This is a genomic window from Candidatus Baltobacteraceae bacterium (assembly GCA_036559195.1).
In the GTDB taxonomy this organism is placed as follows: domain Bacteria; phylum Vulcanimicrobiota; class Vulcanimicrobiia; order Vulcanimicrobiales; family Vulcanimicrobiaceae; genus JALYTZ01.
In genome coordinates, this window is record DATBTN010000048.1 from 1 (window position 1) to 56,707 (window position 56,707).

The window sequence follows — 56,707 nt, forward strand, 5'->3', positions numbered from 1 at the left end:
TCATCCCAGCGGCGCGACGGGCGAACACGGGCTCGTCGTTACGCCCCCGGCATCGGCCGCGATCGTGGCCGACGGCGGCGACCTGCTCTTCGCGCGTCAACCGCGATTCGCCGTGGATGCGATCGCGGTCGAGGTCGTCAAGGGCGGAGCGCACGGCGGCGAGAGCGCGCAGGCGTGCGCGCAGCGCGAGTTGCGCGAAGAACTCGGCATCGTCGCCGCGCACTGGGAATCGCTCGGCATCCTCTACGAGATTCCGTCGATCGTGCGCGAACCGATCTCACTCTTTCTCGCGCGCGGCATCGAGCACGTCGATACGGAACTCGAAGACGTCGAGACGATCGAACTCGTTCGAATGCCCGAAGAACTCGCATTCGCGGCGGCGGCTTCGGGACAGATCAACGATGCGGTTACGGTTGCTGCGCTGCTACGCTATGCGTGGCGTTCGGGCGCGTTGCGCCGCGAGAAAGCTTAGAGAGGTTCGGGCGGTTGCGTGGAGGCAACCCACAAATGCTCGGGCTCGTCCAATTCGCGATTGATCGCGCGCGACCACACGAAGAGCGCGTCCGAGAGCCGATTGATGAATCGCACCGTTTCGGCGGAAACGTCGGGTTCCTCATCGCGCAGCGTTACCATCAATCGCTCCGCGCGGCGGCAGATCGTGCGCGCGAGATGAAGCAACGCGCCGGGCGCCGATCCGCCGGGATGGATGAAGTTGTGCAGCGGCGGAAGGCCGGCTTGCGCCTCGTCGATCGCGCGTTCGAGCGCCAGGGCATCGCTCGCAGCGATCAGCGGCATGTTCGCCCAGCGATTCGCCGGCAACGTGGCGAGTTCGGCGCCCAAGTTGAACAGCGCGTCCTGCGTCCAGGCGAGCCATGCGTCGAGGCGCGCGGCGCGCGCGTGTGCGCCGAGCACGGGGCGCAATGCCGATCGCGCGGCGCCGATCGCGCTCGAGAGTTCGTCGATCGTGCCGTAACTCTCCAGACGCAGGCTGTTTTTCTTGACGCGCTGACCGCCGACGAGTCCGGTGGTCCCGTCGTCGCCGGTGCGCGTGTAGATTCGCGTGAATTTCGGCATGCCGACTCCTTCGTCGTTGCGCCCCGGAACCTTCGGCCGCCTCGCGAAGCTACGGTCTGACGACGTGACTCGGTCATTGGCGATTTTGCGACGTACCCCGATTACTGGGTCCTGTCGTCTCGAGATTGACCGTTCGGTGCTCAGTAGTGGCGCTGATTGCGGGCTTCCTCCACGCGGTCAGACGACTATCACGAACGCAACGTGGCAAGGGGCACTTTACTGGTGACCGCGATTCGTCGTTTGTATGGAATTGCGCTTTGCCTGATGGCCGTCGTGACGATCTCGTGTTCCGCGCGGAATCGCCACTCGCTCCACTCATCGGCCACCAGAACGACTCCAAAAAACATGGACTCGTTTAAGTATATTTCTCGCGGAACGTTTACGAATGCGCCAGAGGCGCTACTGCTCGTCGACGAAGTGCATAGCTGGAAGCCAGGCATGGTGGTTGTGGTTGTGAGAGAAGGCGCGCTCTGTTTAAAGCCATACAATCCGCACTCGATTATCGTCACGGGCATCAATTACGGCGACCTTAAACGAGGGGACGTCTTGCTTTACGGCTTCGTTGAGGTTTCTGGAGTGCGAAAGGCGGTAATACACAAACTTAGAGCGGATGAACGATCGCGATTTAAAAGTGACTTAGGCGCGTGCTGAGTCGCAGGCGCGACGCGAACCAAGCGGCTTTACTTTGATCTCCCACGTGCGCATCCCAGCACATCGCGGCCAATCGGAACCGATCTGGTTGCTTGGCCCCACCCTAAACCGTCTGTCGTTGCGCCCCGGAACCTTCGGCTGCCTCGCGAACGTACTACGGCCATGAACGACGTACGATTCGACCGGCGCGCTTTCTTGGCGAGCGGCGCGGCACTTTCGGCGACGCTGCTTTTGCCGGGATCCGCGCGCGCCCAATCGCTCGACGCCTCGATCGCGATCGACGCAAGCCGCCCGTCGCACCGGGTGCCCGCAAACTTCATGGGCTTGAGCTTTGAAGCCTCAAACGTCACCGGGAGCCAGTACTTCAGCGCGCAGAACGACGAACTGATCGGATTCGTGCGCGGTCTCGGCCCCGGCGTGTTGCGTATCGGCGGAAAGAGCGTCGATCGAATCGTGTACGCCGTCGACGATCTGCGCAACCTCGCCGCGTTTTCGCGCGCGACGGGTTGGCCGGTATTGCTCGGCCTGAACCTGGGCGCGTCGAACCCGCCCGAAGCGGTGGGACAGGCCGAAGACGCGGCGCGCGCGCTCGGCGATCGTCTGCTGGCGTTCGAGATCGGCAACGAGCCCGAGCGGTATGCAGCCAACGGCACGCGCGCGTCGGACTACGGATATCGCGCGTATCTCGATGAGTTCGTGACGTTTAGCACCGCGATTCGCTCGCGCGTTCGGAACGCGCGCTTCGCGGGACCGTCGGTTACGGCGAACACCGACGATTGGACCGTTCCGTTCGCGCACGACGCGCGAACGCACATCGCGCTTCTAACCGCGGGATACGATCGGATGGGTGCGCCCGCCGATTCGAGCGTCACGATCGACCGGCTGCTGCACGGGCACGACGACGATCGGCTCGAGCACACGCTCTCGAGCCTGCGCGACGCCGCGCTGGCGGCGCGCACGCCCTATCGTCTGGCGGCATGCAGGCCGACCTCCGGCGACGGAAAGTCCGGCGTAACCGACACGTTCGCCGCGGCACTCTGGGGACTCGATTTCGCGCATCGGGTGGGGGCTGCGGCCGGCGCCGGTATCAACGTTGCGGCCGGCGGCACGGGCGCGAACACGCCGCTCTTCGAACGGCCGGATGGAAACGGCAATTTCAGTTCGCGCCCGCTCTATTACGGACTCCAATTTTTCGCACCGTCCGCCGGCGCGCGCATCGTGCCGCTGCAATTGGGCGGCAGTCACCCGAACGTGCGCGCCTACGCCGTGCGCCGCGACGACGGAAGCATTCTGGTGACGGTCGTAAACCCCGACGCGCGGGATGCGGCGGCGGTCAGCATCTCGGGCACCGGTCTGGATACCGCAACGGTTCGAACTCTCACGGCTTCGTCGCTCCGGGCGAAATCGGGCGTGTCCATCTCCGCACCGAGCCCGGCGCAGGGCAATCCGATTGCGGTCGCGCCGGGTTCGGCCAGCCTGATCACCCTCACTCGCTGACGCACTCGGCGCCGCGACAAGGAGGCTCGCTTCGGGGTTTCTCCGAATCGGGGCCGGTCATGTCCGAAGCACTGTTGGTCAAAGAGATCCCGCGCAAGGCGGACGATCTCTCCGCATGGTACACCGCCGTCTGCATCAAGGCCGAGTTGGTTTCGTACTCGCCGGTTCGCGGGTGCGTCGTTCTGCGGCCGTACGGATTCGGGATGTGGGAGAACCTTCAGAAGCATCTGGACGAACGATTTAAAGCAACGGGGCACGAGAACGCCTACTTTCCGCTGCTGATCCCGGAGCATCTGCTCGCCAAAGAGGCGGAGCACGTCGAAGGCTTCGCTCCCGAAGTCGCCTGGGTCACCCATGGCGGTCAAGAGAAACTTACCGAACGGCTGGCGATTCGCCCGACATCCGAAGTGATCATCGGTACGATGTACGCACAGTGGATTCAGTCGCACCGCGACTTGCCGGTGCTCATCAATCAGTGGGCCAACGTCGTGCGCTGGGAGAAGGCGACGCGTCCGTTCCTGCGCACGATGGAGTTCCTATGGCAAGAAGGCCACACCGCGCACGCCACCGCGCAAGAAGCCCGCGAAGAGACGCTGCGCATGCTCGACGTCTACAAAGAGTTTGCGGAGAACGTGGCGGCCGTGCCGACGTACGCCGGCGCGAAGAGCGCGAGCGAGCGCTTCCCGGGCGCGATCGAGACCTATTCGATCGAAGCGCTGATGCCCGACGGTAAGGCGCTGCAGTCGGCGACCTCGCACGATCTCGGACAAAATTTCAGCAAGGCCTACGACATCACGTTCGCGGACGTCGACCAGCAGACCAAACACGTGCACACCACCTCATGGGGGATGTCGTGGCGCATGCTCGGCGCGCTGATCATGGTGCACGGCGACGACCGCGGCCTGCGGCTGCCGCCAAAGATCGCGCCGCTCGAAGCGGTCTTCGTACCGATCGTGAAGGGCGGCAACGATGCGGCCGTGCAGAAGGCGCACGAGCTTGCGAAACAATTGCGCACGCAGGGCCGGCGCGTACGCGTGGACGATCGCGACTATTCCCCGGGGTGGAAATACAGCGAATGGGAGATGCGCGGCGTACCCTTGCGCATCGAAATCGGTCCGCGCGATTTAGAGTCGGGCAGCGTCATGGTCGTGCGCCGCGACAAAACCAAGGGAGAGGACGGAGCGAAGACTGTGGTTCCCTTCGAGCGGCTCGGCGAGACCGTCGGCGAACTGCTCGATGCGGTGCACGCCTCGCTCTACGAACAAGCGCAGCATTTCCTCAACGGTCACACCTATAAGGTGGACGATCGCGAAACGTTCTACACGCTCTGCAAGGACCGCGCGGGCATGATCGACATCCCGTGGTGCGAACGCGCCGAATGCGAGGCGCACGTCAAGGCCGAAACCGGCGCGACCACCCGCAACACCCGCCCGCTCAAAAGCGCAAACGCATCCTGCGTTGCCTGCGGCGAACCGGCCCGAGTACAAGCCTACTTTGCCCAATCATACTAACGTGCGGCAACTCGCCGTCCTTCGACAGGCTCAGGATGACAAGCGGTAACCGCGTCTTTTCTTTTGTCATGCTGAGCTTGTCGAAGCACGCGCTCGTTTTGGTCGTGCTGTTGCTTCCGTTGCAGGCGCACGCGCAGGCGCTGCACGTGCCGGCCGCGTCGCCCTCGGTCGCAACGCTGGATGCCGATTCGCGCGCGGAGGGCAACGAAAAAGCGTTGGCGATCGCAATCGGCAAGACAATCTTCGCAAGCGAGTGGCCGGCCCAAGTGCTCAAGGTGCACGCGGACGGAATCGACTCCCACCGCGTCGCGGGTCTGGTCCTCTCGGGCGTGAAGTTCCACCAACGGCTCTCGGCGAGGCAGTTCTTCGATGAAGTTGAGGCGCTGGTCGGGCAAACGTTCCGCACCGCCCCAGTGGAAGAGGTCGATCTCTGGACCACGGTCCCGCTCTCGGTGGGCAAAGGGATCGTCGTTTCGGGCGACCTCGCCAAGCCTTCGAGCCGAACGGTCTTTACGCTAAGCGTCCGGCGCGGCGAAACGCCCGCAGCCCTCGCCCGGCGCCTCCACGCGCACCAAGGCATCTTCCTCGACGAGGACTGGGCCCGCACCGCTTTTAAAGGACACTAAGATGCCACATCATTCAAGCGAGCCCTCGGGAAGCGCCCAAGTCAGCACCACATCAAGACGCGCCGCAATAGCGGAGCCCAGGGCGGAGCGCCTTTAAAATGTACAAGAAGACGACGCTTCCGAACGGCGTGCGCGTGGTGACGGAGGCCATGCCGGCATTTCGCTCGGCCTCGATTGGGATTTGGGCGGATGTCGGGTCGGCGGCGGAACGCCCCGAGCAGCGCGGCATCTCGCATTTGGTCGAACACATGCTCTTCAAAGGCACGCAGACGCGAACGTCGCGGCAGATCGCCGAAGAGATGGACGGCGTGGGCGGCAACCTCAATGCTTTCACCGATAAAGAGTCGACCTGCTACTACGCCAAGGTCATCGATCATCACGTACCGCTGGCCATCGACGTGCTCACCGATATGTTTCTGCATTCGCAGTTCGATCCGCAGGAGCTGGCCAAGGAGCAGAAGGTCGTCCTCGAAGAGATCAAGATGTACGACGACTCGCCCGACGAGATGATTCACGACCTCTTCACGCAGACCATGTGGCGCGGAAGCGATCTCGGCGCGCCGACGATCGGCTTCGCCGATACGGTCATGCGCGTGACGCCGGGCGATCTGCGCGAACACATGCGCAAGCATTACGCACCGAATTCGGTCGTGGTCGCGGCGGCCGGAAACGTGGATCACGACGCGATCGTCGAACTCATGCGTGCGAAATTCGCCGCCTTCGAGGGATCCTGCGCGCTTCCCGTTCCCGACGCCCCCAAGGCGACGCCGGCGGGGCTCTTCAAATTCAAGGAAAGCGAACAAGCCTACGTCGTTATGGGCGCGCGCGGTCTCTCGGTTCGCGACGAACGCCGGTATGGTTTAAGCGTTCTCGACACGATCTTGGGCGGCGGAATGAGCAGCCGTCTCTTCCAAGAGATTCGCGAAAAGCGCGGCCTCGTGTACACCGTGTACTCGTTCCAAGCGGCGTATCGAGCGACCGGACTCTTCGGCGTCTATGCGGGCACGTCGGCGGAGAGCGTGCGCGAATGCGTAAACGTGATCGGCGAGCAGTTCGCCCTGCTGCGCGAACATCTCGTCGCCGACGGCGAACTGAAACTCGCGAAGGAACACATCAAAGGCAACTTGACGCTCGCGCTCGAGAGCACGTCGAGCCGGATGATTCGTTTGGGCCGTAGCGAGTTCTCGCTCGGGCGCCAAGTGACGACCGAGGAGATCGAGGCGAAGATCGACGCCGTAACCGCGGACGACATCCGAGCGCTCGCGCAAGAGGTGCTCGCCGAAGAGCAGCTCGGCCTCTGCGTGCTCGGGCCGGTCGACGAGTCGGCCGTCGATTGGAATAGAAGCGCTGCATAATCACGTCGCGGCCGGATTCTGGTCGTGGGAACTCGTGGGCGCGATGCTCATTACGTTCATCGTGCAGGGCGTCACCATCGGCGCCTACGCGGCGCGTCTTTCCGGCGTTCTAACCGGCCGGATCGCGACCTCGATCTCGCTTTTCAACTTGTTCGTAACGTTCGGGCGCTTGGCGAACATTTTTTCCGGCATCACCGTGGGCCCGTTGACCGACGGGGCGGCCAAACGAGCGGCCGTGCTGCACGCGACTCACAACGCGGCAGCGTTCGACGCGTTGCTGGGAACCACGCTTTGGCAACTGCGGCTCATCGTGTTCGCCGGCACGCTCGGCATGATCGTCTTCGCGCTCTTTTTGCCGATGTTCATCTATCTCTTTAAGCGCGGCGTCAAGTCGTTCGAGAAGCGCGGCTCCATTCCGCACTCGCTCTTCCGGCTCGCCGATCCGGCCGTGATCCGCGATGCCGTCGGCGCCAATCGCTTTCCGAGCCTGAGCATCATGCGCACGTTTTCCTCGACGGCGCTGCCCAAACGCATGTTGATTTTCAACGTGCTCATCACGGCGGCATACTCGATCGGCGTCGTCTCCTCGTACTATGCGAGCTTGCTGGACATCGACTCGGCACGCACGGCGCTAGGGCTCTCTGGAATCATCAACGGTGTCGGAACGGTAGCGTTCACCCTCTTCGTCGATCCAACGTCCTCGATGATCACCGACGAGGCCGTACGCGGCGTCCGGCCGGTCGAGCACGTTCGGTCGATGGTCTTCTATCTGGCCCTGACCGCGATCGCCGGAACCATCTTATCGCAGTTGATTCTGTGGCCGTCGGCGAAGGTGATCGAGCTCGTCGCACATTTCTTCACGCACATACGATGAAACGGCTTATGCGAATCTCACACCTGGCCAAACTCGCGTGCCTGGGCGCGGTGCTCCTCTCAAGCGCCGGCTGCGCCGGACCGGTGCAGCGCTGGATCGTCAATACCCGCGTGAATCAGGGTGCCTCCGCGCTCGTGCGCGGAAACCTGCACGAAGCCGCGCTCGCCTACCGCTTGGCGCTTCGCGTCGATCCGGCCGACCAGCGAGCGAGGACCGGATTTACGGCCGTTTCGATCGATATCGCGAGTTCGGATTACCGGCGCGGAAACTTCGACGACGCCCTTGCAACGCTTAACGCGGCCGCGAAGTACGACCCTTCGAGCGTCCGCATACAAGGACTCCGATCGGCGATCGCCGAGGCGAACCTCAAGCGTGAGATCGTGATCTCGAATTACCCGACCTACACCACGGCCGGCGAGCAGATTCAGAAATCGTACGCGACGCTCAACGAGCAGAACAAGCTCATTTTGCGCAGCATCCACCGATTCAATTACACGTACGATACGAACGATTTGACGAGCGCGATCGAGCAGTCCTACGAAATGCAGCTCGACATCGCCAAGAACACGAACCGGCTCATCGCCTATCGTCAACTCGTAGAATCGGGCGCCCCGCAAGCCCAAGCGCTCTCCACCAAAAACGCCTCGTCGGCCTCGCTGCTCCCGCTACCCTAACGCATCGTCCTTCGACAGGCTCGTCCTTCGGACGGGCTCGTCCTTCGACAAGCTCAGGATGACAAAGGGGGGGCGTTCTTCTTCTTTTGTCATGCTGAGCCTGTCGAAGCATGAGCTTGTCGAAGCATGAGCTTGTCGAAGCATGGGGCTTGTTAGGACGGAAGGCAGAGGTGGTGGCGCTCGAGCCACGCCCGGGCATGGCCGGCTTTTTCGGCGTTGCGGAACGCGCGCCATTGGGCTTCGGCACCGGGTAGAACCTTCTGCGGATCGGTCTCGTACACGATCCATTGCGCGTTAGGATTTATGACCGGGAAACGCGCCATCCACGCGCAGAGTTCGACGTTGCGACTGAAGCGGTTCTTCTCGATGTCGACGAAGTAACGCGCGCCCTTGCGAATCGCGCTCTGTTCGTCGAAGGGCGTCCAAAGATACGGATCCTCTTCCCATCCGTAGCGATGAATGTAGTATAAAATCGAGGGATCGTAGTGACCCATCACGATCAACGCGTTCGGAGCCAGCGTCCGATCGAGCGCGATTGCATTGCGATAGACGCTCTTTGAGTAGGCGTAATACGGCTTCGCGATCGCGCGATTCTGCTCCACCGCGAGTGCGAGTAAGAGCACGCCGGCGAGTGCGGCCCCAACCTTGTAGGGACGCGCGAGCGCACTGGCGGCGAACGCGCAAGCGACGCGTGCGAGGAATGCGGCTCCCGTCAGCGCCGCAAGCGGCAGCAGCAGGTACATGTAGTAGTCCACGCGTTCGACGGTCACGACGACGTACGTATAGAGCAGGCCGCCGGCGAGCCAGCCCCAGAGCAGCGCGCGAGAGCGTGCGGCGCGCGGAAAGAAGATGAAGCCGAGCAGCCCGAGCGCCGTGCAGACCGGGCCGAGCATCGTCCACGTCAGCATGCCGAGAACCTGACGAAAGCGCGCCCATTTCAAGGCGAAACCCGCCGTCGTGGTTGCGGCGGCCCGCAGCGCGGGAATCACGTGCAGCGTGGTGATACCGCTCGCCCAGTGCCACTCCGCGTGCGCCGCGACCGCCTTGTCGTAGGCGTACAAGAGCACGAGCGGCACCACGACGAGCATGGCGATGCCGGCCCAACGCATCGTGCGTCCGTCGCGCAGCCGCTGCGCGATCGTCGCGGCGAGCGGCACGAGCGCGGCAAGCGAGACCGGCTTAGCCAGATACGCTAGAGCTAGCAGAGCCGTTGCACCGCCGACCCGGCGCCAGCCCAGCGTCTCGTCGTCCACCAGCAATCGCGCAATCGCATACAGCGCTACGGTGAGGAAGAACACCATCGTCGTGTCGGGCATGAACGTGCGGCCGTAGTAGAAACTTCCCGGCATGATTGTGAAGAGTAACGCTGCAAAAAGCCCGGCGAGCGGACTCGTGAAGAGCCAACGCCCGAAGAATCCGAGAGCGGCAACGGTCCCGAGCGAAAACGCCATGGTGATCAGCCGTCCGAAGATCTCGTGGACGCCCAGAATCTTATAGAAGATCGCCGCCAAGAATGGAACGATCTGCAGTTCCAGCTCGACGTAGTTGGGCGGCGGCCCGTTGTAGTTCGTCTGCGGATAGAGCAGGTTGAACTGCAACTGCGCGAAGTTCCGCGCGATCGACGCCGTGTCGCCCTGGCGCCAGCCCGGATGATCGAGAATCGGATCGTGGATGCCCTTCAGACGCAGGGCCAATGCCAACAGAAGGATCGCGCCCAGGCCGATCCGCCACCAGAGGGCGGCAGATAAACCGAGGATCAATTTACGTGCTTGAACGTCCAATATTTATTCAGGAAGAAGTTGACGAACACGCCGGCCGCGGTAGCGGCAAACCAGATCGTCGTGAAGTGATCGAAGTGTTGCTCGGCCGCGACCCAAAAAATCAATTTGCCGAAGAGCAACGCGATGAAGGAGACCGTGAGAAACTGCGCGCCTTCCACGAGCGCGTTGCGCTCGGAACGAAACGTCCAAATGCGGTTGAGGAAGTAATTCGAAAAACCGCCCGCCATGAACCCGATCGCGAAGTCGGTAAAATCGGAGTAGCGCGCGCGGTCGTGCAGGATGTGCGCGACGATCGCGTTGATCGCCAAACCCGAGACGCCGACGATTCCAAACTTGACGAACTGACGAACGCCGCGGCGCTGTGCGAGACCGCCGATCGAATTATGCAACCCAATACCAATCTGCGAACAAAACGGTGAAGAGACCCAGAAGCGGCAGCGAAAACGCGACGATCGCATTGTTCGCGCCGGGGCGGCGCCCCCAGAGCGCGAGGATCACGAACATCGGGAAGAGCACGAGCGCGAAGCGGGGCATGCTCATCAGGCTCGAGGTCGACATCGGCACGAGAATCGAGAGTCCCATGTACGCGATATACGACGGTTTGAGTTTGCGCCAGCCGGCGATGAGAACGCCGATCATCAGCGCGGTGAAGACCAGTTCGAGCAACTGCTGCGCGACCGTCAGACCCGCGGTCGCATGCTCGATCTTTCCGAATGTCGCGATGACCGAGGTCCAGGGCGCCGCAAAGTGGCGATTCCAGTGGCTCTGGACGTGCGAGAAGTAGAGCGGGTCGCCGTTGAGCACCCAAAGATAGCCCATATAGAGCGCGAGTCCGAGCGGAATGAGGGCGATGAAAAAGAGTTTGCGCACGCCGGAAGCCAGGTCGTTGCGGTACGCGCCGTACCATTCGATCGCAAACGGAACCACCAGCAGCACGCCCTCGACGCGCGTCATGGCCGCAAAGAGCCCGATGAGCCCGGCCAGCCACCATTTGTGCTCGCGCATATAGTAGAACGACGCAACCGTCAGCAGGAAGAAGAGCGCTTCGGTGTAGACCGCGGAGAAGAAGACCGCCGTCGGAAAGATCGAGACGTAAAAGATCGCGCGCCGTGCGACCGTGCGATCGAACTCGTGCTCGACGAGTTTGTAGAGGAAGATCAAGCCGAAGAAAAACGCCGTCGTCGAAATGAGCAAGCCGGCGATAAGGTAGTTCCCGGCGGGATGACCGAGCAGCCGAATCAAGTACGGATAGAGAGGGAAGAATGCCATGTCCGTGCCGTGATAGCCGTTATGCGCGATGTCGAGATAGTGGACGGCATCCCAGCGGCTCCAAACGTTGAGCAGGAGGTGGCGCGACTCCTCAACGTGCGTGCCGGCGCGCTGACCGATCGTTACCGCGGCGAGTTCGGCGATGACGATGATGGCGAAGCGCGTGATGGCGAAGTCCACGAGCACGTCGCGAACGGTCGCGTTAAAACGCGCGGCGATGAGAATCTTCGCGATCAAGAAGATGCCCGCGCAGACGACCGCCAGCGCCGCACCGCGCGTGATCGCGATCGGCAGCGCGAACGACAGCCAGAGCAATACGAACGGGATCCACGTGAGCGCGTCGTACTGCAGCGAGCGATCGAGTTTCACGCCGCAGCGCCGTGCGAAGTATCCGCCGTAGGCGGTCCAGGCCCACACCACGAGAACGGCGGCGAGCACGACGCTTACCGGGAGCCCGATTTCGGAGATGGCGGCGTTTTGGATGGGTACGAGCATTTCGTACCAGATGAAGAATCCGAGCGTTAGCCCGGCCGCCACGACGGCCGCGAGCGGACCCCAACCGGCCACAAAAAGCGAGCCGCTGTGAGGAAAGCGCATTTGCGTGGGAGAGCTATCGACCTGTGCTGACACGACCCAATGGCAGTTAAAAGGAATCAATCCGCTTCCCTTGTAGCCTGGGGAGCATGGCAACCGTGATCGCACGGCCGGCGACGAGCCCGGTCGGAACGTTGGACTTCGTGAAGGTCACCGAGAGTGCGGCCTTGGCTGCATCGCGGTGGATGGGTCGCGGCGAGCGCGATAGCGCCGACGGAGCGGCCGTTGAAAGCATGCGCGAAGCACTCAACGAGATGGCGATCTCGGGCCGCATCGTGATCGGCGAAGGCGAACGCGACGAGGCGCCGATGCTCTTTATCGGCGAGCAACTCGGACGCGGCGGCTTTGAAGTCGATATCGCAGTCGATCCGGTCGAGGGGACCAATCTGGTAGCCAACGGCCTCCCCAATTCGATTGCCGTCATGGCGATTGCGGAACGCGGCGGCCTGCTCAACGCTCCCGATACCTATATGAAGAAACTCGCCGTCGGTCCGCGAGCGGCGCCGTACGTGCACATCGATGCGACGGTGCGAGACAATCTGCAAGCGGTCGCGAACGCCCTCGATAAACCGGTCAACGAAGTAACCGTGGTGATTCTCGATCGTCCGCGCCACGCGCAGCTCATCGATGAGGTGCGGCGCGCCGGTGCGCGCATCAAGCTGATCTCCGACGGGGATGTGGACGCGTGCATCGCCACGGCCGTCGACGGAACGGGCGTTCACGTGGCGATGGGCACCGGCGGCGCGCCCGAGGGCGTGCTCGCGGCGGCGGCCCTCAAATGCCTGGGCGGCAATTTCATGGGGCGTCTGGAGTGGCGTAGCGAGCACGAGATCGAACGCGCGCGGGCGATGGGCATCGGCGATATCGATCGCATCTACACGATCGACGATCTCGTGAAGGGCCACAACCTGGTCTTCTGTGCGACCGGAATTACCGACGGCGATCTCGTGCGCGGCGTCCGATTCTACGGGAACCACGCGAAAACGCATTCGGTGCTCGTCCAAGGCGACGGCACCGTGCGTTTCATCGAATCCACGCACCGCATGAGCGCGCGGCCCGCGCATGTGAAATAGCGGGCTCAACCTTTCCCGCGCCGGCGGCGTTGTAGAATGCGATGAAACGCGTACAGTACGATTTGCTCGTGATCGGCGCCGGCTCCGGCGGCTATGCCGCCGCGCGCACGGCCCACGACCTGGGATCGAACGTCGCGCTCGTGGATCACGGCCCCCTGGGCGGCCTGTGTATCCTGCGCGGCTGTATGCCGAGCAAAGCGCTGCTGGCCTCGAGCGATGCCGTGGGCGATATGCGCGACGCTGCCGAGCTGGGCGTGCGGGCCGGCGAAATCTCGATCGACTTCGAGCAAATCATGCGTCGCAAACACCGCCTGATCCGCGAGTTTGCCGACTATCGAATCGAAGGCATCCGCAAGTTTCCGCTCTACGAAGGCGTTGCGAGTTTTCTCTCGCCGCGCGAAGTGCGGGTGGGTGCCGATACGATTCTCACGGCCGATACCTTCATCATCGCGACCGGCAGCGTCGTGGCGCCTGCGGTGATTCCGGGTCTTCGCGAGGCGGGGTTCATCGATAGCGACGGGGCGCTCGAGCTTCGCGAATTGCCGAAGTCGCTGGTGGTGCTTGGCGGCGGCTACATCGGATGCGAACTCGGACAATTCTTCGCGCGCATGGGTGTGAGGGTGACGATCGTGCTGCGCAGCAAGCATTTGCTCTCGGGCGAAGACGACGATATCGGCGACGCGCTGACCGAGTACTATCGCGAAGACGGAATCGAGGTGCTGACGCAAACGCACGCCGTCCGCGTGAGCGCGAGCGGCGGCCAAAAGATCGTGCACTGCGAAACCAATGGCGTCGAGGGTGAGGTAGCCGCCGACGAGATTCTCTACTGTTTGGGGCGCGTGCCGAATTTCGAGGGTCTGGATCTCGATAAGGCTAACGTGCCGTGCCATCACATTACGGGCATCGAGGTGGACGATCGATTGCGTACCTGCAATCCCGACGTGTACGCCATCGGCGACGTTACGGGAACGCACATGCTCGTGCACGTTGCGATCTATCAAGGCGAGATCGCCGCGCGCAACGCCGTCACCGGCGGCGCCGAACGCGCCACGTACGATTTGGTCAAAACGCATACCGTCTTTAGCGAACCGCAGGTCGCCGTCGTCGGCGAGACCGAGCGCGAGCTGCGGGCGGCCGGTACGGCCTACGTCAAGGGCGTCTACGACTTCGCCGAGCACGGCAAGGCGATGTGTTTGAACAAGACCAAGGGCTTCGTTAAGGTGATGGCCTGCCCCGATTCCGGAAAGATTCTGGGTGCGGCGATTCTCGGTCCCTGGGGATCCGATCTCATTCACGAAATGATCGTGGCGATGTCGTACAACGCAACCGTGCAAGAATTCATCAAGATTCCCCACCTGCATCCCACACTCGCGGAGATCTGGACCTATCCGGCCGAGGAGTGCGCGGCCAAACTCGGTATGGCGGCTGCGGGCGAGATCGAGCCGGAGGTGGCCGTCGGTGGAACCGCCGGTTAGCTTGGCGCGCGCGAGTGCCGGCGTTCGCGTCGCGATCGTCCAGACGAAACCGCAGAAGGGCCGCTACGCGGAAAACCTGCGCGACTTGCGCGAGATCTTCGCGCAGCTTGCCGGCGGCGACGAACCGCCCGATCTGGTGGTCTTACCCGAGGCGGCGCTGACCGGGTACTTTCTCGAAGGCGCCGTCTACGAATTGGCCTTGGAACGCGACCGTTTTGTGGCGGATCTTTCGGCGGCGTGGTTTGCCGCCGGCGGCGATCGCGAAGTCGACATCGTCTGCGGGTACTACGAAAACGACGGCGGGACGTATTACAACAGCGCCGTGTATCTGCATCTCGGGCCGCAGCGCGCGATCGAGTGCATCGGAAATCATCGCAAGATGTTCCTGCCGACGTACGGCGTTTTCGACGAGGAGCGCTTTCTCTCGCGAGGCCGGCGCCTGCGAACGTTTCCCACGCGTTTCGGTACTGCCGCGCTGCTGATCTGCGAGGACGTGTGGCATTCCATCATGCCGACGATCGCCGCGATCAAGGGCGCGCGTCTGTTGATCGTTCCGAGCGCCGCCCCCGGCCGTGGGATCGAAGATGGCGAAGAGCTCGCCTCGGTCGCGCGCTGGCGCGAGATCCTCTGCGCGATCGCGGCCGAGCACGGCGTTTACGTGCTCTACGCGGGGCTTGCGGGATTCGAGGGCGGCAAGGGAATGACGGGATCGTCGTGCGTCATCGATCCGCGCGGACGCATCGTCGTGCAGGCGCCGCCGCTCGGCGCGTGCATCGTGCGGGCGACGATCGATTCGCGCGAGATCGATCTCGCGCGCGCCTCGTTGCCGTTGCTCGGCGATTTGAGCGCCGTGCTGCCCGATCTGCTTCTCGACGAAACGCTGCCGCTTCCCCGCGGCGCGACGAGGCAAGATGCTGCCGATCGTTGAGGCGCCGCGCGACGAGTTCGCGCACGCGCCTACGATCAACGCGCGCGTTGCGGCCGAGTGGCTCGAAGCATTTCTGCACGACGAATTGATCGTGCGGCGGTCGATTCCGCGCGCGGTGATCGGGCTCTCGGGCGGCGTGGATTCGGCAGTGACCGCGTATCTCTGCGCTCGCGCGCTCGGAGCGCAGAACGTGTACGCGATTCGCATGCCGTACGCGACCTCGAGCCCGAGCAGCCTGGCCGACGCGCAGTCGGTCATCGACGCGCTCGGAATTCACGAACGTACGATCGAGATTTCGGCCGCGGTCGACGGCTATCTGCAATTCGAACCCGATGCCGACGCGCGCCGGCGCGGCAACGTGATGGCCCGTACGCGCATGCTCGTGCTCTTCGATCAGTCGGCGAAGCTGGGCGCGCTGCCGATCGGAACCGGCAACAAAACCGAACGGCTGCTCGGCTATTTTACCTGGCATGCCGACGACACGCCGCCGGTCAATCCGCTCGGCGACCTCTTCAAAACGCAAGTCTGGGGCCTCGCACGGTATCTGGGCGTGCCCGAAGCGATCGTCGCCAAGGCTCCGAGCGCGGATTTGGAGGCCGACCAGACCGATGAGGGCGATTTGGGCATCTCGTACGCGCGCGCCGATGCGATCCTCGCGCAATTGCTCGTCGGGTATACCGACGCACAATTGGTCGAACGCGGCTTCGCGCTCGAAGACGTGCGCCTCGTGCGCCGCCGCGTCGACGGCACCCATTGGAAGCGTCATCTCCCCACCACGGCCATGCTCACCAACACCGCCATCAACGAATTCTACTTGCGCCCCGTGGATTTTTAGCCTAGACTAGTCAATAGACTAGTCGAAGGAGGACCATTCGCGTGAAAACCATTGGCGCCTACGAGGCCAAAACGCATCTACCGCGGCTTTTGGACGAAGTGGCTGCGGGCGAAAGCATAACGATAACCAAACGCGGCATACCCGTTGCCGTCCTGAGTCCGGCGAGCGTCAAGCCGAATCGCGAAGAGCAAGTTCGCCTGTTTCGTGAGTGGCGCGACGCGCACGGTCCACGGTTAAATATGACCTCGCAAGAAATAAAAGACCTCGTTACGCGAGGCCGTCGCCATTGAGTTGCGTGGTCGATGCCTCGATATCGATTAGCTGGTGTTTCCAAGACGAAACGTCGTCCCGCTCGGAGCGCCTACTTGACGGTGTCTTGAGCGACGGGGCGATCGTTCCGGTCATTTGGCCGCTTGAGGTTATCAACGCATTTGTGAGCGCAGAAGCGGCAAAGCGCATAGTGGTTGACGAGCGCAATACCCAACTCGCATTTCTCATGAACCTGCCCATCTCCATCGATGGCCCTCCGGGAATCGATGAATCGCGCGAAATCGCAATGTTGGCGCGTGCCTATAATCTCACCGCGTACGATTCGGCATACCTTCGATTGGCTCAACGCATGGGGCTACCCCTGGCTACCGATGATAAAGCACTTGTTCGTGTGGCTCGCACTGTGGGTGTTGCGTTATTGTGAGAGTGTTTTATCCGGTTAGTCTTAATCTCGTTGGACGAACGTGCGTGGTGGTTGGGGCGGCGGACGATCGGGAGGCGATTGAGAAGAGCGAGGCGCTGCTCGAAGCGGGCGCCGACGTGCGACGGATTTACGACGGCGCGTCGCTGCGCGATGAGGACGTGATCGACGCGTTCTTCGTGATCTCGACGCCGCAGGACGAGCAACTCTCCGCGCGGCTGCGCGCGCTTGCTGACCGGCATCGGTTTCTGCTCTGCTGCATCGACCAACCCGCGTTCGGTTTCGTCGCCATGGCGGCGATCGTCAAGGCCGGCCCCGTGCGCGTCGCCATCTCCACCGCGGGACTCGCGCCGCGCGTTGGGAAGATTCTCAAGGCCGCGCTGGCGCGCGTGATGGACGCGAAGTTCGCAGGCTTTATCGAGTCGCTGGCGGCATCGCGCGAAGCGGTGCGCCGCGAGAATCCGGCGCCCGAGCAATCGCCGAAGCGGCGCCAAGCGATGATCGAGGCGGCCGAAGGGTTCGAAGCCGAGATCGTGTTTCGTTACCCGAAGTGGTTCGACGATGCCCAGCGTTGAGATCGTTGCGGTGGGAACCGAATTGTTGCTCGGGCAACTCGTCGACACCAACACCGCGCACATCGCGGCGACGCTCGCGGCCGCGGGCATCGACGTCTATGGTACGCAAACCGTGGGCGATAACCGCGCGCGCATCGCGGCGACGCTCGCAAGCGCGCTCGAGCGTGCCGATGGCCTGATTACGACCGGCGGCCTGGGTCCGACCGTCGACGATCTCACGAAGGAAGCCGTCTGCGACGCGCTCGGACTCGACGTGGAACTCGATCGAACATCGCTCGAAGCGATTGAGACGTGGTTCGCCAAGAGCGGCGGCGTCATGCGGGAGAACAATCGCAAGCAGGCGCTGCTGCCGCGCGGCGCGCGGGTGCTCGCCAATCCCAACGGCACGGCTCCGGGTTTCATCGCGTTTCGCGCCGACGGTAAATTCATCGCGAGCATGCCCGGCGTTCCGCAGGAGATGAAGCCGATGCTCGCTGAGGCGCTCGTTCCGTACCTGCGCGAACGCTTCGGCGTCGGCGACGCGATCTACACGCGCGTGCTGCACACGATCCGAATCGGCGAGTCCGAGATCGATCACCGCATCGGCGATCTTTTTCGCACTCTCGAGAACCCCAAGATCGCCGTACTCGCGCACCAATACCGGTGCGACGTGAAGCTCATGGCAAAGGCGTCCTCGCGCGAACGTGCCGAGGAACTTATCGCGCCGGTGCAGCGCGATCTCGAGAGCCGCTTGGCCGGACACGTCTACGGATGCGACGAGCAGACTCTCGCCGGAGCGATTCATGCGTTGCTGCAGCAGGCCAATCAAACGGTTGCCGTGGCCGAATCGTGCACCGGCGGCGCAATCTGCGCGGCGTTGACGGCCGTTGCCGGGGCGTCGAAGAGTTTCGTTGGCGGCGTGGTCGCATATGATAATTCGGTGAAAATGCAGTTGCTCGGCGTCGAACGGCCGATACTAGAAAAGGCCGGCGCCGTAAGCGAAGAAGTGGCGATGGCGATGGCCGCGGGCGCGCGCTCGCGTTTGGGCGCGAACGTCGCGATTTCGACAACCGGCATAGCGGGCCCCGATGGCGGGACGCCGGAGAAACCGGTCGGATTGGTTTGGATCGGGTTCGCTGCGGCCGACGGAACGGTCAAGGCTCGACGGTATGAACTGCGCGGCGGTCGCGAGGCGATTACCGCGCGAGCGGCCACCGCCGCGCTCGGGTTGCTGTGGAACTATCTGCATAAACGGGAACCAACGGGTTCTACGTATTCGTAAACGAGGAAAACCGCCCGAGGGTCCACGGGCGATCTTTTGAGGAGAACGCCATCGTGAAGTCCCTGGTTCGTCTCGGCGCCCTATCCCTAGCGGTCGGTTTTGCTTTGAGCGCGTGCGGCGGCGGGAGCGGGGGCGGCAACCCGCCCATGGGTCCGCGATCGACGCCGACGCCGCCCCCGCCTCCGCCGCCCGGCGTGCTCGCGGCGTGCACCACGGCCGGCGCTCCGCAATCGGCCGGACGGCAGACCTTATCGGCCGGTTCGCGTTCCCCGGAAGTTTTACGCGGCCATCCGGTTCGCGGCACCGCATCGGCGCAAGGATACGTCCCGGGCGAACTCGCGGTCACGTTCGACCGCGCGCGCTATCTCCAGGACCGCTCGCAGATGCGTTCTTCGCTCTCGGCCGCGCGCGCGCAGGCCGGAACGCAGTTCGATTTTGCCGCGATCGGCAAAGTGACGCAAATCGTTCGCGTGGACCCGTCGCAGGTCGACGCGGCGACCGCACAATTGAAGAGCGCTCCCGGCGTGCAGAGCGTCGACCGCGTGGCCTATCGCCACCTGATGTCGTCGAACGCATCGGCTGCGTTCACCAACGACCCCTACTACCGTGGATTCGCGCCGGCGAACGTTCCGCCGTTCTACGAGTCGGCGAGCCTGCCCGGTCAGTGGGATATGCATGTGACGTGCGCCGCGAACGCCTGGGCCTACGCGAATGCGAGTTCGAACTCGCTGGGTATTCACGCGAATGCAACCGGTACGGGCATCAAGATCGCCATCATCGATACGGGCGCGGACGTCACGCATCCGGAGCTGAAGAATAAAATCGTGTACGCCGAAACCGACGTCAACGGCGTCGTGACGCAGAACGATCCCAGCATGCACGACAACGACGGCCACGGCACCGACGTTGCGGGTATCGCAGCGGGCGAAAACGGCAACGGCGTCGGATTCGCGAGCACCGGCTACAACGCGCAATTGATGATCTTCCGCGTCTTTGCCGACCCGCCGGCTGCGGGTTGCCCGCCGAAATCGACCGACCCGCTCTGCTCGGCCAGCACGCCCGATATTGCCACCGCAATTCAAGACGCGGTGAGCAAAGGCGCGCGCGTCATTAGCCTGAGTCTGGGCGGGAGCAAGGACACCACCGAAGAGAACGCGGTCGCAAACGCGATCGCCGCCGGCGTCGTCGTGGTTGCGGCCTCCGGAAATGAAACGGCCACGACGCTCGACTATCCCGCCGCCGACCCGGGCGTGATCGCCGTCGGCGCGTCGGCCATCGACGATTCAAACGCCAGCGCACCGGTCGAAAAAGTTGCATCGTACTCGAATTACGACGCGGCCAATCCAACGGCGTGGGGCGTCGTGGCGCCGGGCGGAGACCCCGTCGCAAACGATCCCGACGACTTGCACTGGATCGAGAATATCGACTCGAGCACCGATAAGAGCTTTGCGACATGCGCGGCCGATTACGGCAACCCCACCGGTCCAACCGATTGCCGGGCGCTCTTTGCCGGAACCTCGCAAGCCACGCCGCACGTGGCGGGCGCGGCGGCGCTTTTACTCGGCGCCGGCGTGCCGGCCGCCAACGTCAAGAACGTACTCTGTGCCACCGCGCAACGTTTGACCGATCCAAAAGCGGGCTGCGGCCGCTTGAACGTCTATCGCGCGATGGCCAACGCCGTCGGCGATCCGAACCCCTAGGCGCTAGCTCCCGAATCCGATCGAGGCGAGGACCCGTTGCGTGGCAACGGCTTCATCGAAGGTCGGGAGCGCGCTCGTTCCCGTTTCGATCTGCGCGACGAATGCGTCGAGCAGCTGCAGGATGTAGGGGACGTTCGCGCCGGCCGACTCCATCTTCGCATAGGGCGACGGTTTGCACTCGAGTTCCGACGTCTCGTCGGTATCGACCGCGAAGAGCCGCATGTCGGTCATGCCGGTGCCGCTCGCGACCGCCGTGCGATTTTCGGCATGTGCCGAGAGCGTGAACGACTCGACGGCGGTCGTCGCGTCGCAGCTCAGACGAGCGATCAATCCTTCGCCGTAGTCGAGCAGCGCGAAACAGCCGTCGTCCACCGTGGATGTAAAGCTGCCGTTCTTGTCGCGACGATCCGGGTTTGCCGTGCGGATGTAGCCGGTGCTGCGCACGGGTGCACGATCGGCGAGCCAATTTGACGTATCGATGAGGTGCGAGAGCAGCGCACCCGCCATTCCGCCGCCGCGCGCGCGATCGAACCACCACGAATTGCCGCGGTCGGTATCCTCGGCGCGCAGCCAGGTTGCGAGCTGCGTGATCTCAATTTCGCGCAGTGGAAGAAGATGTCGATTCTCGATCAATTCTTTGATCGCGGTGCGTTGGGGAATCCAGCGAAACTCGTGCATCACGCCGCAGGCCGTGCCGGCCTTGCGCGACGCATCTAGCATGCTCTCGGCCTCGGCGACGGTGAGCGCGAACGGCTTCTCGCAGAGCACGTGCTTGTTAGCAGCCAGCGAGGCGAGAACATCCGCGTGATGCGTGAACGGCGGCGATGCGATCGACACGACGTCCAATTCGCAGCCGGCGAGCATCTCGGCGCAGGAGGCGAACGCGTGCGGGATCTTCCGCTCGGAAGCGACGCGCGCGGCGCTCGTTGGCGACGCGAGTGCGACCACCTCGAAGCGCGGGTGCGCGATAAAGGCCGGTAGGTGCGCTTTCACCCCGAACCCGCTTCCCACGATGCCGACGCGATAGGGCTTGTCCGTCATGAAAGGCTCTCCTCGATGATATCGATAGCGCGAAAAAGGTCGTCCTCGCCGATGACCAGCGGCGGCGTGATCGAGAGAACGTTCCCCTCCGGTCCGGCCTGAAGCACGATGACGCCGGCCTGCAGCGCGCGTTTGACCGCGCGGTCGGCCGCCGCCCCGTCGTTTAACACGATGCCCCACATGAGACCGCGCCCGCGAATCGCCCGCGCTTTCCCGTTTTCGCGCAGGCGCGCTAGCCGCACGCCGAGCGCGATGCCGAGTTCCCGCGCGCGCGCCGGCAGTTCCAACCGTTCGATCTCGTGCACGTTTGCCAGCGCCGCGGCGCAGCCCATCGGATTGCCGAGGTACGTCGACGTATGGAGCGCTTCCCCGCGCGAGAGCGGCCACGTATCCATAACGGCCGGCGTCGCGATCGTTGCCGAGATCGGAAAGCCGTTAGCCATCGCCTTGCCGATGCAGAGAATATCCGGCACGACTTCGTCGTGCGAGCATGCGAACAGATAGCCCGTGCGTCCGAAGCCCGTGTAAATTTCGTCGAAGATCAGCAAGATGCCGCATTCGTCGCAGATCGCGCGCAATCCGGCGAGGTAGCCCTTGGGCGGCACGACGCAGCCGCCGCGCCCTTGCAGCGGTTCGACGATCATCGCCGCGATATCGGTGCGCGCCTGCAGTTGCGCGCGAACTTGTTCGAGCGGCTGGCCGTAATCGAAGAAGAGCGTGCTCTGCGGGATCAGCGCGGCGAACGGCGTACGGAATTTTTCGATCCCCGATACGGCGAGCGCGCCAAGCGAAAGACCGTGGTACGCACCGCGAAAGGCCGCGAACGCCGCCTTTCCCGTTGCGATGACGGCGGTTTTCAATGCGGCCTCGACCGCCTCCGATCCGGTCGATGCGAGAAACGTTTTCGAGAGGTCGCCGGGGGCGATGGCCGCGAGTTTTTCGAGCAGCTTGGTCTTGACTTCGGTGGGATGCACGTCCCCCATGGCGTGCATCAAACGCGAAGCCTGATCGGCGATCGCGGCGGCGACGTACGGATTGCTGTGGCCGGTGTTTGCGACGCCAAAGGCGGCGGTGAGATCGATATAGACGTTGCCGTCGACGTCAGTAACGGTTGCGCCCTCGGCCGACTCCCAGAAAATCGGAACGACGTCGTCAACGTAGGTGACGTTGTGCGATTCAAAGGCTCGAAGTGGGCCGCGCAGGTCGCGGTTGCGTGCGTTCACAGGTCTTTATCGATCCATCGGATGAAATCGGCGATCCGCGGACGTCCGCCGTGATCGCCGTGCAGCGGTGGCCGTTGCAGTTCGCCGAAGCGTGCGATGCGAACTGCCCCGGCATCGACCGCGAGCCGCAGGACCTCCGGGCGCTCGCCGGCGAGCGCGAACGCTTCGAGGGCGATGCCGTGCCGGTTCAGGTAAGCGAGCGCCTCGGCGGGTTCGCTCACCGCGTAGATCGCGAGCGTTCGCGGCAGAAAGAGCGGCGGGTCGCCGAGCGGCGGATCGACGAAGACGGCGTAACTCGCGCTCGCGTCGGCGAAGACGGCGCCCGTTCCGGCGCTCGCGCGAAACGCGGCCAGATTGCGGGCGTTGGCAATCGCCGCGGCCGTTGCGGGTTCGCGCGCCCCGAGCGGGAACTCGATCGCGGATCGCACGATGCCGTCGGCCAGCAGTTTGCCGAAGTGCGTGGGGTCGATCGCCGCGCCGGTTTCGACGAAGAGCGCGTGCAGCGACATGCAGCCCTCGGTATCGTAGAGCACCACATCGCGCGCCGCGCGCGTCGCGATCTCGCACGCGCCGGCTTCGTCGTGGAGCCATTCTCGCGAGATATACCCCACGCTCGCGCGCGATCCGTAGCCGATAAAGCGCGTCTGCGCGTCGAGCCCGGCGCGGATCTCGCCGAGCGTCGCGTCGCGTCCGAACGCGACGACCGCATCGAATCCGCGCAGTTCGCCGGCGCTCTCGCGCGCGTTCCAACCGCGCGCCTGCGCCGAGTGCCGGAACTCCGCGCGCTCTTGCGCGAGCGTTTCGAAAAATGCGGCGACGAGGCCGTCCTCGCGGTCTTTTACGAGCACGTTCGCCTTCGCGCAGAGCGCGAAGATCGCCGGCGCCAACGCCACACCGATCGTCGTGCGGCTGGAGATGATGCCGATCCGGTCGAGGCCGCGCGCCCAGGCCGTCGGCCGCCCGTTGCGCGGCGCGAAGCCGTCGAGTGCGTCGAGCGATCCGAGTTCGTTTTCGATTGCCGCGACGATCGCCGGAACCGTCATCGAGAAAAAGAGCGCGTCGAGCGCGTACTCCACCACCGGAAATGAGTAGCCCGTGCGAGCGACGATGCCGTCGAGCAGGCGCACGCGCGGCGGGAAGTCGGCGTCGCTCCAGCGCTCCGCGGCGTCCGCGATCGCGTGCACGATCGCCCGCGCGGGAAGCTCGCGCAGACTCAAAGACGCACCGTCGCGCGCAGTTCTTCGGCATCGAGCGAGCATCCGCGCAGGGCGGCGCCGCGCTCGCGCCCGATTAGGACGAATCCGCCGTCGACCTCGACTCCCAAATCTTCGGTCGCGATCGCGACGCACGACGAGCGGTTCGCGAGATCCACGTGCACCAGCGCGCCGACGGTCCCCTTGGGGAGGTTGGTACCGTCGGGGCCGACGACGCGGGCGCGCAGCCAAGGCGGCGCGACTTTCACGCGCACCGGCTGCGCGCGCGACTCGAGTGAATCGTAATACTGACTCGTGAGTTCCGTCATCCCATACTCGGCCACGATCGCCGCCCGCGGCACCGCGAACCGGCGCGCGGCCGTATCGTAGAGTTCGTCTCGCTCGACGACGCGCGCGCGGCCTTTAAATCCGCCCGTCTCCATGATGCGCGAGCCGTCGGGCAGCGCGAGCGTCTGGTGGCGCCGGGCACAAAGATCGAGCACTCCAACGAGCGCGAACGCCGTCGCCGCGATGCAGACCGCCGCACCCCGCGCGATCGCTTCGTCGAGCGCATCAACGAACGCATCGAAGAAAAGATCGTCGCCCCGTACGAACCATCCTGTTCGGCCGTCGCCGCGCGCGGCGGCGACGCGGGCCATCATATAGCCAAGCGAGGAGTCCGGCCGATCGGCCGGATTCGGTACGAGGTTCAGATAGCGCAATGCCGCGCGATCGGCGAGCATGTAGCGATCGAATCCGGCCAGCAGTGCGGCGTCGTAGAGCGCGCTCGTCTCCATGTAGTGGCGGCCGCCGAGGCCGGCAGTCGTGCCGCTGGTCGTAAAGGCGAGCGCCGCGCGATGCGGATCGAACGTGGTGAGCGCGGCTTCTTTGAACGCGCCGCTCGGCACGGCCGGGATCTGCTCCCACGTGCGCGGCAGCCGTTCGCGGGTTACGCCCAGGCTCGCGCAGTACCGCGCGTAGCCGGCGTTGTGCGCGAGCTGATGCGCGAAGACGCGTAGCGCGAGATCGTCGAACGAGGCGTCGTCGAGCGATCGCTCGTGCGCGCTCCAGGCGTCGATGACGCGAAGGATCTCTGTATCGAGCGCGCGCGCCTCGGATGCATAGGACATTACGGACGCGGGCGGCGACGGCTCGTGATGAGGCCGCTATTGAGGCCGCTCGTCGAGAGGCCGCCGTTGAACCGAGCGGATTCGACCTTTATGCAGCGATCGACGACGACGTCGAGGCCGGCCTTGTCGGCAAGCGCGATCGCTGCGTCGTTGATAACGCCGTATTGAAACCAGATCGCTTTGGCGCCGACGGCGATCGCCTCTTTCACGAGCTCCAGCACTTCGCTTGGCTTGCGAAAGACGTCCACGATATCCGGCGCCCCGCGGTCGGCGGCGTATGCCGCGAGCGAGGGATAGGCGGCGATGCCGTCGATCTGCGAGATCGTCGGATTGATCGGCGTCACCGCGAAGCGGCCCTGCGTGCGCAGATAACTGAAGACCGTATAACTCGGCCGCAGCGGATTGGGCGACGCCCCCACCACCGCAACGCTCTTGCTGCGATCGAGCAAATCCCGCCGCCCCGAAACCGTATCGAGAATCACGCCCCCACCTCACTCGCGTGAACGTGAGGAAGCGCGCACGCTCGCACGAGCGCAGTATCCAGGTCCCACGTCAAATCGGCGACGTCTTCCAACCCAACCGAGAGGCGAACCGATTCCGGCGCGACGCCGGCCTTGATCATCTCGTCGTCGCTAAGTTGCGAGTGCGTCGTCGATGCGGGATGGATGACTAAGCTTTTGGTATCGCCGACGTTCGCGAGATGACTCCAAAGATCGAGGCCGTCGATAAAGCGGCGCCCCGCTTCGCGGCCGCCGCGAATGCCGAACGTAAAGATCGACCCGGCGCCGCGCGGAAGATAGCGTTCGGCCAAACGATGCTGCGGATGACTTGCGAAGCCCGGATAACTCACCCACTCGACCTCCGGACGCGTTTGCAGAAACTCCGCGATCGCGCGTCCGTTCCGCACGTGCGCTTCCATTCGGATCGGCAGCGTTTCGAGCCCGATCATGAGCAGCCACGCATCCATCGGCGACATCTGCGCGCCGACGTCGCGCAGGACCTCGGCGCGCGCGCGCATCAAAAACGCGTACTCGCCGAACGTCTCGGTAAAGACTTTATTGTGGTAGCCCGGACTCGGCTCGGCCAGCAGCGGAAAGCGGCCGTTTTCCCACGGAAACCTTCCGGACTCGACGAGCACGCCGCCGATCACGGTACCGTGTCCGGAGATGAACTTGGTCGCGGAGTGCAGCACGATGTCGGCGCCGTACTCGATCGGCCGGCAAAGAAACGGCGACGCGAACGTGTTATCGACCACGAGCGGAACGCCCGCCGCGTGCGCGATCTCGGCGAGTGCCGCGAGATCGGCGATCGTGCCCGACGGGTTGCCGATCGTTTCGGCAAAGAGCATGCGCGTCTTCGGCGTGATCGCGTCGCGCAGCGCGTCGTGATCGGTAACCGGCACGAACGTCGTCTCGATCCCGAGCCGCTTGAGCGTAACGCTGAACTGCGTGACCGTTCCGCCGTAGATGTTCTGCGAACTCACGATGTGATCGCCGGCCTGGCAGAGCGAGAGGACCGCAGCGAGTTGCGCGGCGATGCCGCTCGAGAACGCGATCGCGCCCAATCCGCCCTCGAGGCTCGCGACGCGTTCTTCGAAGGAGGCCACGGTTGGATTGCTGATCCGGCTGTAGATGTGGCCGTAGCTGCGCAGCGCGAAGAGTTCGGAGGCTTGTTCGGTCGAGCCGAAGACGAAAGCGGCCGTTTGGTAGATCGGCGCCGCGCGCGAGCCCGTTTCCGCGTCGGGAGGCGTCCCCGCGTGAATGGCGCGGGTCGAAAAGCCGTACTGACGATCCTGCATGATGGCGAGTTCTTCGACGCGAACCTCTCTCATTCCGAGCCTCCCTCCATCGAAGGACGAAAGGACATCCCGCGACCATGGGCATGACCCTGACCGAAAAGATTCTCGCGCGCCACGCCGGGCTCGATCGCGTCGAACCCGGACAGATCATCAACGGCGCCGTCGACCTCGTTCTCGCAAACGAACTCTCCGCGGCCGTCGCGATCGGCGTGATGCGCTCGATCAAAGGCGCGAGCCGCGTCTTCGATAACGAGAAGATCGCCCTGGTCGAGGACCATTTCGTGCCGGCGAAAGACGCGCAATCGGCAAAACTTGCGGCCTTGATGAAAGAGTTCGCCAAAGAGCAGAACATCAAGCACTTCTTCGACGTCGGTCGCGGCGGCATCGAGCACGTCGTGCTGCCCGAAGAAGGTTTGGTCGCTCCGGGCGAGCTGATCGTCGGCGGCGATTCGCATACCTGCACCTACGGCGCCTTCGGCGCGTTTGCGACGGGGATGGGGTCCACCGACATCGCCGCGGCCTTCGTGCTCGGCGAAGTTTGGCTGAAGGTTCCGGCAACGATCAAACTCGTCTATAGCGGCAAGCCCGGAACGATGGTCTACGCCAAAGACATCATGCTCAAAACCATCGGGACGCTCGGCATCGACGGCGCCACCTATCGCGCCATCGAATACCACGGAACCACGGTCGACGAACTCTCGATCACCGGCCGCATCACGATGGCGAATATGGCCATCGAAGCGGGCGCTAAGAACGGGATCTTCCACGCCGACGAAAAGACGATCGCGTACGTAAAAGAACGCACCGACCGGCCGTTTATCGTCGAGCGCGCCGATGCCGACGCTCGCTACGAGCGCGTAATCGAGATCGACATCGGCTCGCTCGAACCGCAGGTGGCTTGCCCGCACACGCCCGACAACGTCCATTCGATCTCCGACGTCACGCGTGACGAGATCGCTGTCGACCAAGTCTTCATCGGGTCGTGCACCAACGGCTACATCGAGGATCTGCGCATCGTGGCGAAGATTCTCGACGGCAAGAAGGTTGCGTCGAACCTGCGCGTGATCGTCAATCCGGGTTCGCAAAAAGTCTGGATGCAAGCCGCCGACGAAGGCATCCTCACGAAGCTCGCGGCAGCGGGCTGCGCCGTGAACACGCCGGGCTGCGGCGCGTGTTTCGGCGGCCACATGGGAACGCTCGGCGACGGCGAGCGCTGCATCTCAACGACCAATCGCAACTTCGTGGGCCGCATGGGCTCGCCCAAGGCAGAAGTCTATCTCGGGTCGCCGGCGACCTGCGCCGCTTCGGCGCTCTCCGGCCGCATCACCGATCCGCGCACGCTCGATCTGGTTGGAGTGTAGAACCATGGAGAAACAGCTGCGCGGTCATGCGCACAAATACGGCAAGAACATCGATACCGACGTCATCATCCCCGGCAAATACTGCAGCATTATCGATCCGGCCGAACTCGGCAAACATGCGCTCGAAGGCCTCGACGCGGAATACACGAGCAAGATGAAAGCGGGCGACATCATCGTCGCCGATACGAACTTCGGATGCGGCTCGAGTCGCGAAGTCGCACCGATCGCGATCAAGGGCTCGGGTACGTCGGCCGTCATCGCGAAGAGCTTCGCGCGAATATTTTATCGAAACGCGCTCAATATCGGCCTGCCGATCTTCGAATCCGCCGAGGCCGTAGACGGCATCGCGCCGGGCGACGAAATCGAAGTGGAACCCGCCACCGGCGTCATCCGCAACCTTACGAAGAACACGACGTTCCAATCCGCCGCATTCCCCCCGTTCATGCAATCCCTCATAGAAGCCGGCGGCCTCCAACCCTACGTAGAACGCCGCCTAGCCGAACGCCAACTCAGCTAACGCTCCCGCCCCATTGTTATAACAACCGCCCTTTTTGTCAGCATGAGCTTGTCGAAGGACAGAGCCTGTCGAAGGGCCGCAAGCTCGCTCGTGCTTCGACGAGCTCATGCTTCGACGGGCTCAGCATGAACAGTTACGGGCCGAGGCCGGGGTTGGGGCTGATGTTGTCGAGCCAGCGGTATTTCGGACGGTAGGAGGCGGTGAAGGCGACGCTCTCTTTGGGCGTTTGCAGCATGCCGAGCATGTCGCTCGTGCCGTCCACGCTGCCGGTGAAGGTGAGCGTCGAACCGTCGGGCATCGAGACGACCAGACGAACGTCTTTTCCGTCGATCGATCCGGCGACCGGAAACTTCTTGCCGTTCGCATCGAGATACTGACCGGTGAGTACCGTCTGTTTTTGATCGAGCTTGAAGTGCGTGTACGTCGTCGCCGAGTCGCGTTGAATCTGCACTTCCCACACGCCGGAGAGACCCACGCGGTTCGGATCCGAGAGATTATCGGCCGGCGGCGCCGGCGTAGCCGTGCCTTTGGAGGTCGGAATCGTTACGGTCGCGCTCGAACCGGATGGCGTCGGCAGCGTGCTGGGCGGTAGCGTCGGCACGCCAAGCGGCGGCGGTGAGGGCGGCGGAGTCGCGGTGCCGCGCGCGCCGGCCGGCGTTTGCGTTGCGCCGATCGCGCCAACGGAGAGCGCGATCAGCGCGAAAATGGTGAGGAAACGCTTCACGGTTGTAGTGTCACTCCTTATAAGAGCGCGAGACGCGTGGCGATCTGCGCTGCGGTTGAGCTTCTCGTTTCGGTTCGTATCTTCCGGTTTAGCGGGGCGCGCCGGTCGGAACGGGCGAGGGTTCGTTTACTCGCATGCGCGGTTCGATCGGCAGGCGGCGCCGCCCGCTCGATTCCGCGCCGCTCGCTTGGACCACCTCGGCGACATCGTTTGCGAGCGCCTGCGTGAGCGCGGAACCGCCCGGACACGTAAGATCGGGCGAGAGCCACCCATGCCAGCGCACGTTGAGCCGGTACCCGAACGACGCGCTCTTCATACAATGGCCGCCGGTCGCGCGGCCGTCGCGTGCGGCTTTGACATCGCTGAAAAATCGGCGCGCGAGGGAATCGGGCACGGCCTTCGGCGCGTTGGTTTGACCCGTCGACCAGAGTTCGATCGTGAAGCCCGCAGTATTCGTCGACCCGCTGTTTTGGATCGAAGCCCCGTCGCGCGAGAACCCGGCCGCTGCGGGAGCCGTAAGAGCGAGTGCGAGGATCGCCCCGGCCGCCACGCTGTGAATCTTCATATAGCTATAACGCGCCTCCCGGCCGCAACGTCCCGCAAGACTTTTGTCGGGTTGGTGGAAGTCCCCAAACCGTTCTACTTTCTTCACATTTTGGGAGTGCGTGTGAAAACCCGATTTTTACCCCTCGGGCTTGCTGCCTTAGCAGCAAGCCTCGTCGCCTGTGGCGGCGGCGGCAGCGGTGGCGGGGGATCCGTCTCGATGCCCCCGACAGGCCCTCCAACGGCCCCGCCCACGCCGTCGTACTTCGGACAGCATCCCGCTACTAGCGGCGATGCATTTACGTTTGCGGGAACGCTCGCGACGCAGAACACCTACACGTATCCGGCTGCTTCGCCGCTGCCCGCGACGTCCACGACGGCGCAAGTCAAGCAGCAGATCACCGTAACGAGCGCGGTGCAGTCCTCGTCGACGTTTCACTCCGTAGAAACCGACGTCTATCCGCTTCGCACGACGACGACGACGAGCGATGCCGTGTATTCGTTCGTACCGTCGGGCGCCGGCGTCAACTTCGTTTTGAATTCGCTTAACACGAGCGATTCGAACGCGCCGACACCCGATACGTTTGCATACGCGTACGCATCGCCGGTCCTCGTCGACGAATTGCCGGAGACCAACGGCGCCGCGTGGACGAATTCGCCGGCCGTAACGATCTCCGAAAAAGATGCCGACGGCACGACGGCGACGCGAACCTATAAAGCCGACGGCTCGTATTCGGAGATTCAAACCGCGCCCAACGGCACGGCGAATCTCGTTGAAAACCCCGACGGCAGCGGCAGTTACGCGGGAAGCGACCTCTTCAGCGGACAGATCACGCAATTGACGTTTAGCGCCCCGGCACCCGCGGCGTCACCTGGTGCGCCCGCGCGAATCACCGTCGCGCTCTACGGACCGACGCCGCCGCCGACGCCGACTCCGGCGCCGAGCGCGACGCCGGGACCGCCGCAGCCCTCGCCTACGCCGCTACAAGTGCTATCGTTCGCAACGTGGTATGGCTCGAGTCCATCGCTCTCTACCGAGCAGGACAAGACGGCGACGGTCGGCGCGTTTCCAGCAACCTGCGCGGTGCCGAGTTCGTACGGAACGGCCGGGGCCGACGTGAATCAGACCGTGAATAAAACCGACACGATCCTCGGCTACACCGAGAAGACCGTCGTCGATACCTACGTCGTGCAAGGCTTCGGCCCGGTATGCGTGGCGATGAACGACGTGCAGACCAGCTACTACGATTATCTGAACAACACGCCGTTTTCGTTCGTCTTTCAAAGTACGCCGCTCGGCACGTCGACGATATCGGAATTGCTGACGCTGCAGCCGGGCGCCACCATAAAATCGGCGGGCCGCAAGGCGGAGTCGGCATCCGGGCCGATCGCATCGGCAACGTTTGCGGTCGCGCGCGCGCATTTCGACGCCGCGATCGATACCGAGCGGCACGATCGCGTGCGCGCGCTGCGAGCCTACATCGTTCGCCGAATCGAATCCGGCCGCAAAGGAGCGAGCGCGCCATGAACGTTACGAAACTCCGCACGTTCGCAGTTCTGGTGGGTGCGAGCGTCGCCCTTAACGCCTGCGGCGGAGGCGGCGGGGGTATGCCCTCCGCACCGCCGCAAAGCACGTCTCTCGCACCGTACACCGGGCCGGCGGTGCTGGCGGCATTTACTTGGGGCAAGAGTTATCTCGAACAATCGCAATACGTCGGACCCGCCGCCGGCGGCACCGTCGCGGTGAGCGTTGACGTGCGCATGCGCGACGAGCAAGGACTGCTCGCGTACGCGGCGGCCGCGAGCGACCCGCATTCGGGGGCGTATCGCCGCTTCTTGACGCCCGAAGAGATCGGCAATCGCTACGGCGCGTCGCCGAGCGACTACGCCGCGGTCGCAGACTACTTCAAGCGGTATGGATTATCCGTCGGCGGCTGGCCGCAGCGCGAAGAACTTGCAGTGAGCGGTCCGCAAGTCGATATGGAAAAAGCATTCGGCACGAAGTTCGGCTCGTACAAGCGGGCCGGGCAAACGTTCCTGGGTCCGATGCAGCAACCGCACTTTTCGCAGGCGCTGCCGGTTTCGGGCGTCACGCACTTGGTCGGCGCCACGGTTGCGAAGCCGTACTTGATTCGTCCGCTCGCATCGGATGCGCTCGGCATGTCGCCCTCGCAGATCGCCAACGGCTTCGATTACTCCGGTGCGTACGCCGCCGGGTACGACGGCACGGGGATCAGCGTCGGCATCATCGGAACGGGCCCGATCTCGGTGAGTCCCACCAAGGGCGACGTTCCGGTCTACGGCCACGCGTTCAACGCACGCGTCGCGTCGGTCAGCATCGTGGCGGCGCTGCCGCAGCCGGCAACGGCACAAAACGGGAATACGGGAACGGCCCCGTTCGACCCGCATCCGAGCGGACTCGCAACGCCGCCGCCGCTCACGGCGCTGAGCGGAACGTGTACGTCGCCGCTCAACGGAACCGTCGACGACTCGGAAACGCCGACGGCGGGCACGTGTAATCCCGAGGACGGCGAGGCCCAACTCGATACCGAGCAAGTCGCCGGGCTCGCGCCCGGTTCGAACGTGCTGTTTTACCTCGCGTACAATCCGGCGGACGCATCGAGCTGTCCGAGCTTCGGCGGTCCGTCCACCTGCACCGGACTGCAAGGGCTGGCGCTTGCCGACGACGAGATCCAACAGGCGATCGCCGACGATAAGGCCGACGTTCTATCGCTCAGTTACGGCGGAGGCGAAAGCGACGCGCAAACTGCCGGATATTTCGATGCAACCGGCGCCGGAATTGGCCCGAGGGAGTTCGCGGCGCTCGCCGCCGAGGGCATCGCGGTCTTCGTTTCGTCGGGCGATACCGGGGCGGAAGAATGCACGGATTCCCTCGGCGCGCCGATCCTCAAGCCGTGCGTCGCCTACCCGGCCGCCGATCCGTCGGTGGTTTCCGTGGGTGGCGTGAACGCACCGCTGGATAATACCGGCAAGCTCATCGGCCCGATCACGACCTGGGGTGACAACACGACCGCGGGCGGCGACGGCAGCTTCCAGAACAATATCGGTTCGGGCGGCGGCACCTCGGCGGTCTTCAAAGCGCCGGCGTGGCAAGCAAGCGCGCTGGGGGCGGCGATGCGCGAGCAGCCCGATCTCGCGCTGATGGCCGATCCGCAAACCGGCCCCGCGCTCATCGTCAACGCGCCGTTCGGCGCTCAAGGAGCGCCCGTCGGCGGAACCAGCGCGGCCGCTCCCGAGGCCGCGGCCGAGTGGGCCCTCGTGCTGCAGGCGTGTTCGAAGAGCGCTGCCTGCGCGAGTGCGGGCGGCACGCACCCCTACCGGCTGGGTAATCCGGCGCCGCTGCTCTATAAGCTCTATCAGACGAAAGGCCAGACGCCCGACCAGTATGCCGCCACGTTCTACGACATCCTCTACGGAACGAACCCGGCGGTTCCGGCTAAGGGCGCCACGCCGCTGCCGGCTTCCGGGCCGAACGGCTGCTGCACGGCGGGGGCCGGCTACGACGAGGTGACCGGCCTGGGCGTACCCTTTGCCGGGCACCTTATTCAAGCGATCACCGGTCAGCCGGCTCCCTAAAGAGGCGCGAGGGGGCGGGCGCGCCTGCCCCCTCTTGCCACGGCTGATATAATGTGGAGGCTGTGAAAGACAAGATTCATCCCAAATGGTTCCCCGACGCCAAGGTGCACTGCGCCTGTGGCAGCACCTTTACGACCGGATCGACGATGCCCCAGATCTCCGTGGAGATCTGCTCGGCGTGTCATCCGCTCTTCACGGGGCAACAGAAGTTCATCGACACCGCCGGCCGCGTTGACAAGTTCAACCAGCGCGCCGCCGCTGCCAAAGCCAAGCAGGAAGAAGCTGCGGCTCGCAAAGCCAAGCGCGACGCCGAAGCAGCTACCGCGAACGCTTAGCTACCCGGATGTGAAAGAGGCGGGCCGCAGTACTGCGGCTCGTCTTTTCATTTACAATGGCTTACGATGGCTGAATTTTACGATCGACTAGAGACTATCGCCCGGCGCTTCGATGAGATCGAAGGCGAGCTCGCGCATCCCAGCGGCGAGTTCGATCAAGCGCGCTTTACCGCGCTCGTCAAGGAGCGTTCGGCGATCGAAGAGACGGTGGGCGTCTACCGCCAACAGAAGAAGACCCTCGAGGAGATCGCCGCCAACGAGGAACTCCTCAAGGATCGCAGCGATTCCGATCTGCACGAGCTTGCCGAAGAAGAAGCCAAGAGTCTGCGCGAGCGCCGCAAACGCCTCGACGAACAGCTGCAGCTCTTGATGATTCCCAAGGATCCCGACGACGACAAAGATATCTTCATCGAGATCCGGGGCGGCGCCGGCGGCGACGAGGCGGCGATCTTCGCGGGCGATCTCGCGCGGATGTACATGCGTTTTGCCGAAGCGCTGCGCATGAAAGTGGACGTCGTTTCGTTGAGCGAGAGCGATGCGGGCGGTTATAAAGAAATCGTGTTTACGATTACCGGCAACGCCGCATACAAGTACTTCAAATACGAGTCGGGCGTGCACCGCGTACAGCGCGTCCCCGCGACCGAATCTCAGGGCCGCGTGCATACGAGTACCGCGACCGTCGCCGTGCTGCCGCAGGTTGCCGACGACGATACCGAGATCCAAATCAACCCGAAAGACCTCGAAATCGATACGTTTAAGGCTAGCGGCGCCGGCGGCCAGCACGTCAACAAGACCGAATCGGCGATCCGCATCACGCACGTGCCGAGCGGCGTCATCGTCGCGTGCAGCGAGGAGCGCTCGCAGATGCAGAATCGCGAACGCGCGATGCAGATGCTGCGCAGCGTGCTGTACGAGCGCAAGAAGCGCGAAGCCGCCGAAGCCGTCGGCTCGCTGCGCCGCAGCCAAGTCGGGACGGGCGACCGCTCGGAGAAGATCCGCACGTACAACTACGCGCAAGACCGCATAACCGACCATCGCATCAATCAAAATTTCGGCAATATTCGCGGCGTCATGGATGGCGACATGGAGCACATCGTTGAGGAGCTGCTAAAGGATGAACGAGCCCGCCTGCTCGCCGGCGAAACCTCCGCGGCGTAACGTGCCGCGCAGCGTCGAGGCGACGCTCGCACTCGGTATCGATCGCCTCTCCGGGGCGAGCGATTCGCCGCGGGCGGACGCGCAGATTTTGCTCGCGTTTCTACTCGGGCGCGAACGAGGCTGGCTCATTTCACACGGCGGCAGCTTTCTCACCCCCGAGCGGTGCGACGAATTCGCCGCCCTCTGCGATCGCCGCGCGTCGGGCGAGCCGATCGCATATCTGACCGGCATCGCGGGATTTTACGGCCGCGACTTTGCGGTAAACGACGCGGTGCTCGTGCCGCGTCCCGAGACCGAGCATCTCGTCGAGGACGCGCTGACCTACTTGCGCGCGAGACGCGGTCCCGACGCCCCCATGCGGCAACTCTCTACCGTACTCGACGTGGGCACCGGCAGCGGCGCGATCGGCTGCACGCTCGCCGCCGAGATTCCCGGCGTTATCGTGGACGGCACCGACACGAGTGCGGCCGCTTTAAAAATGGCGGAGTACAACGCCCGGCGGCTCGGCGTGCACGCGCGCTGCCGGTTCGTTCTCGCCGACATCGTCGCGGCCCACACCACCAAGAGCTACGACGTGGTGATCGCGAACTTGCCCTACGTTCCCAGTGGCGAGATACCGCGTAAGCCCGATCCGGTCGGTTTCGAGCCGCTCGCGGCGCTCGACGGCGGTCCCGACGGGCTCAATCCGTATCGCCGCCTGCTCGCCGCGGCACCGCGGCTGCTGCGTCCCGGCGGACTGCTCCTCATGGAGGCGGCCCCGCCGACGATCGGCGCCTTGGCCGCGCTCGCGCGCGCCGCGTTGAGCGGCGCGCAGATCGAGGTTCGGCAAGACTACGGCGGCCGCGATCGTTACGTTTGGGCTAAGCGCTCGCCGGTTTCCTAAAAGTCAAAGGGCCGGGGTCGGCACGACCGGAATACCGTACTCCCGAGATGGCGAAGTATATTTTCTTTACCGGCGGCGTCGTCAGTTCGCTCGGTAAGGGCATCACGGCAGCGTCGCTCGGGCGATTGCTCAAGGCGCGCGGGATCAGCGTTTCGGTTCAGAAACTCGATCCGTATATCAACGTCGACGCCGGCACCATGAACCCGTACCAGCACGGCGAGGTCTTCGTTACCGAAGACGGTGCCGAGACCGACCTCGATCTCGGTCATTACGAGCGGTTCATCGATGAAAATCTCTCCCGCGCGAACAACGTGACGACGGGCCAGATCTATAACTCCGTGATCGATAAAGAACGCCGCGGCGACTATCTCGGCGCGACGGTTCAAGTGATCCCGCACATCACCAACGAAATCAAAGCGCACATCAAACGCGTCGCCGAAGAGTCGCAGGCCGACGTCTGCATCGTGGAAGTCGGCGGCACCGTTGGCGATATCGAATCGCTGCCGTTCCTCGAAGCGATCCGTCAGATTCGCTACGACGTGGGTGAAGAGAACGTCATGTTCTGCCACTTGACGCTGATGCCGCATCTGGGCGCCGCGGACGAACTCAAGACGAAACCCACGCAGCATTCCGTTCGCGAATTGCGCGGGATCGGCATCTCGCCCGACGCGATCGTCTGCCGCACGCAATCGTCGCGCGCGATGCCGGTGGAACTCAAAGAAAAAATCGCGCTCTTTTGCGACGTTCCCACCAGCGCCGTCGTGCAGAACGGCGACGCTCCGACGATCTATCAGGTGCCGCTCAACCTCGAGGCCGAAGGTCTCGCCGAGGCGACGGTTCGCAAACTGCGCCTCGCGGCCGGGGCGCCGCAGCTCGAGGACTGGGCGAGCATCGTGGAGCGTATCATGCATCCGGAGCGCCGCGTCAAGATCGCGCTCGTCGGCAAGTACGTCGAACTCAAAGATGCGTATATCTCGATCAACGAGGCGCTCTATCACTCGGGAATCCATCACAACGCGGCCGTCGAGATCGTGCGCTTCGACTCCGAGAATATCGAGAACGACGGCATTTCGCTGCTGCGCGGTGCCGACGGCATTTTGGTTGCGCCCGGCTTCGGCGCGCGCGGCGTCAAGGGCAAGCTGCGCGCGATTCAGTACGCGCGCGAGAGCCGCATTCCGTTTCTCGGCATCTGTTACGGCATGCAGCTCGCCTGCGTCGAGTTCGCGCGCAACCTCTGCTCGCTCCCCGATGCGATGACGAGCGAAGTCGACGAGACGACGACGGACCCCGTTATCGACTTCATGCCCGATCAGCGCAACCTCGAAGTCTACGGCGGAACGATGCGCTTGGGCTCCTACGCCTGCACGCTCGAGCCCGACACGCACGTTGCGGCGGCCTACGGCGAGCTGCAGATCACCGAGCGGCACCGCCACCGCTATGAATTCAACAACCGCTACCGGGCGATCTTTGAAGAGCATGGCATGCGGTTCTCCGGCCATCACACCGTCGGCAAAACGCAGCTCGTGGAATGCATCGAGCTGCCGGCCGACATGCATCCTTGGTTCGTAGGCACGCAGGCGCATCCCGAATTCAAATCGCGGCCGAACCGGCCCTCGCCGCTCTACCGCGATTTCGTCGGCGCGGCCCTCGTACGCGAAGAACGCGTGCGCGAAGAGCGCGATTTCGCTCCGTCCGTCTCGGTCGGCAATTAACGTAACAGCGGTCACGGCGGTCGTGCTGACGCGCAACGAAGAGCGCGTGCTTTCGCGCGCGCTGAAATCGCTGCCGGCGGGCATGCCCGCGCTGGTGCTCGACGCAGACTCGACCGACCGGACGCGTCAGATCGCCGCGGAGTGCGGCGCCGCCGTGCTGCGCAGAGCGTGGACGGATTTCGTCGACGCGCGACGCTTCGCGCTCGCGCAGGTGCGGACGCCGTGGGCGCTGATGCTCGATGCCGACGAGTCGCTCGACGACGGCTTGCGCGCCGCGCTCGCGGACGCGCCGGAAGACTGCGATGGGTATCTCGTCTCGCGAACCACCTCGTTTTGCGGCCGGCCGTTGCGCATGTGGACCGGCGAATTGCTGCTGCGCCTCTTTCGTCCGCAAGCGGTCGTGCTGGAAGCGCATCCCGCCGCCGGCGGCGGCGCGGCGCTGCACGAGCGCTGGATCTGTGCGGGGCCGGTCGGACGTTTGAGCGGCACGCTCGCGCACGAATCGTATCCGACCGTTGCGAGTTACCGCGAAAAGTACGCGCGCTACACCACGATCGAAGCGCGAGGACGTCCGGCCGCGCGCGCGGGGCTCCCGGCGATCCTGTTGCGATGCCTGGCACGATTCGTGTGGCTGGCCATCGTGCGGGGTGCCGCGCTCGACGGATGGCGCGGTCTCTACGTCGCGTGGTACTCGGCGATGTACCCCGCAGCCGTCGCGCGCAAGGCACGCAAGGGCGCGTGATGCGCGTCGGGCTCGACGCGCGCCTGACGCGTCAGATGTCGGTCGGAATGAAAGCTTACGCGCGCGAACTGGCGGCGCGTTTGCCGCGCGTCGCGCCCGATCTGGCATTCGTCACGTTCGATCGCGGCGCAAACTTCAGTTGGGACGAACAGGTTCGCTTGCCGGCCGCACTGCGCGCCGCGCGGCTGGACCTCACGCACTTCCTCTCGCTGTATACGCCCGTGTTCGCACCGCGCCCGAGCGTTATCACGATCCACGACCTCATTCATTTGCGCTTTCCCGAGTACTTCAAGTCGAAGGTCGGTCCGTACTATCAAACGGTCGTTCGGCGCGCGTGCGCTCGCGCCGCACGCGTCATCACCGACGACGAGCGCACGATCGAGGATTTGCAGCGGTTCTTGGGGGTCGACCCGGCGAAAGTTCGCGTCGTCGCCTTGGGCGTTGACGATTGCTACCTGCGCGCGCCGCAGCCGCATCGCGGCGAGCGCCCGTATCTGCTCTACGTGGGGAACCACCGCGCGCACAAAGATCTTCCGACGCTTTTCGCAGCGTGGTCGTCGCTCGATGCGGAGCGCGCGCTCGACCTGTACCTGACCGGCGACGACGATTTCGGCGATGCCCTCGCAGCCTACAGGCGAACCAACGGGCGCATCGTAGCGCTCGGCGAGGTCGGCGAAGGGGAGCTCGCTTCGTACTATGCCGGGGCGCGCGCGCTGGTGCATCCCGCGCTTACCGAGGGCTTCGGGCTCCCGATGCTCGAGGCTATGGCCGCCGGCACGCTCGTAATCGCGTGCGAAGACGCGATTCCCGGCGTGCTGCGACCCGCCGCGCTCACCTTTCGGGCGCGCGACGCGGCCGGCTTGCGCGCGCAACTCGAGTCCGTCCTGCGCGACGAGGGGCTGCGGGACGCGCTCGTCAATGAAGGACGAACGCTAGCGGCCGGGCTAACGTGGGATCGTTGCGCGCGATCGACGGCCGACGTCTATCGCGAAATTCTGGAGGGCGTGTGAGGGGAATCTGTTGTCTCGCATCCGTGCTGATGTGTCTCGCATTCGCCGCGCCGGCAGCGGCGAAGACCAAACCGCATCATCGCGTCGGCAAGCCGATCGCGCCGATTGCAATCGTCATCAACGGCGCTCCGCTCTCGGTGAATCCGCCGCCGCGTTTTTTTAAATATCAACTGCTCGTACCGGTTCGCCGCATCATCGCAGCCTTGGGTCTGGACTTCGATAAAGAGGGCCGGCGAATCGTGACCCACGCGGGCTACAAGACGATCGCGCTGACGATCGGCAGCCGGCAGGCCGAGGTCGACGGCGAGCCCGTGATTCTCGACGCGCCGCCCGTGGAGATCAAAGATACGCTCTATGCGCCGCTTCGGTTTTTTGCCGCGGCCTTGGGCGCCCAGGCGACCTACAGTCGCCAGACCAATAGCGTCGAGATCATCTCCACGCTCGTCGGTCGATCCGGCAACGGCATCGTCGCCACGGGGTCGCAGGCGGAGCAAGTCGGCACGGTTACCGCGGTCGATATCGTTTCGCAGCCGCCGACCATAACGCTTACTTCCAATGCCTCGGTGCGGACCTTACCGATCGCCGGGAACGCGAGCGTCGTGGTTCAGGACGTCAATACGAACACCAGCAACGACGCCGCGCTCGACGCCGTGCGCGTGGGCGATTTCGCGCACGTGTATCTCAATCGGCAGCGCGAGGTCGAGCGCATCGTCGACGCCTTCGGCTCGCGCGTCGGAAACGTTGCGGGCGTCGGCGACGGACAGGTCGTGCTCTCCGACGGTCACGTGATCGTGCCCGATCGCGCGAGCGAAATCTCGCTCAACGGCGCGCCGGCCGCGATCGACGATCTCAAGGTCGGGGATTCGGTGATGGTGCGCTATAATATCGATTCGTCCGAGGTGCGCGAAGTGATCGCGACGCGCCGCTCCGCTGGGACCGCGCCCCCGCCGGGCAACGTTCAAATCGCGAGCGTTTCGATCGATCCGACGCATGCGCTCAAATCCGGCGACCGAGTCTCGATCACGCTGCGCGGCACGCCGGCGGGTACGGCGACGTTCGATATCGGGACGTACTTGACGGGTTTATCGCTGCACGAGACGCTGCCGGGCGTTTACTCGACGCTCTACACGATTCCAAAGGGCGTGAACTTTGCAAACGTCCCAGTATTCGGACATCTGAACGTACGCGGAACCGACGCCGAACGCGCCCAATCGACGGCGGAGGTCTCGGTCGCGAGCGTGCCGCCGGGCGTCGGCGACTACGCGCCGCAGAACGGCGCCACGGTCAACGACGATCGTCCGAGTATCTTTGCGACGTTTACGAGCGATACCGTCGCGATCGATCCGTCGAGCGTCGAGCTGGAGGTGAACGGACACAACGTGACCTCCGAATCGAAACGAACCGCGCGCTTCATCGAATATACGCCGGGCATTTCGTACGGCAACGGGCCGGTCCGGGTAACCGTTCGCGTGAGCGATCTGGCCGGAAATACCGCCGCGAAATCGTGGACGTTCTTCATCAAGGCGCGGTAGGAGCGAATGGCTGATTCGCGCCTGCGCGCGGCCGTTCTGGCAGCAGCGCTCCTCGGCGTTGCCGGCTGCGGCGGATCCTCGACGGCGCCGCCGTCAGACGGCGCATCGACGCTCGTCGTCGCCCGCGTGCAGGATGCGGTCAACCTCGATCCGGCTCAAGCCACCGACGGAAATTCGTTGAACTTGACGCAAGAGGTCATGCGAGGCCTCGTCCAGTTTAAGCTCGGCGGCTTTGACGTCGAACCGGCGATCGCGCGAACGTGGACGCTCAGCCCGGATGGATTGCGGTGGACCTTTACGCTGAAGAAGGGGTTGGTCTTCTCCGATGGCACGCCGATCGATGCGTCCGCGGTGAAATTCAACTTCGATCGCTGGCGCTTGGTGAACGACCCGTATCACGCGAACTTTCCGTTTGGCTACTACGCCGATATGTTCGGCGGCTTTCCGGGTTTGATCGCCGGCGTGGCGGCGCCGAGATCCGACACGGTCGTCTTCACGCTAACCCGTCGGTTTAGTCCGTTTCTCCACGACGTCGCGATGCCGTCGTTTGCAATCGGCTCGCCGGCCGCGATTCGCGCCGACGTTCAAGGCTTCTCGCAAAAGCCCGTGGGCTACGGCCCCTACGTGCTCAAGGAGTGGGTGAAGGACGATCACATCACACTGGTCGCCAATCCCAGTTATCGCGGTCAGAGACCGGCGTACGCGACGGTGATCGTGCGTGACATCCCGGACCAGGCGACCAGCGTTCTGGAGATGCAGCGCGGCGGCATCGACTTTCTCGTCGATCCGCGCCCCGACGATGCCAAGGCGCTGGCGGCACAGCCGGGCGTCACGATCTACGCGCAGCCGTCGAACAACACGTCGTACCTCGCGTTCAACGTCGACCGGTCGCCGTTCGGGAAGCTGCAAGTGCGGCGGGCGATGGCGTATGCGATCGACGTTCGCGGCATCGTCAAGGCGTTCTATGGCGCGGGTGCGGTCGTTGCGGGCAATTGGACGCCGCCGGGGTTGATCGGGCGCAACCCGAGCGTTCGACCCTATCCGCACGATCCGGCGAAGGCGCGCGCGCTGCTCGCGCAGGCGGGTCTGCCGAGCGGCTTTGCGACCGAGCTTTTTTATCCGACCGCGCCGCGGCCGTATATGCCGGAGCCGCAGCGTATCGCCGAAGCGATCCAAGCGGATTTACAAGCAGCCGGCGTGACCGTTACGCTCGAACCATTCGAGTGGGGAGTCTTCCTCGACAAAGTGCGCCACGGCGAGCATCCCATGTGTTTGATCGGATGGAGCGGGGACAACGGGGATCCCGACGATTTCTTCTACCCGCTGCTCGACGCCGACAGCGCAAACGCCAAACCGAACGGACAAAACTATTCGTTTTGGCGCGATCCGGCGTTTCATCGCTTGATGTTGGCGGGACAGACGACGTTGACCGATAGAAAGCGAGCCGAGATCTATCGCCGGGCTAACGCCCTGGTGCACGAGCAAGTGCCCGCGCTCTCGATCGTTCACACCGCCGTACCCATCGCCGTCAAATCGTCGATCGCTGGCTTCGTGCCGAGCCCGGATTCGCATATCGCTTTTGAGTATCTGCGCCCCAAGAAGTAGGAGCCGCCAATGGAATCGTCGTGCATTTTTTGCAAGATCATCGCCGGCGAGATTCCGGCGCGGTTCGTTCATCGCGACGAGTCCGTCGTTGCCATCGCCGACGTCAACCCCCAGGCGCCCGATCATCTGCTCGTCATGCCGATCGAACACGTGCGCGATCTCGCCGAGTTCGTTCGAGCCGAACCGGCGGAGACGATCGCCGGGCTTTGGCAGGTCGCTGCGCGGCTGGGCGCCGAGCATCCGGGCGGCTTTCGTGCGGTCGTGAATACCGGAGTCGACGGCGGTCAAACCGTCGACCACCTGCACGTCCACGTCTTAGCGGGGCGCCATATGACGTGGCCGCCGGGGTGAAGGCGCGGAGTAAGGCGCTTGCGAGGTGGGGCCGCCTGTGCTAGAGTGTGGCGTCGAGGTCCTTCGCGGGCCCCGCGAGATTTTCGTGCGCCGCCGGCGCACGCCTGAAGGGGGGTTGTAATAGAATGGAAGTTCGCATAGCTCCGGGAGAATCGATCGAGAGCGCGCTGCGCCGTTTCAAGAAGGCCACCCAGAAGGCGGGCGTCTTGGCCGAGGCTCGCAAGCACGAGCATTACGAAAAGCCGAGCGTTCGCAAGAAGAAGAAATCCGCCGCCGCTCGCAAGCGCCGCGCCTAAAATGGGTTCGTATAAAGACCGCATTGCGTCCGATTTAAAGGACGCGATGCGGGCGCGCGACCAGCTCAGACTCGATACGCTGCGCTCCGTCCTCTCCGGCTTTACCTACAAACGGACCGAGGCCGGCGCCGAGTTGACCGACGCCGACGAACAGGACGTCCTGCGCAAGCAAGTCAAGCAGCGCAACGATTCGTTTGCGGAGTTCACCAAAGCCGGGCGCGCGGAGCTGGCCGATAAAGAAGCGCGCGAGCGCGATATTCTGCTGGCCTACCTGCCGGCGCAAAAATCCGCCGATGAGATTCGCGCGATCGTTAAAGCGGTCGTGAGCGGGCTGCCCGCCGACGGGCGCAATCAGGGCGCGGTGATGAAAGCTGCCATGCCGCAATTACGCGGCCTCGCCGATGGGAATCTCGTCCGGCAGATCGTCGGCGAGGAGCTCGCCTAGGATTTCGTCTTTTGGCTTGCGTTGGGGGACGAGCCCCCGACTGCGGGACGTTCCCGTTTTCGCATCGTGCGAAAACGGGAACTCGATTCGTCGGCGCTCTCGCCATCCTGGCTTCGCTTCTCCTCATACGCCCGCTGCCGGGGGCTCGTCCCCCAACGCAAGCGGTGCTGCTTTTCGGGCGTTTTCGTTTTGTGATGATCTGCCGGTGCTCGGAAGGGACTGGTGTGATCTTTTTTTTCTCGTAACCTTTGGGGTGGGTGGGGGTAGGTAGGAACATGCTTGGATTGCTTCGGGTTAGGGTGTTTGTGGCGATCGCTCTTGTTTTTGCGGGGGGCGCGGGCATGGTTGCGGGTGCGCTGGGTGCGACGGGCGATCGGCCGGTGATGCTGATTCATATCGACGGGACGGTCGATGATGGGATGGCGCATCTCGTGGAGCGTTCGGTCGCGCAGGCCGATTCCGAGGGTGCGGCGGCGATCGTGCTCGACGTGAACTCGCCGGGCGGGGTGTTGTCGGCTGCGTTTGCGAGCCGCGATGCGCTGCTCAACGCGCACGTTCCCACGATTGCGTTCGTGTCGGAGCGCGCGTATTCGTCGGCCGCGCTCATCACGCTCTCGGCGCAGAAGATCTATATGGCGCCGGGTGCTTCGATCGGCGAGGCCGAGCCGTCGCCGAAGACGCCGAAACTCGTCTCGGCGGTGAAGGCCGAGTTCGAATCGACGGCCTTGCGGAACCATCGCAATCCGTTGATCGTGGCCGCGATGGTCGACGCGAACGTCGCGTTGCCGCAATACAAAACGGCGCACGAGAATCTGACCCTCAACACGCAGGATGCGCTGAAGACGAAGATCGCCGATGCGGTCGCGCCGTCGCTCGATGCGGTGCTCGCCGCGAATCACCTGAGCGGGCCCGTCCAGACCGCCGGCTACACCTTCGGCGAAGAACTCGCGCGTTTTGCGACCAATCCCGAGATCAGCGGGCTCTTGCTGACGATCGGATTGCTCGGCTTACTCATCGAGATGCAGACGCTGCACGGCATCGCCGGCCTCATCGGCATCCTCTCGTTCGCACTCTTTTTCGGCAGTCACGTCTATGCGGGGTTCAGCAACGGCTTCGTGATCCTGCTGGCCCTGCTCGGACTCTTCGGCATCCTCTTCGAATTGCACGTCGTCCCCGGGCACGGCGCTCCGGGAATATTGGGCGGTATCGCTTTGCTCCTCGCCGTGCTTTTCGCATTCGGCATACCGTTCTTTTTCATCGCGTTGCAGACGATCTCCACGGCGATCGTGCTGACCATCGTGCTGTTCTACTTCGCAACGCGCGCGTGGCCGGAGAACGCGTTCATGCGAAAGATCACCTTTGCCGTCGAACAAGGTCCCGACTACGTTGCGAGCGCAGACTATACCATACTGCGCGGCCGGATCGGCAGCGCGACCTCGTTTCTTCGGCCGGCCGGCGTTGCGTTGATCGACGATCGGCGCATCGACGTCCTCACCGAGGGCGACTTCATTCCCGCCGGAACGCCGATTCGCGTGACGCGCGTCGAGGGGGCCCGGATCTTCGTCGAACCCGTCACACTTCCGAGCTATAAGGAGTAACTACGTGGCGACTGCCGGCATCCTGATTATCTTTTTCGTCGTCATCATCGGCTTTTTCGTCTTCTTATATTATTTCCCGATCGGTCTTTGGCTGCGCACCGTTGCCGCCGGCGTGCCGCTTTCCATCGGTTCGCTCATCCGGATGCGCATCATCGGCATCCCGCCCGGCATCATCGTCACCAACTTGGTGCGGGCCCGCAAAGCCGGTTTACCGTTGACGGTCGATCAGATGCAGTCGCACTTTTTGGCCGGCGGCAACATCGAGAACGTGACCTTGGCGATGATCGCCGCGCAGCGCGCGCAGATTCCGCTCGAATGGCAGCGCGCCGCCGCAATCGACCTAGCCGGGCGCAACGTGCTCGAGGCACTGCAGACGTCCGTCAATCCAAAAGTGATCGAGACGCCGATCTTTCAAGGCGTCGCGCAGAACGGCATCCAGCTCAACGTCAAGGCGCGAATCACGGTTCGCAGCAATCTCGACCGGTACGTCGGCGGTGCGGGCGAACCCACGATCGTCGCGCGCGTCGGCGAGGGCGTCGTCTCGGCCGTGGGCGCCGCCATCAATCACAAAGAAGTGCTGGAGTATCCCGATCGCATCAGCAAGGCCGTTCTCGCGAAGGGACTCGACGCCGGGACCGCGTTTGAGATCGTGTCGATCGATATCGCGGACGTCGATGTCGGCAAGAACATCGGCGCCGAGTTGCAGACGTCGCAGGCCGACGCGGACCGCCGCATCGCGCAGGCGAAGGCGGCCGAACGGCAATACGCGGCCCTCGCGGCCGAGCAAGAACAAAAGGCCGAGACGCAAGCCATGCGCGCGCGCGTGGTCGAAGCCGAAGCCTCGGTGCCGCAGGCGATCGCCGAGGCGTTCCGCGCCGGCAATCTCGGCATCATGGACTACTACCGGTTGAAAAACATTCAAGCCGATACGGACATGCGCGGCTCGATCTCCGGAAGCGTCGATAAAGGCACCGACACGCCGCCGCCGCAGCCGCCGCAGAAGTAGCGCTGATGGACACGCTTTTCTCGATTATCGAGGCCGCAAGCGATGCCAAGAAGCGGACGACGCAGCCCGTGGCCCGCAAGTCAGCGCCGTCGCGACCCGTACCCGTCGCCGTCGTGCCGGTTCCCGCGCCCGCGCCCGAAGCCGGCTTCGACGAACTGCCGCATCTCGATCCATTGCCGGGCACGATTCTCGCTATTCCGGCGGCGCATCGCGCCGGGGGATTGCGTGGACTCTTCGAAGATGGGAACAGTCTAGTGCGAGCGGTCATCGCGGCCGAGGTACTCGGACCGCCCGTCGCCCTGAGGGAGCAATCACACTGGAGTCAACCACAAAGCGATCGATCGACCTCAGTGGCCTGAGCGACCACTTTCGGCTTTTCGGAAAATTCGACCAGAATCTCTCGGCCCTCGAAGGCGCGCTCGCCGTCTCGCTGCGCGTCGACGGCAATCGCCTAGTGCTGCACGGTGAGGCCGGCGCTGTCGATCGCGCGTACGACGTGGTCGAGCGCATGCTCGGCGCGGCGGTCGGCGGGGCGCAAGTGACGCCGGACGACGTTGCGCTGGCGACCTCCGACGTCGTCGGCAAAGACGAAGCGACGCGTTTGCCCGAAACGCTCTTTCGTACGCAGCGCGGAAAAGAAATTCGTCCAAAAACAGCCGGACAACGCGCGTTCGTGCGCGCGATCGAAACGAACACGCTCACCTTCGGTATCGGGCCGGCCGGCACGGGCAAAACCTTTCTCGCCGTCGTCATGGCCGTGCGCGCGCTCAAAGCGCGCCAAGTGGAGCGCGTCATTCTCTCGCGCCCCGCGGTGGAGGCGGGTGAGAAACTCGGCTTTCTTCCGGGAGATCTCAAAGAGAAGGTCGATCCGTATCTGCGTCCGCTCTACGACGCGCTCGCCGAATGTCTCGATGACGGCGCCGTCGCCAAATACATCGAACGCGGAACCTTCGAGGTTGCGCCGCTGGCATACATGCGCGGGCGCACGCTCGCCGATGCTTTCGTGATTCTCGACGAAGCGCAGAACGCGACCCGCGAACAATTGAAGATGTTCCTCACGCGGCTGGGCGCCAATTCGAAGATGGTGGTCAACGGCGACGTTACGCAGATCGACTTACCGAAGGGTGCGGCGTGCGGACTGCTCGAAGTGCCGCGCCGTTTCGCCGGCGTCGACGATATCGGCATCGTCGCGCTGAGCGAGACCGACGTGGTGCGTCATCCGCTGGTGGCGAAGATCATTCGCGCCTATGCTGCGGAGTACGGCGGAACTCCGTGATCCACTATCGCAACGCCACGCGTCGTTCGGGCGTCGACTCGCGGCGGCTCAAACGAGTGGCACGCGAACTCCTGGCGGCTGCCGGCGAAGAGGACGCATCGCTCTCGCTCTCGCTCGTGACCGATCGCGCGATACGCGAGCTCAACCGCATTCATCGCGGAAAAGACGCGCCGACCGATGTGTTGAGTTTTCCGCTTTTAGGCGAAGAAGATCCCACGCTGGGGCCGGGCGGCGAACGATTGATCGGCGACGTCGTGATCAGCGTCGAAACGGCGCGCCGTCAGGCAGCCGGGTACGACGCGCCGCTCCAACACGAACTCTATCGGTTGCTCATTCACGGCATTCTGCACGTGCTCGGACACGATCACGAGGACGCCGGGGAGCGCGCCGCGATGGAGACCGAAGAGCGCCGCCTGGCAAACGCCATCGCCATGCCGTGGCCGTACGATGACCAACGCGCCTGAACCGCATCGCGATCATCACGATCACCACGAGGTGCCGTACGTGCGGATCGCGGAGACCAAATTCTGGAGTTCGTTTCACTACGCGTTTGCGGGCGTCTTGTACGCCACCAAGACGCAGCCCAACATGCGCGTTCACATGGTCATTGCGGCGCTCGTCTTGCTCGCGACCTTGGTGCTGCGGCTCGAACGCGTCTACGTTATCGCAATCGTCATCGTCATCGCACTCGTTCTCAGCCTCGAACTCGTCAATACCGCGGTCGAGGCGGTCGTCGACCTGCTCACCGTCGTGCATCATCCGCTCGCGAAGACGGCGAAAGATGCCGCCGCGGGCGCGGTGCTCATCGCGACGATCGGCGCGGTCGTGGTTGGGTACCTCTGTTTCTACCAAGGCATCCAGAGCGGCGGCCAGCGCGTCTTCGACGCCGTCGCGCAGGTGCCGTCGAACGCCGCCCTCATCATCCTCGCGGTGGCCGCGATCGCAACGATCTTTGCCAAAGCCTTCGTCGGGCGCGGTTCGGCGCTTCAGGGCGGGGCTGTCTCGGGCCACGCGGCCCTCGCGTTCGCCGGTGCCACGATCCTGGCGCTCTTTTACGGTCGGCCGCTCGCCGCGATCCTGGCGTACTTCGTCGCCTTTCTGGTGGCACAAAGCCGGGTCGAAGCGCGGATTCATTCCGTGTTCGAGGTGACCTGGGGCGGCGCGCTTGGGACCTTAGTCGCACTCTTCGTCTATCTCTTGGTCCGCCGCCACCTTATGTTATAATGGCCCCGCATTGGAAAACGACCCTCCGCCTCTACTCACCCCCGACCGCCGCGGATTCGGAGTAGCCGGATCTTAATGGTGGACCAGATTCATTGGCTCGAAATCGGCACGCTCGTGCTGCTCGTCATGGCAGCGGCATTTTTTGCCGCGTCCGAAGCGGCCCTCGTGGGCGTCTCGCGGATGCGGGCGCGCGCCATGGTGGAGCGCGGAATCAAGAGCGCGAACGCCGTCGTGGGCCTCATCGACGACCGCAATCGCTTCCTGACCTCGGTCCTGATCGCGAATACGGTCGTGCTCTTAGCAGCCGACTCGCTGGCGACGTACCTCTTCATTCAATTGGGAATCCCCGGCGGCGCGGTAACCTCGACCGTGGTCATGACCGTCGTGCTGCTGCTCTTCGGTGAGATCGTTCCCAAGACGGTCGCGGTCTCGAATACGGAGCGCTGGGCGCTGCGTCTGGCGCAGCCGATGCGGTGGGTCGCTTGGTTCCTGACGCCGCTCGTGCGCGCGTTTCAGTTCCTCACCAATCTCTTGCTACGTCCGTTCGGCATCAAGCACGCACAGCAGCTCTTCGTCACCGAAGACGACATCCGCGCGATCGTCAACGTCGGCGCCGAACAGAAGGTGCTCTTGGAACAGGAGCGCGAGATGATTCACTCGGTCATCGAGTTCGGCGACACCATCGTGCGCGAAGTGATGACGCCGCGGCCCAACATCGTTGCCGTATCGATCGACGACTCGCCCCGCCGCGCGCTCGACGTCGTCATCGCCGAGGGCTACTCCAAACTACCGGTCTATCAAGAATCGAAGGACGATATCGTCGGCGTCGTTCACGATCGCGAGCTGCTCATCAGTCTCGCGAACGGCACGCTGAGTACGACGCCGCTGCGGCTGCTGATGCGCGCCGTCGCCCACGTGCCGGAGAATAAGAAGATCGCCGAACTGTTGCGCGAGATGCAGCGCGACAAATTCTCGATGGCGATCGTGGTGGACGAGTACGGCGGCACCGACGGTCTGGTAACCATGGAAGATCTGCTCGAAGAACTCGTCGGCGAGATTCGCGACGAGCACGACGAAGATGAGGTCGATCCGATTCGGATCGTCTCCGAGGACGAAGCGATCGTCGATTCGGGCATGAATATCGAAGACGTTAATGCGAAACTGGGTACGCGCTTACCGTTCGAGGAGTTCGAAACGATCGGCGGCTTCACCGTCGGGCTTTTCGGCCGGCTCCCGAACGAAGGCGAGGAGATACGCGCCGACGAGAATACGCGGCTCAAAGTCGAACGCATGCGCGGGCGCCGTATCGTGTCGCTACGCGTCTATACCAGCGGTTTGACGGGTAACGGCGGCCGCGAACGCGAGCGCGAAACGGAAGCGCAGGAAGATGTCGTCTGACGAGCTGCTCGAACACGCCAAACGGGCGCGCGCGAACGCCTACGCACCCTATTCGAAGTTCGCCGTCGGTGCGGCCGTCGATGTCGGCAACGGAACGGTCGTCATCGGTGCGAACGTCGAGAACGCGAGCTACGGACTCTCGCTCTGCGCCGAACGCGTCGCCCTTTCCAGCGCGATCGCAGCCGGCCATCGCACGATTCGCGCGATCGCAATCGCCGGTCCGGAGGCAACCGAAACGGCGCCCTGCGGCGCCTGCCGGCAATTCATCGCCGAGTTCGATCCGGCGATGCCGGTGACGTTTACCACGGCGGCCGAGCCGCTGCGCACGACGCTCGCAGAACTGCTGCCGCACGCATTCGGTCCGCGCGCGCTCACGTGAGCGCGCCCGCGCGCGCCTACAAAACGTTGGGCGTGGTGCTGAGGGGACGAAATCTGGGCGAGGCCGATCGCATTCTCACGCTCTTTACCACCGAACGCGGCAAAGTGGACGCCGTCGCTAAAGGCGTCCGGCGCACCAAGAGTCATCTCGCCGGGCGGTTGGAATTCATGAACGAGGTACGTCTGGGAATGCATCGCGGCCGCAACCTGGACGTCATAACCTCGGCCGAGATCGAATGCGCGCATTGGAACGGCATCGTCGCGCCGGAAGCGTTCGCTGCGGCGAGTCTGATCGCCGAGCTGCTCGACGCCTTCTGCGAACCCGACCTGGCGCTGCCCGATATCTACGAACTCCTCACCGGCGCAATCGCCGCGGTCGACGGATCGCCGCATCCGCTCGAATTGCTGCCGCGCTTCTCGCTGCGCTTGCTCGAAGCGCTCGGACTCGCCCCGCCGCCCGAACATTGCGCGCGCTGCGGCGCACCGCTCGAGGGCCGGCCGGCGTGGCTCGATCCCGAAGCCGGCGGACTGGCCGGCGAAGAATGCCGCGTCACCTGGCGCCAGGTTCTAGAACTCGACGTCGTCGACGTTGCGAATTTCCGCGCCCTGGGCGCACGAAAGGGGGGCCCCGTTCGGCCGGTCGCGCGTGCGACGCCGGCGGTAGCAAGGGCGATCGAGACGCTCGTCAATCATCACCTCGGGCGCCGGCTCAAAGCGGGACTGCACGCCGCCGAGTTCGTAACCGGGTAGGCTATGGCCGTTCTCGCCCTCGATGTCGGCAGCAAACGCATCGGCGTAGCCGTCGCCGACCCTACCGGCAGTTTCGCCCTGCCCGTGACCGTCATCGAACGCACGAATCTCGCTGCGGACCTGGCGGAGATCCTGGAGCTAGCGGTCGCATACCTGGCTAACGAACTGGTCGTCGGCGATCCCGTACGGCTCTCCGGCGAACGCGGGCCGGCGTCCGACAAGATGGATCGTTTCGTAGATGCGCTCGCGCGGGTCTTTCCGGGTACGATTCACCGCGTGGACGAACGCCTGACGACCGCTCAAGCGACCAAGACGCTGATCGCCGCCGACGTTTCCCGCGCAAAACGTCGTGCCGCCGTCGACAAGATGGCTGCGGCGCTGATTCTCGAGAGTTTCCTCGCTCGCCGCCGCGGTCCGAGCACGTGATGCGCGTTTTGCGCCTGCTCGTTGCGATCGTGATCGTCGCCGCCGCCGCGGCCGGTCTCTGGCTGCGCGCTTCGATCTTCAGCGATCGCTCGCATCCGAGCAGGTCGACCCAAGTCATCGTTCCGCGCGGCTCGACCTTTCACGATATCGCCGATCAACTGGCGGCCGGCGGCGTGATCGGCAACGCGTTTGCGTTCCGTCTCTACGCGAAGCTCAAACACGAGGACACCTCGGTACGCGCCGGCGAGTACCGCTTCGCACCGCATCAGACGCCCAACCACGTGCTCGATCAACTCCTGACCGGCGGCGCGCAGATCGCGAAGTGGGTCACGTTTCCTGAGGGTTTCACCGACGTTCAGGTGGCGCACCGTTTGGCGGACGAGGGCTTCGGCGACTGGCGCCGTTTCGCGTCGGCGTTCGCACGCGACACGATCGTGGTGGGCGGGGTCCGCACGAAGAATCTCGAGGGCTACCTCTTTCCCAGCACGTATCTCGTGCCGCTCGGCGCGAGCCCGAACGTAGTCGAGGCGATCATGACGGCGCAGTTCCGAAAGGAACTGCCGCACGGCGCCGCCTCCAAAGCGAAGGCGTTGGGGCTGAACGTCCCGCAAGTCGTAACCGTGGCGTCGCTGGTTCAACAGGAAGGCAAGGCGGACGAGGAGCGTTCGCTCATCGCAAGCGTCATCTACAACCGGCTGCGCCTTCACATGCCGCTGCAGATCGACGCCACGCTCGAATACACGCTGGCGCACCATAAAGATGTGCTGACCTTTGCAGACGTCAGGACGGATTCGCCGTACAATACGTACAAGCACGAGGGTCTGCCCCCGACGCCGATTGCAAACCCCGGGCAGCCGTCGATCGCCGCGGCCTTCGACCCCAAAACGTCCGGGTATCTCTACTACGTCGCCAAACGCGACGGCCACTCCGCGTTTGCGAAGACGCTGGCTCAACACGAAGCCAACGTCCGCAAGTATCTCAAGTAAGGAGCTCACCATGTCATCCAACGGCGAGTCGAATCAACCGGCCGCTCTCGAACTTCGCGACGTGCTGGTGATCCAGACGACCGATGAAAAGGAACTCGAATTTGAGGTCGTCGGTCTCGTCGAGGATGACGAGAAGAACTCGTACGCGGTTCTGTATTGCGAGAAAGACGACGAGTTCGTGGTCACCGATGCCAAGGGCAGCCTGCTCAACGACGACGAACTGGCGCAGGAGATTCTGGACGATTTCTTCGTCCTCGCCGAAGAGTCGACCGAAGAAGGAGGGGACGCCTAATTCGCGTCCTGTTTCTCTCGGCGAACGTGGGCGTCGGCCACATGGCCGCCGCATCGGCCGTGAAAGACGCGCTCGCGCAGATCGATCCGCTCGTCGAAACGCAGGTCGTGGACTCGTATAAATACGCGGCCTCGGTAGTCTCGCGCGTGGTTTCCAACGGCTATCTCGGGATGGTCAAAACCATCCCGCAGATGTATCGTTTTCTCTACCATCGCGCCGAGCGCGCGACCGAGGTAGGTCCGTTTCGCACCTGGGTCCATCAGTTTACGGCGAGCAACCTGCGCGCGCTGATCGAGACGCAAGCCCCCGACGTCGTCGTCTGCACGCATGCGTTTCCGTGCGGAGCGATGGCCGAATACAAGAAGCAATTCCCCGACGCCCCGCCCGTCGTCGGTGTAGTGACGGACTTCTGCGTGCACTCGTTTTGGATTAACAAGAACATCGAAGGCTACGCGGTCGCCACATCGGAGATGCGCGAGACGATGATCGCGCGCGGCGTGAAAGCCGAGCGGGTCGTCGTCTCCGGCATTCCCGTGCAGCGCGCGTTCGCGTTGCCGCACGAGCCGGCAGACGCCTTACGCGACCGGCTGGGATTGCCGAAGGACCGCTTCATCGTGCTGCTCATGGGCGGCGGCCTGGGGATCGGGCCGCTCGAAACGATGATGCGTTCGCTCGACGAAATCGATCTGCCGATCTGCGCGGTCGTGATCGTCGGGCGCAACGCGCACCTGGAACAACGGGTATTGGAATCGGCCAACCACGTGAAGTACCCGCTGCGCGTGATGCGGTTCGTGAACAACGTGCACGACTACATGCATGCAAGCGACGTGCTGCTCACCAAGCCCGGCGGCCTTACCTCGGCCGAAGCGCTGGTCGCGGGAATTCCGATGGTGCTCTTCAAACCGCTGCCGGGACAAGAGGAACGCAACACGCGGTACCTCGTTGAGCGCAAAGCGGCGCTGCGCGCAAAAACGGAACGCGATCTCACGCGCACGGTGCGCCGGCTGCTCGAGTCGGAGGATCTGCGCGCCAAGATGCGTGCTTCCATGAAGGACCTCGCGCGTCCCGATGCGGCCCGCGACGTCGCAACCCTCATCGCGTCCCTCGCGACGCGCCACGAAAAGGCGGTGCTCGTCTAATGCTTCCATCACCCCGATACTACGCGACCTGGCTCGCGATCGCGCGGATATTCACGGGCGTATTCTGGCTCGCTCACGGTGTCGGCAAGTTCCTCAACAGCGCGCAGTATCTGCCGCCGGGCGGCTTTCTGCCCGGGTTCGTCGCGAAGGCGACGCAAGGCTCGACGGGGTTCTATCACGACGTCCTTTTAAACGTGGTGACGCCGAATCTGGCGCTCGTTGCAGAACTCATCCGCGTCGGCGAAGTACTCGTCGGATGCAGTTTGCTTTTCGGTTTGTGGACGCGCCTCGGCGCGCTCGGCGGAATCTTCCTCGCGCTCAACTACATCTTCGCAAAGGGCGGCGTTTCGTCGTTCGATACGCTTGGCTCGCTCGATTTCGCGGCGCTTGCTTTGTCGGCGATCAGCTTCGTGATTCCAACGGGACGAATGCTCGGCGTCGATGCGTTGCTGGGTCGCAAGCCCGCCGAGCCCGTTCTCGTTCCGGAATTCGTCGACGAACCCGCTCCGGCGCCGGTGACGATGGGAACCGCGCCGCCGCCCGAGCCGCCCACGCAGTAGGAATTGTGCGGCCATGCCCTGTATATGGGGCGGTCGCCTACGGAGAGGTGGGTGAGTGGCTAAAACCAGTCGTTTGCTAAATGACCGAGGGGCACAAACCCCTCCGAGGGTTCGAATCCCTCCCTCTCCGCCAGCAACCTCCGGCAAGACGACAAAAGCTGGGAGGTAATAAAAAAAGCCGCAACGTAAACATGGCGGCTGCGTGCGGTCGTAGCTCAATTGGATAGAGCAACAGGCTACGAACTTGTAGGTTGGGGGTTCGAGTCCCTCCGACCGCACATTGTGCGAGATGCGCTCTCTTGATCGGAGAGCGTATTTCTTTCCCGGATTCGCCCGTGCGAGTTCGTCACTTGAAACGGCGCCGCCGGGTCTGGTAGAGTAAATCGTCGAATCATACTCGGGCGAGGCTCGGTAGCTCAGCGGTAGAGCAGGGGACTCATAAGCCCTTGGTCGGGTGTTCAAATCACCCCCGAGTCACCAATAGACGGACCGGCCGCCCGGAAGGCGGCCGGCTCCGCTTTCTACAAGGACCACCAGATGTCAACGATCCCGTGCGATTTCTGTCCTCACCCGGTGGATCGGGCCCAGATGGAAGAGATTGAGATTTCGCACTACGTGCCGGATAGTTCCGGCGACGATCTCGCGTACGCGCGCACGTATTTTTTCGGTCATCCCGACTGCGTCCGCAAGTTTTACCGAGGACTCGTCGATCATAAGCTCGATCTTTTCAAACACATACCGAGCGCAGGCAACTCACCCGAGAGTCCTCGCTAGCCTTGTGCGCCCGTAGCGTAGCTGGATAACGCGCGGCCCTCCGAAGGCTGAGATCGGGGGTTCGAATCCCTCCGGGCGCATATAAAACTATTTTGAACGACGAAGCATACATCCGCCGAGCCATGGAGCTCGCGCAGCGAGCGCAGGCCGGGGGCGACGTCCCAATCGGGGCGGTGCTGGTCAGCGGCGATCTGCAGCTCGAGGCGAAGAACGAGAAGGAACTCCGTCCCGACGCAACCGCGCATGCCGAAATGCTGCTGCTGCGCGAAGCGGCGCAACGGCTGCAAGCGTGGAGGCTCTCCGACGCGACGATCTACGTGACGAAGGAACCGTGCGCCATGTGTGCGGGCGCGATGATTGCGGCTCGCATCAAGCGCGTGGTCTACGGTTGTCCCGATCCCAAAGGCGGCGCGGCGGGCAGCGTGCTCGACGTGTTGGCGCATCCGTCGCTCAACCATCGCGTCGAAGTGACGGCCGGCGTTCTGGAAGCGGAGACCGCCGCGCAGCTGCAAGCGTTCTTCCGCGCTCGTCGCTAGAAAGGATTTCATCGGGCGTCGCGAATCAGCGGTCCTTTGTGTGCGCTGCGCTACATCCTCTGGAGAGGTGGTCGAGCGGTTGAAGGCACCCGCCTCGAAAGCGGGCAGACGTGATGAGCGTCTCGAGAGTTCGAATCTCTCCCTCTCCGGATGTAGTGAAAAGCCCCGCCAACGGCGGGGCTTTTCTTAGTGCGTTGGTGCCAGACGCGGGTCCGGCGCGATTGCCGGAAATGCGAATTGATCGTACGTGACGTCGGCGACCACGTTGAAGTTGAGTCCGAACACGTGCTCGGCGGAGCCGAACGTGCCGTGCGTGATCACCCAGTGGCCGTCGAGAACGTGGTAGTCCAGCGCGATCGTTTCGTCGCCGCCGGTCGTGCGCATCTCGACGTGCGCGACCAGCTTCGTCTGCGGATCCTCCGTGACGTCCGCCGCGTAGAAGCCGCTCGAAGCCCGCGGCGTCGGCGTCGCGATGAAGTGCAGGCGCGCGTCGGTCGAATCGGGCGCGTAGCGCACGTACAACGTGCTGATGTAGGGAACGACGGCGTTGACGGTTGGATCGCGCGCGGGAATCGCATAGTAACCGACGTCCTTGCGTTCGAGCGTGATGTCCACGCGCTTGAGGTTCGCGAAATAGCTGAACGTGAAGCCCTGCGAGAGCGGATCGAAGTAGGGAATGATCGGAAACGCCTGGCCCGTACGCTCGCCGCCGGCGGGGAGATCC

60 protein-coding genes and 5 tRNA genes (1 of these 65 cut by a window edge) are annotated in these 56,707 nt (G+C 63.9%); 52 read left to right on the forward strand and 13 right to left on the reverse strand.

Features of this window, described 5'->3' with window-relative positions; genetic code table 11:
- Nucleotides 1-472, forward strand: a 472-nt coding sequence (locus VIG32_06875; GenBank protein HEY8297730.1) for an NUDIX hydrolase, incomplete at its 5' end; no start/stop codon positions are given.
- Here VIG32_06875 and VIG32_06880 read toward each other — a convergent pair.
- The gene (locus VIG32_06880; GenBank protein HEY8297731.1) at nt 469-1,074 is read right to left on the reverse strand and encodes a cob(I)yrinic acid a,c-diamide adenosyltransferase; all 606 of its coding nucleotides are present in this window, start codon (nt 1,072-1,074) and stop codon (nt 469-471) included. The two genes, VIG32_06875 and VIG32_06880, sit on opposite strands and share 4 nt — an antisense overlap.
- An 813-nt stretch (nt 1,075-1,887) precedes the next feature.
- Here VIG32_06880 and VIG32_06885 point away from each other — a divergent pair.
- The 6 genes from VIG32_06885 (at nt 1,888) to VIG32_06910 (ending at nt 8,262) form a co-directional block, all read left to right on the forward strand.
- The gene (locus VIG32_06885; protein ID HEY8297732.1) at nt 1,888-3,222 is read left to right on the forward strand and encodes a hypothetical protein; all 1,335 of its coding nucleotides are present in this window, start codon (nt 1,888-1,890) and stop codon (nt 3,220-3,222) included.
- 59 nt (nt 3,223-3,281) lie between these two features.
- Entirely contained in the window at nt 3,282-4,733 is a 1,452-nt protein-coding gene (proS, locus tag VIG32_06890) for a proline--tRNA ligase (GenBank protein HEY8297733.1), read from the forward strand.
- A gap of 68 nt (nt 4,734-4,801) precedes the next feature.
- A complete protein-coding gene (locus VIG32_06895) occupies nt 4,802-5,359 on the forward strand; it encodes a hypothetical protein (GenBank protein ID HEY8297734.1) in 558 nt (185 codons plus the stop codon).
- 98 nt (nt 5,360-5,457) lie between these two features.
- Nucleotides 5,458-6,714, forward strand: a complete 1,257-nt coding sequence (locus tag VIG32_06900; GenBank protein ID HEY8297735.1) for a pitrilysin family protein — start codon at nt 5,458-5,460, stop codon at nt 6,712-6,714.
- 43 nt (nt 6,715-6,757) lie between these two features.
- Nucleotides 6,758-7,588, forward strand: a complete 831-nt coding sequence (locus tag VIG32_06905; protein ID HEY8297736.1) for a DUF2837 family protein — start codon at nt 6,758-6,760, stop codon at nt 7,586-7,588.
- Nucleotides 7,585-8,262, forward strand: a complete 678-nt coding sequence (locus VIG32_06910) for a tetratricopeptide repeat protein (protein HEY8297737.1) — start codon at nt 7,585-7,587, stop codon at nt 8,260-8,262. Before VIG32_06905 ends, VIG32_06910 begins: the two co-directional genes overlap by 4 nt.
- Nucleotides 8,263-8,414: 152 nt before the next feature.
- Here VIG32_06910 and VIG32_06915 read toward each other — a convergent pair whose 3' ends face one another.
- The 3 genes from VIG32_06915 to VIG32_06925 are packed head-to-tail and all read right to left on the reverse strand — an operon-like array spanning nt 8,415 to nt 11,909.
- The gene (locus VIG32_06915; protein HEY8297738.1) at nt 8,415-10,043 is read right to left on the reverse strand and encodes a glycosyltransferase family 39 protein; all 1,629 of its coding nucleotides are present in this window, start codon (nt 10,041-10,043) and stop codon (nt 8,415-8,417) included.
- Nucleotides 10,019-10,432 carry a GtrA family protein gene (locus VIG32_06920; GenBank protein ID HEY8297739.1) on the reverse strand — a complete coding sequence of 138 codons (414 nt, stop codon included), beginning with the start codon at nt 10,430-10,432 and terminating at the stop codon, nt 10,019-10,021. The genes VIG32_06915 and VIG32_06920 overlap by 25 nt, the downstream gene beginning before the upstream one ends.
- A complete protein-coding gene (locus VIG32_06925) occupies nt 10,425-11,909 on the reverse strand; it encodes a mannosyltransferase family protein (protein ID HEY8297740.1) in 1,485 nt (494 codons plus the stop codon). Before VIG32_06925 ends, VIG32_06920 begins: the two co-directional genes overlap by 8 nt.
- A 95-nt stretch (nt 11,910-12,004) precedes the next feature.
- On the opposite strand from VIG32_06925, the gene glpX reads away from it, so the two are divergent.
- From glpX to VIG32_06970, 9 genes are read left to right on the forward strand one after another with little or no spacing between them, the layout of a single operon-like run.
- Nucleotides 12,005-12,979, forward strand: a complete 975-nt coding sequence (gene glpX / locus VIG32_06930; protein HEY8297741.1) for a class II fructose-bisphosphatase — start codon at nt 12,005-12,007, stop codon at nt 12,977-12,979.
- Nucleotides 12,980-13,020: 41 nt separating this feature from the next.
- The gene (locus tag VIG32_06935) at nt 13,021-14,454 is read left to right on the forward strand and encodes a dihydrolipoyl dehydrogenase (protein ID HEY8297742.1); all 1,434 of its coding nucleotides are present in this window, start codon (nt 13,021-13,023) and stop codon (nt 14,452-14,454) included.
- Nucleotides 14,438-15,382 (forward strand): nitrilase-related carbon-nitrogen hydrolase, encoded by a 945-nt coding sequence (locus VIG32_06940; protein HEY8297743.1) that lies wholly within the window; start codon nt 14,438-14,440, stop codon nt 15,380-15,382. Before VIG32_06935 ends, VIG32_06940 begins: the two co-directional genes overlap by 17 nt.
- Nucleotides 15,366-16,217 (forward strand): NAD+ synthase, encoded by an 852-nt coding sequence (locus tag VIG32_06945; protein HEY8297744.1) that lies wholly within the window; start codon nt 15,366-15,368, stop codon nt 16,215-16,217. Before VIG32_06940 ends, VIG32_06945 begins: the two co-directional genes overlap by 17 nt.
- A 41-nt stretch (nt 16,218-16,258) precedes the next feature.
- Nucleotides 16,259-16,507 carry a type II toxin-antitoxin system prevent-host-death family antitoxin gene (locus VIG32_06950; protein HEY8297745.1) on the forward strand — a complete coding sequence of 83 codons (249 nt, stop codon included), beginning with the start codon at nt 16,259-16,261 and terminating at the stop codon, nt 16,505-16,507.
- Between the two features lie 5 nt (nt 16,508-16,512).
- On the forward strand, nt 16,513-16,911 hold the full coding sequence (locus VIG32_06955) for a type II toxin-antitoxin system VapC family toxin (protein HEY8297746.1): 399 nt from the start codon (nt 16,513-16,515) through the stop codon (nt 16,909-16,911).
- Nucleotides 16,912-16,913: 2 nt separating this feature from the next.
- Complete coding sequence (locus VIG32_06960; GenBank protein ID HEY8297747.1) at nt 16,914-17,483, forward strand: NAD(P)-dependent oxidoreductase; 570 nt, start codon at nt 16,914-16,916, stop codon at nt 17,481-17,483.
- Nucleotides 17,470-18,744, forward strand: coding sequence for a competence/damage-inducible protein A (locus tag VIG32_06965; GenBank protein ID HEY8297748.1), 1,275 nt, complete (start codon nt 17,470-17,472; stop codon nt 18,742-18,744). The genes VIG32_06960 and VIG32_06965 overlap by 14 nt, the downstream gene beginning before the upstream one ends.
- 53 nt (nt 18,745-18,797) lie before the next feature.
- Complete coding sequence (locus tag VIG32_06970; protein ID HEY8297749.1) at nt 18,798-20,444, forward strand: S8 family serine peptidase; 1,647 nt, start codon at nt 18,798-18,800, stop codon at nt 20,442-20,444.
- Nucleotides 20,445-20,447: 3 nt separating this feature from the next.
- Here VIG32_06970 and VIG32_06975 read toward each other — a convergent pair whose 3' ends face one another.
- Genes VIG32_06975 through VIG32_07000 form a run of 6 tightly spaced genes read right to left on the reverse strand, consistent with a single transcriptional unit; the run spans nt 20,448 to nt 26,862 of the window.
- Nucleotides 20,448-21,485, reverse strand: a complete 1,038-nt coding sequence (locus VIG32_06975; protein ID HEY8297750.1) for a Gfo/Idh/MocA family oxidoreductase — start codon at nt 21,483-21,485, stop codon at nt 20,448-20,450.
- Complete coding sequence (locus VIG32_06980) at nt 21,482-22,708, reverse strand: aspartate aminotransferase family protein (protein ID HEY8297751.1); 1,227 nt, start codon at nt 22,706-22,708, stop codon at nt 21,482-21,484. The genes VIG32_06975 and VIG32_06980 overlap by 4 nt, the downstream gene beginning before the upstream one ends.
- Nucleotides 22,705-23,925, reverse strand: a complete 1,221-nt coding sequence (locus tag VIG32_06985) for an acyl-CoA reductase (protein HEY8297752.1) — start codon at nt 23,923-23,925, stop codon at nt 22,705-22,707. The genes VIG32_06980 and VIG32_06985 overlap by 4 nt, the downstream gene beginning before the upstream one ends.
- Entirely contained in the window at nt 23,922-25,031 is a 1,110-nt protein-coding gene (locus VIG32_06990; protein ID HEY8297753.1) for a hypothetical protein, read from the reverse strand. Before VIG32_06990 ends, VIG32_06985 begins: the two co-directional genes overlap by 4 nt.
- The gene (locus tag VIG32_06995; protein HEY8297754.1) at nt 25,031-25,513 is read right to left on the reverse strand and encodes a CoA-binding protein; all 483 of its coding nucleotides are present in this window, start codon (nt 25,511-25,513) and stop codon (nt 25,031-25,033) included. The genes VIG32_06990 and VIG32_06995 overlap by 1 nt, the downstream gene beginning before the upstream one ends.
- Nucleotides 25,510-26,862, reverse strand: coding sequence for an O-acetylhomoserine aminocarboxypropyltransferase/cysteine synthase family protein (locus VIG32_07000; GenBank protein HEY8297755.1), 1,353 nt, complete (start codon nt 26,860-26,862; stop codon nt 25,510-25,512). The genes VIG32_06995 and VIG32_07000 overlap by 4 nt, the downstream gene beginning before the upstream one ends.
- A gap of 50 nt (nt 26,863-26,912) precedes the next feature.
- Here VIG32_07000 and VIG32_07005 point away from each other — a divergent pair, with 50 nt between their 5' ends.
- Complete coding sequence (locus tag VIG32_07005; protein ID HEY8297756.1) at nt 26,913-28,190, forward strand: 3-isopropylmalate dehydratase large subunit; 1,278 nt, start codon at nt 26,913-26,915, stop codon at nt 28,188-28,190.
- Between the two features lie 4 nt (nt 28,191-28,194).
- Nucleotides 28,195-28,707 (forward strand): 3-isopropylmalate dehydratase small subunit, encoded by a 513-nt coding sequence (locus VIG32_07010; GenBank protein HEY8297757.1) that lies wholly within the window; start codon nt 28,195-28,197, stop codon nt 28,705-28,707.
- A 133-nt stretch (nt 28,708-28,840) separates the two neighbouring features.
- Here VIG32_07010 and VIG32_07015 read toward each other — a convergent pair whose 3' ends face one another.
- Both VIG32_07015 and VIG32_07020 read right to left on the reverse strand, forming a co-directional pair.
- A complete protein-coding gene (locus VIG32_07015; GenBank protein HEY8297758.1) occupies nt 28,841-29,431 on the reverse strand; it encodes a hypothetical protein in 591 nt (196 codons plus the stop codon).
- A gap of 88 nt (nt 29,432-29,519) precedes the next feature.
- Nucleotides 29,520-29,996, reverse strand: a complete 477-nt coding sequence (locus VIG32_07020; protein ID HEY8297759.1) for a hypothetical protein — start codon at nt 29,994-29,996, stop codon at nt 29,520-29,522.
- Nucleotides 29,997-30,194: 198 nt separating this feature from the next.
- On the opposite strand from VIG32_07020, the gene VIG32_07025 reads away from it, so the two are divergent.
- The 34 genes from VIG32_07025 to VIG32_07190 all read left to right on the forward strand — a co-directional run bounded on the left by VIG32_07025 (nt 30,195) and on the right by VIG32_07190 (nt 56,132).
- The gene (locus tag VIG32_07025; protein HEY8297760.1) at nt 30,195-31,502 is read left to right on the forward strand and encodes a hypothetical protein; all 1,308 of its coding nucleotides are present in this window, start codon (nt 30,195-30,197) and stop codon (nt 31,500-31,502) included.
- Nucleotides 31,499-33,571 carry a protease pro-enzyme activation domain-containing protein gene (locus VIG32_07030; GenBank protein ID HEY8297761.1) on the forward strand — a complete coding sequence of 691 codons (2,073 nt, stop codon included), beginning with the start codon at nt 31,499-31,501 and terminating at the stop codon, nt 33,569-33,571. The genes VIG32_07025 and VIG32_07030 overlap by 4 nt, the downstream gene beginning before the upstream one ends.
- 62 nt (nt 33,572-33,633) lie before the next feature.
- Nucleotides 33,634-33,906: a 50S ribosomal protein L31 gene (gene rpmE, locus VIG32_07035; protein HEY8297762.1), complete on the forward strand. Its 273-nt coding sequence runs from the start codon at nt 33,634-33,636 to the stop codon at nt 33,904-33,906.
- A gap of 66 nt (nt 33,907-33,972) precedes the next feature.
- On the forward strand, nt 33,973-35,064 hold the full coding sequence (prfA, locus tag VIG32_07040; protein HEY8297763.1) for a peptide chain release factor 1: 1,092 nt from the start codon (nt 33,973-33,975) through the stop codon (nt 35,062-35,064).
- The gene (gene prmC, locus VIG32_07045; GenBank protein HEY8297764.1) at nt 35,021-35,947 is read left to right on the forward strand and encodes a peptide chain release factor N(5)-glutamine methyltransferase; all 927 of its coding nucleotides are present in this window, start codon (nt 35,021-35,023) and stop codon (nt 35,945-35,947) included. Before prfA ends, prmC begins: the two co-directional genes overlap by 44 nt.
- A gap of 47 nt (nt 35,948-35,994) precedes the next feature.
- Nucleotides 35,995-37,659, forward strand: a complete 1,665-nt coding sequence (locus VIG32_07050) for a CTP synthase (GenBank protein HEY8297765.1) — start codon at nt 35,995-35,997, stop codon at nt 37,657-37,659.
- Nucleotides 37,660-37,681: 22 nt separating this feature from the next.
- Nucleotides 37,682-38,401 (forward strand): glycosyltransferase family 2 protein, encoded by a 720-nt coding sequence (locus tag VIG32_07055; GenBank protein ID HEY8297766.1) that lies wholly within the window; start codon nt 37,682-37,684, stop codon nt 38,399-38,401.
- A complete protein-coding gene (locus VIG32_07060) occupies nt 38,344-39,411 on the forward strand; it encodes a glycosyltransferase family 1 protein (GenBank protein HEY8297767.1) in 1,068 nt (355 codons plus the stop codon). The genes VIG32_07055 and VIG32_07060 overlap by 58 nt, the downstream gene beginning before the upstream one ends.
- Nucleotides 39,412-39,440: 29 nt before the next feature.
- Complete coding sequence (locus VIG32_07065; protein HEY8297768.1) at nt 39,441-40,943, forward strand: stalk domain-containing protein; 1,503 nt, start codon at nt 39,441-39,443, stop codon at nt 40,941-40,943.
- A 6-nt stretch (nt 40,944-40,949) separates the two neighbouring features.
- A complete protein-coding gene (locus tag VIG32_07070) occupies nt 40,950-42,548 on the forward strand; it encodes an ABC transporter substrate-binding protein (GenBank protein HEY8297769.1) in 1,599 nt (532 codons plus the stop codon).
- Between the two features lie 9 nt (nt 42,549-42,557).
- The gene (locus tag VIG32_07075) at nt 42,558-42,899 is read left to right on the forward strand and encodes an HIT domain-containing protein (GenBank protein HEY8297770.1); all 342 of its coding nucleotides are present in this window, start codon (nt 42,558-42,560) and stop codon (nt 42,897-42,899) included.
- Nucleotides 42,900-43,024: 125 nt separating this feature from the next.
- Entirely contained in the window at nt 43,025-43,195 is a 171-nt protein-coding gene (gene rpsU / locus VIG32_07080) for a 30S ribosomal protein S21 (GenBank protein ID HEY8297771.1), read from the forward strand.
- Nucleotide 43,196: 1 nt separating this feature from the next.
- Nucleotides 43,197-43,640 carry a GatB/YqeY domain-containing protein gene (locus VIG32_07085; protein HEY8297772.1) on the forward strand — a complete coding sequence of 148 codons (444 nt, stop codon included), beginning with the start codon at nt 43,197-43,199 and terminating at the stop codon, nt 43,638-43,640.
- Between the two features lie 305 nt (nt 43,641-43,945).
- Nucleotides 43,946-45,238 (forward strand): NfeD family protein, encoded by a 1,293-nt coding sequence (locus VIG32_07090; protein ID HEY8297773.1) that lies wholly within the window; start codon nt 43,946-43,948, stop codon nt 45,236-45,238.
- A 4-nt stretch (nt 45,239-45,242) separates the two neighbouring features.
- The gene (gene floA / locus VIG32_07095) at nt 45,243-46,244 is read left to right on the forward strand and encodes a flotillin-like protein FloA (GenBank protein HEY8297774.1); all 1,002 of its coding nucleotides are present in this window, start codon (nt 45,243-45,245) and stop codon (nt 46,242-46,244) included.
- A 5-nt stretch (nt 46,245-46,249) separates the two neighbouring features.
- Nucleotides 46,250-46,603, forward strand: coding sequence for a hypothetical protein (locus tag VIG32_07100; protein ID HEY8297775.1), 354 nt, complete (start codon nt 46,250-46,252; stop codon nt 46,601-46,603).
- Nucleotides 46,604-46,698: 95 nt separating this feature from the next.
- Nucleotides 46,699-47,520, forward strand: a complete 822-nt coding sequence (locus VIG32_07105; protein HEY8297776.1) for a PhoH family protein — start codon at nt 46,699-46,701, stop codon at nt 47,518-47,520.
- Entirely contained in the window at nt 47,517-47,984 is a 468-nt protein-coding gene (ybeY, locus tag VIG32_07110; GenBank protein ID HEY8297777.1) for an rRNA maturation RNase YbeY, read from the forward strand. Before VIG32_07105 ends, ybeY begins: the two co-directional genes overlap by 4 nt.
- The gene (locus tag VIG32_07115; GenBank protein ID HEY8297778.1) at nt 47,968-48,744 is read left to right on the forward strand and encodes a diacylglycerol kinase; all 777 of its coding nucleotides are present in this window, start codon (nt 47,968-47,970) and stop codon (nt 48,742-48,744) included. The genes ybeY and VIG32_07115 overlap by 17 nt, the downstream gene beginning before the upstream one ends.
- 75 nt (nt 48,745-48,819) lie before the next feature.
- Nucleotides 48,820-50,142 carry a hemolysin family protein gene (locus VIG32_07120; protein ID HEY8297779.1) on the forward strand — a complete coding sequence of 441 codons (1,323 nt, stop codon included), beginning with the start codon at nt 48,820-48,822 and terminating at the stop codon, nt 50,140-50,142.
- Entirely contained in the window at nt 50,132-50,521 is a 390-nt protein-coding gene (locus tag VIG32_07125) for a cytidine deaminase (GenBank protein ID HEY8297780.1), read from the forward strand. Before VIG32_07120 ends, VIG32_07125 begins: the two co-directional genes overlap by 11 nt.
- Entirely contained in the window at nt 50,518-51,270 is a 753-nt protein-coding gene (recO, locus tag VIG32_07130) for a DNA repair protein RecO (protein ID HEY8297781.1), read from the forward strand. Before VIG32_07125 ends, recO begins: the two co-directional genes overlap by 4 nt.
- 3 nt (nt 51,271-51,273) lie before the next feature.
- Nucleotides 51,274-51,696 (forward strand): Holliday junction resolvase RuvX, encoded by a 423-nt coding sequence (gene ruvX, locus VIG32_07135; protein HEY8297782.1) that lies wholly within the window; start codon nt 51,274-51,276, stop codon nt 51,694-51,696.
- Nucleotides 51,696-52,682 (forward strand): endolytic transglycosylase MltG, encoded by a 987-nt coding sequence (gene mltG, locus VIG32_07140; GenBank protein HEY8297783.1) that lies wholly within the window; start codon nt 51,696-51,698, stop codon nt 52,680-52,682. Before ruvX ends, mltG begins: the two co-directional genes overlap by 1 nt.
- A 10-nt stretch (nt 52,683-52,692) precedes the next feature.
- Nucleotides 52,693-52,974 (forward strand): hypothetical protein, encoded by a 282-nt coding sequence (locus tag VIG32_07145; GenBank protein ID HEY8297784.1) that lies wholly within the window; start codon nt 52,693-52,695, stop codon nt 52,972-52,974.
- 26 nt (nt 52,975-53,000) lie between these two features.
- Entirely contained in the window at nt 53,001-54,113 is a 1,113-nt protein-coding gene (locus VIG32_07150) for a glycosyltransferase (GenBank protein ID HEY8297785.1), read from the forward strand.
- Nucleotides 54,113-54,673 (forward strand): DoxX family protein, encoded by a 561-nt coding sequence (locus VIG32_07155; GenBank protein ID HEY8297786.1) that lies wholly within the window; start codon nt 54,113-54,115, stop codon nt 54,671-54,673. The genes VIG32_07150 and VIG32_07155 overlap by 1 nt, the downstream gene beginning before the upstream one ends.
- A 41-nt stretch (nt 54,674-54,714) precedes the next feature.
- A tRNA-Ser gene (locus tag VIG32_07160) sits at nt 54,715-54,806 on the forward strand.
- A gap of 71 nt (nt 54,807-54,877) precedes the next feature.
- Nucleotides 54,878-54,951 (forward strand) — tRNA-Arg (locus VIG32_07165).
- A gap of 127 nt (nt 54,952-55,078) precedes the next feature.
- Nucleotides 55,079-55,153 (forward strand) — tRNA-Met (locus VIG32_07170).
- A 108-nt stretch (nt 55,154-55,261) separates the two neighbouring features.
- Nucleotides 55,262-55,447 carry a hypothetical protein gene (locus VIG32_07175; protein ID HEY8297787.1) on the forward strand — a complete coding sequence of 62 codons (186 nt, stop codon included), beginning with the start codon at nt 55,262-55,264 and terminating at the stop codon, nt 55,445-55,447.
- A 6-nt stretch (nt 55,448-55,453) separates the two neighbouring features.
- Nucleotides 55,454-55,527 (forward strand) — tRNA-Arg (locus VIG32_07180).
- 12 nt (nt 55,528-55,539) lie between these two features.
- Entirely contained in the window at nt 55,540-55,983 is a 444-nt protein-coding gene (gene tadA / locus VIG32_07185) for a tRNA adenosine(34) deaminase TadA (GenBank protein HEY8297788.1), read from the forward strand.
- Between the two features lie 61 nt (nt 55,984-56,044).
- Nucleotides 56,045-56,132, forward strand: a tRNA-Ser gene (locus VIG32_07190).
- Nucleotides 56,133-56,169: 37 nt separating this feature from the next.
- On the opposite strand, the gene VIG32_07195 is transcribed toward VIG32_07190, so the two are convergent.
- Nucleotides 56,170-56,707, reverse strand: partial view of a hypothetical protein gene (locus tag VIG32_07195; protein ID HEY8297789.1) — the 3' portion only. It continues 185 nt past the right edge of the window; only the last 538 of its 723 coding nucleotides appear in the window; its start codon lies off the right edge, out of view; its stop codon occupies nt 56,170-56,172.

Excerpts from the sequence above, each read along its gene's own strand:
- VIG32_07175 (HEY8297787.1), top strand. The coding sequence starts at position 55,262 with ATGGAAGAGATTGAGATTTCGCACTACGTGCCGGATAGTTCCGGCGAC.
- VIG32_07145 (HEY8297784.1), top strand. The coding sequence starts at position 52,693 with ATGTCATCCAACGGCGAGTCGAATCAACCGGCCGCTCTCGAACTTCGC.
- VIG32_06935 (HEY8297742.1), top strand. The coding sequence starts at position 13,021 with ATGAAACGCGTACAGTACGATTTGCTCGTGATCGGCGCCGGCTCCGGC.
- prfA (HEY8297763.1), top strand. The coding sequence starts at position 33,973 with ATGGCTGAATTTTACGATCGACTAGAGACTATCGCCCGGCGCTTCGAT.
- rpsU (HEY8297771.1), top strand. The coding sequence starts at position 43,025 with ATGGAAGTTCGCATAGCTCCGGGAGAATCGATCGAGAGCGCGCTGCGC.
- VIG32_06900 (HEY8297735.1), top strand. The coding sequence starts at position 5,458 with ATGTACAAGAAGACGACGCTTCCGAACGGCGTGCGCGTGGTGACGGAG.
- VIG32_07115 (HEY8297778.1), top strand. The coding sequence starts at position 47,968 with ATGACCAACGCGCCTGAACCGCATCGCGATCATCACGATCACCACGAG.
- VIG32_07005 (HEY8297756.1), top strand. The coding sequence starts at position 26,913 with ATGACCCTGACCGAAAAGATTCTCGCGCGCCACGCCGGGCTCGATCGC.
- VIG32_07030 (HEY8297761.1), top strand. The coding sequence starts at position 31,499 with ATGAACGTTACGAAACTCCGCACGTTCGCAGTTCTGGTGGGTGCGAGC.
- proS (HEY8297733.1), top strand. The coding sequence starts at position 3,282 with ATGTCCGAAGCACTGTTGGTCAAAGAGATCCCGCGCAAGGCGGACGAT.
- VIG32_06880 (HEY8297731.1), bottom strand. The coding sequence starts at position 1,074 with ATGCCGAAATTCACGCGAATCTACACGCGCACCGGCGACGACGGGACC.
- VIG32_06945 (HEY8297744.1), top strand. The coding sequence starts at position 15,366 with ATGCTGCCGATCGTTGAGGCGCCGCGCGACGAGTTCGCGCACGCGCCT.
- VIG32_07025 (HEY8297760.1), top strand. The coding sequence starts at position 30,195 with ATGCCCCCGACAGGCCCTCCAACGGCCCCGCCCACGCCGTCGTACTTC.
- VIG32_06910 (HEY8297737.1), top strand. The coding sequence starts at position 7,585 with ATGAAACGGCTTATGCGAATCTCACACCTGGCCAAACTCGCGTGCCTG.
- mltG (HEY8297783.1), top strand. The coding sequence starts at position 51,696 with ATGCGCGTTTTGCGCCTGCTCGTTGCGATCGTGATCGTCGCCGCCGCC.
- prmC (HEY8297764.1), top strand. The coding sequence starts at position 35,021 with ATGAACGAGCCCGCCTGCTCGCCGGCGAAACCTCCGCGGCGTAACGTG.
- VIG32_07100 (HEY8297775.1), top strand. The coding sequence starts at position 46,250 with ATGGACACGCTTTTCTCGATTATCGAGGCCGCAAGCGATGCCAAGAAG.
- VIG32_07010 (HEY8297757.1), top strand. The coding sequence starts at position 28,195 with ATGGAGAAACAGCTGCGCGGTCATGCGCACAAATACGGCAAGAACATC.
- VIG32_07020 (HEY8297759.1), bottom strand. The coding sequence starts at position 29,996 with ATGAAGATTCACAGCGTGGCGGCCGGGGCGATCCTCGCACTCGCTCTT.
- VIG32_07065 (HEY8297768.1), top strand. The coding sequence starts at position 39,441 with ATGTGTCTCGCATTCGCCGCGCCGGCAGCGGCGAAGACCAAACCGCAT.
- VIG32_07000 (HEY8297755.1), bottom strand. The coding sequence starts at position 26,862 with ATGAGAGAGGTTCGCGTCGAAGAACTCGCCATCATGCAGGATCGTCAG.
- VIG32_06895 (HEY8297734.1), top strand. The coding sequence starts at position 4,802 with ATGCTGAGCTTGTCGAAGCACGCGCTCGTTTTGGTCGTGCTGTTGCTT.
- VIG32_06925 (HEY8297740.1), bottom strand. The coding sequence starts at position 11,909 with ATGCGCTTTCCTCACAGCGGCTCGCTTTTTGTGGCCGGTTGGGGTCCG.
- VIG32_07075 (HEY8297770.1), top strand. The coding sequence starts at position 42,558 with ATGGAATCGTCGTGCATTTTTTGCAAGATCATCGCCGGCGAGATTCCG.
- ruvX (HEY8297782.1), top strand. The coding sequence starts at position 51,274 with ATGGCCGTTCTCGCCCTCGATGTCGGCAGCAAACGCATCGGCGTAGCC.
- VIG32_06905 (HEY8297736.1), top strand. The coding sequence starts at position 6,758 with ATGCTCATTACGTTCATCGTGCAGGGCGTCACCATCGGCGCCTACGCG.
- VIG32_06975 (HEY8297750.1), bottom strand. The coding sequence starts at position 21,485 with ATGACGGACAAGCCCTATCGCGTCGGCATCGTGGGAAGCGGGTTCGGG.
- VIG32_06990 (HEY8297753.1), bottom strand. The coding sequence starts at position 25,031 with ATGTCCTATGCATCCGAGGCGCGCGCGCTCGATACAGAGATCCTTCGC.
- VIG32_07155 (HEY8297786.1), top strand. The coding sequence starts at position 54,113 with ATGCTTCCATCACCCCGATACTACGCGACCTGGCTCGCGATCGCGCGG.
- VIG32_06965 (HEY8297748.1), top strand. The coding sequence starts at position 17,470 with ATGCCCAGCGTTGAGATCGTTGCGGTGGGAACCGAATTGTTGCTCGGG.
- VIG32_07050 (HEY8297765.1), top strand. The coding sequence starts at position 35,995 with ATGGCGAAGTATATTTTCTTTACCGGCGGCGTCGTCAGTTCGCTCGGT.
- VIG32_07125 (HEY8297780.1), top strand. The coding sequence starts at position 50,132 with ATGTCGTCTGACGAGCTGCTCGAACACGCCAAACGGGCGCGCGCGAAC.
- VIG32_07085 (HEY8297772.1), top strand. The coding sequence starts at position 43,197 with ATGGGTTCGTATAAAGACCGCATTGCGTCCGATTTAAAGGACGCGATG.
- VIG32_06885 (HEY8297732.1), top strand. The coding sequence starts at position 1,888 with ATGAACGACGTACGATTCGACCGGCGCGCTTTCTTGGCGAGCGGCGCG.
- VIG32_07070 (HEY8297769.1), top strand. The coding sequence starts at position 40,950 with ATGGCTGATTCGCGCCTGCGCGCGGCCGTTCTGGCAGCAGCGCTCCTC.
- VIG32_07120 (HEY8297779.1), top strand. The coding sequence starts at position 48,820 with ATGGTGGACCAGATTCATTGGCTCGAAATCGGCACGCTCGTGCTGCTC.